Source organism: Pseudoalteromonas sp. (assembly GCF_041629635.1).
Lineage (GTDB): Bacteria > Pseudomonadota > Gammaproteobacteria > Enterobacterales > Alteromonadaceae > Pseudoalteromonas.
In genome coordinates, this window is the sequence record NZ_JBFKMX010000005.1 from 1 (window position 1) to 57,671 (window position 57,671).

The 57,671-nt window shown below is 40.1% G+C and carries 52 protein-coding genes (1 of these 52 running past the window's edge); 22 read left to right on the forward strand and 30 right to left on the reverse strand.

Annotation, left to right across the window (positions count from 1 at the left end; all coding sequences use genetic code 11):
- Positions 1 to 120: 120 nt before the first annotated feature.
- Positions 121 to 594, forward strand: coding sequence for a hypothetical protein (locus ABYD77_RS01300; protein ID WP_372766236.1), 474 nt, complete (start codon positions 121 to 123; stop codon positions 592 to 594).
- A 177-nt stretch (positions 595 to 771) separates the two neighbouring features.
- Here the strand turns inward: ABYD77_RS01300 and glmS are convergent, their stop codons facing one another.
- Positions 772 to 2,595 carry a glutamine--fructose-6-phosphate transaminase (isomerizing) gene (gene glmS / locus ABYD77_RS01305; RefSeq protein WP_372766238.1) on the reverse strand — a complete coding sequence of 608 codons (1,824 nt, stop codon included), beginning with the start codon at positions 2,593 to 2,595 and terminating at the stop codon, positions 772 to 774.
- Between the two features lie 74 nt (positions 2,596 to 2,669).
- Complete coding sequence (locus ABYD77_RS01310; protein WP_372766240.1) at positions 2,670 to 3,434, reverse strand: DeoR/GlpR family DNA-binding transcription regulator; 765 nt, start codon at positions 3,432 to 3,434, stop codon at positions 2,670 to 2,672.
- Between the two features lie 190 nt (positions 3,435 to 3,624).
- Here ABYD77_RS01310 and ABYD77_RS01315 point away from each other — a divergent pair, with 190 nt between their 5' ends.
- A complete protein-coding gene (locus ABYD77_RS01315) occupies positions 3,625 to 4,308 on the forward strand; it encodes a hypothetical protein (RefSeq protein ID WP_372766242.1) in 684 nt (227 codons plus the stop codon).
- A gap of 23 nt (positions 4,309 to 4,331) precedes the next feature.
- On the opposite strand, the gene glmU is transcribed toward ABYD77_RS01315, so the two are convergent.
- Both glmU and ABYD77_RS01325 read right to left on the reverse strand, forming a co-directional pair.
- Positions 4,332 to 5,693 carry a bifunctional UDP-N-acetylglucosamine diphosphorylase/glucosamine-1-phosphate N-acetyltransferase GlmU gene (gene glmU / locus ABYD77_RS01320; RefSeq protein WP_372766244.1) on the reverse strand — a complete coding sequence of 454 codons (1,362 nt, stop codon included), beginning with the start codon at positions 5,691 to 5,693 and terminating at the stop codon, positions 4,332 to 4,334.
- A gap of 268 nt (positions 5,694 to 5,961) precedes the next feature.
- The gene (locus ABYD77_RS01325; protein WP_372766246.1) at positions 5,962 to 6,774 is read right to left on the reverse strand and encodes a class I SAM-dependent methyltransferase; all 813 of its coding nucleotides are present in this window, start codon (positions 6,772 to 6,774) and stop codon (positions 5,962 to 5,964) included.
- Positions 6,775 to 6,994: 220 nt separating this feature from the next.
- On the opposite strand from ABYD77_RS01325, the gene ABYD77_RS01330 reads away from it, so the two are divergent.
- Both ABYD77_RS01330 and ABYD77_RS01335 read left to right on the forward strand, forming a co-directional pair.
- Positions 6,995 to 10,183 (forward strand): amidohydrolase family protein, encoded by a 3,189-nt coding sequence (locus ABYD77_RS01330; protein ID WP_372766248.1) that lies wholly within the window; start codon positions 6,995 to 6,997, stop codon positions 10,181 to 10,183.
- A 248-nt stretch (positions 10,184 to 10,431) separates the two neighbouring features.
- Positions 10,432 to 11,499 (forward strand): ABC transporter substrate-binding protein, encoded by a 1,068-nt coding sequence (locus ABYD77_RS01335; RefSeq protein ID WP_372766250.1) that lies wholly within the window; start codon positions 10,432 to 10,434, stop codon positions 11,497 to 11,499.
- A gap of 283 nt (positions 11,500 to 11,782) precedes the next feature.
- On the opposite strand, the gene ccoG is transcribed toward ABYD77_RS01335, so the two are convergent.
- Positions 11,783 to 13,165, reverse strand: coding sequence for a cytochrome c oxidase accessory protein CcoG (gene ccoG, locus ABYD77_RS01340; protein ID WP_372766252.1), 1,383 nt, complete (start codon positions 13,163 to 13,165; stop codon positions 11,783 to 11,785).
- 278 nt (positions 13,166 to 13,443) lie between these two features.
- A complete protein-coding gene (locus tag ABYD77_RS01345) occupies positions 13,444 to 14,865 on the reverse strand; it encodes a sigma-54 interaction domain-containing protein (protein ID WP_372766254.1) in 1,422 nt (473 codons plus the stop codon).
- A gap of 174 nt (positions 14,866 to 15,039) precedes the next feature.
- On the opposite strand from ABYD77_RS01345, the gene ABYD77_RS01350 reads away from it, so the two are divergent.
- The 4 genes from ABYD77_RS01350 (at position 15,040) to ABYD77_RS01365 (ending at position 18,502) form a co-directional block, all read left to right on the forward strand.
- Positions 15,040 to 15,996, forward strand: a complete 957-nt coding sequence (locus ABYD77_RS01350) for an ABC transporter ATP-binding protein (RefSeq protein WP_372766256.1) — start codon at positions 15,040 to 15,042, stop codon at positions 15,994 to 15,996.
- Positions 15,989 to 17,173 carry an ABC transporter permease gene (locus ABYD77_RS01355; protein WP_372766258.1) on the forward strand — a complete coding sequence of 395 codons (1,185 nt, stop codon included), beginning with the start codon at positions 15,989 to 15,991 and terminating at the stop codon, positions 17,171 to 17,173. Before ABYD77_RS01350 ends, ABYD77_RS01355 begins: the two co-directional genes overlap by 8 nt.
- 166 nt (positions 17,174 to 17,339) lie before the next feature.
- Positions 17,340 to 18,074: a substrate-binding periplasmic protein gene (locus ABYD77_RS01360; protein WP_372766260.1), complete on the forward strand. Its 735-nt coding sequence runs from the start codon at positions 17,340 to 17,342 to the stop codon at positions 18,072 to 18,074.
- A gap of 218 nt (positions 18,075 to 18,292) precedes the next feature.
- Positions 18,293 to 18,502 (forward strand): hypothetical protein, encoded by a 210-nt coding sequence (locus tag ABYD77_RS01365; protein ID WP_372766262.1) that lies wholly within the window; start codon positions 18,293 to 18,295, stop codon positions 18,500 to 18,502.
- Positions 18,503 to 18,599: 97 nt separating this feature from the next.
- On the opposite strand, the gene ABYD77_RS01370 is transcribed toward ABYD77_RS01365, so the two are convergent.
- The 3 genes from ABYD77_RS01370 to ABYD77_RS01380 form a co-directional block, all read right to left on the reverse strand.
- The gene (locus ABYD77_RS01370; RefSeq protein ID WP_372766264.1) at positions 18,600 to 19,073 is read right to left on the reverse strand and encodes a Dps family protein; all 474 of its coding nucleotides are present in this window, start codon (positions 19,071 to 19,073) and stop codon (positions 18,600 to 18,602) included.
- 84 nt (positions 19,074 to 19,157) lie between these two features.
- A complete protein-coding gene (locus tag ABYD77_RS01375; RefSeq protein WP_372766266.1) occupies positions 19,158 to 19,778 on the reverse strand; it encodes an alpha/beta hydrolase in 621 nt (206 codons plus the stop codon).
- 11 nt (positions 19,779 to 19,789) lie between these two features.
- Positions 19,790 to 20,326 (reverse strand): YaeQ family protein, encoded by a 537-nt coding sequence (locus ABYD77_RS01380; RefSeq protein WP_372766268.1) that lies wholly within the window; start codon positions 20,324 to 20,326, stop codon positions 19,790 to 19,792.
- 85 nt (positions 20,327 to 20,411) lie between these two features.
- On the opposite strand from ABYD77_RS01380, the gene ylqF reads away from it, so the two are divergent.
- A complete protein-coding gene (gene ylqF, locus ABYD77_RS01385) occupies positions 20,412 to 21,356 on the forward strand; it encodes a ribosome biogenesis GTPase YlqF (protein ID WP_372766270.1) in 945 nt (314 codons plus the stop codon).
- A 584-nt stretch (positions 21,357 to 21,940) separates the two neighbouring features.
- On the opposite strand, the gene ABYD77_RS01390 is transcribed toward ylqF, so the two are convergent.
- From ABYD77_RS01390 to speE, 3 genes are all read right to left on the reverse strand, one after another.
- Entirely contained in the window at positions 21,941 to 22,444 is a 504-nt protein-coding gene (locus tag ABYD77_RS01390; RefSeq protein ID WP_372766272.1) for a hypothetical protein, read from the reverse strand.
- A 186-nt stretch (positions 22,445 to 22,630) separates the two neighbouring features.
- Positions 22,631 to 24,646, reverse strand: a complete 2,016-nt coding sequence (locus ABYD77_RS01395) for a glycoside hydrolase family 97 protein (RefSeq protein ID WP_372766274.1) — start codon at positions 24,644 to 24,646, stop codon at positions 22,631 to 22,633.
- A gap of 139 nt (positions 24,647 to 24,785) precedes the next feature.
- The gene (gene speE / locus ABYD77_RS01400) at positions 24,786 to 25,646 is read right to left on the reverse strand and encodes a polyamine aminopropyltransferase (RefSeq protein WP_372766276.1); all 861 of its coding nucleotides are present in this window, start codon (positions 25,644 to 25,646) and stop codon (positions 24,786 to 24,788) included.
- Positions 25,647 to 25,818: 172 nt separating this feature from the next.
- Here speE and speA point away from each other — a divergent pair, with 172 nt between their 5' ends.
- The 4 genes from speA to ABYD77_RS01420 all read left to right on the forward strand — a co-directional run bounded on the left by speA (position 25,819) and on the right by ABYD77_RS01420 (position 30,801).
- On the forward strand, positions 25,819 to 27,693 hold the full coding sequence (speA, locus tag ABYD77_RS01405; RefSeq protein ID WP_372766278.1) for a biosynthetic arginine decarboxylase: 1,875 nt from the start codon (positions 25,819 to 25,821) through the stop codon (positions 27,691 to 27,693).
- Positions 27,694 to 27,795: 102 nt separating this feature from the next.
- Positions 27,796 to 28,692 (forward strand): acyltransferase, encoded by an 897-nt coding sequence (locus ABYD77_RS01410; RefSeq protein WP_372766280.1) that lies wholly within the window; start codon positions 27,796 to 27,798, stop codon positions 28,690 to 28,692.
- Positions 28,686 to 29,600 carry an acyltransferase gene (locus ABYD77_RS01415; RefSeq protein WP_372766283.1) on the forward strand — a complete coding sequence of 305 codons (915 nt, stop codon included), beginning with the start codon at positions 28,686 to 28,688 and terminating at the stop codon, positions 29,598 to 29,600. Before ABYD77_RS01410 ends, ABYD77_RS01415 begins: the two co-directional genes overlap by 7 nt.
- A gap of 10 nt (positions 29,601 to 29,610) precedes the next feature.
- Entirely contained in the window at positions 29,611 to 30,801 is a 1,191-nt protein-coding gene (locus ABYD77_RS01420) for a mechanosensitive ion channel family protein (protein ID WP_372766285.1), read from the forward strand.
- Here ABYD77_RS01420 and ABYD77_RS01425 read toward each other — a convergent pair.
- Complete coding sequence (locus ABYD77_RS01425) at positions 30,791 to 31,732, reverse strand: histidine kinase (RefSeq protein ID WP_372766287.1); 942 nt, start codon at positions 31,730 to 31,732, stop codon at positions 30,791 to 30,793. The two genes, ABYD77_RS01420 and ABYD77_RS01425, sit on opposite strands and share 11 nt — an antisense overlap.
- A complete protein-coding gene (locus tag ABYD77_RS01430; protein ID WP_372766289.1) occupies positions 31,725 to 32,864 on the reverse strand; it encodes a sensor histidine kinase in 1,140 nt (379 codons plus the stop codon). The genes ABYD77_RS01425 and ABYD77_RS01430 overlap by 8 nt, the downstream gene beginning before the upstream one ends.
- A 356-nt stretch (positions 32,865 to 33,220) precedes the next feature.
- Here ABYD77_RS01430 and ABYD77_RS01435 point away from each other — a divergent pair, with 356 nt between their 5' ends.
- Positions 33,221 to 33,994, forward strand: coding sequence for a substrate-binding periplasmic protein (locus ABYD77_RS01435; RefSeq protein ID WP_372766291.1), 774 nt, complete (start codon positions 33,221 to 33,223; stop codon positions 33,992 to 33,994).
- A gap of 72 nt (positions 33,995 to 34,066) precedes the next feature.
- Positions 34,067 to 34,708 carry an OmpA family protein gene (locus ABYD77_RS01440; protein WP_372766292.1) on the forward strand — a complete coding sequence of 214 codons (642 nt, stop codon included), beginning with the start codon at positions 34,067 to 34,069 and terminating at the stop codon, positions 34,706 to 34,708.
- 95 nt (positions 34,709 to 34,803) lie between these two features.
- Here ABYD77_RS01440 and ABYD77_RS01445 read toward each other — a convergent pair whose 3' ends face one another.
- Positions 34,804 to 35,151: a rhodanese-like domain-containing protein gene (locus tag ABYD77_RS01445; RefSeq protein WP_372766294.1), complete on the reverse strand. Its 348-nt coding sequence runs from the start codon at positions 35,149 to 35,151 to the stop codon at positions 34,804 to 34,806.
- A gap of 2 nt (positions 35,152 to 35,153) precedes the next feature.
- Positions 35,154 to 35,342 (reverse strand): DUF2892 domain-containing protein, encoded by a 189-nt coding sequence (locus ABYD77_RS01450; protein WP_372766296.1) that lies wholly within the window; start codon positions 35,340 to 35,342, stop codon positions 35,154 to 35,156.
- Between the two features lie 134 nt (positions 35,343 to 35,476).
- Here ABYD77_RS01450 and ABYD77_RS01455 point away from each other — a divergent pair, with 134 nt between their 5' ends.
- The 3 genes from ABYD77_RS01455 to ABYD77_RS01465 are packed head-to-tail and all read left to right on the forward strand — an operon-like array spanning position 35,477 to position 40,150.
- Positions 35,477 to 35,782: an ArsR/SmtB family transcription factor gene (locus tag ABYD77_RS01455; RefSeq protein ID WP_372766298.1), complete on the forward strand. Its 306-nt coding sequence runs from the start codon at positions 35,477 to 35,479 to the stop codon at positions 35,780 to 35,782.
- Positions 35,783 to 35,794: 12 nt separating this feature from the next.
- Positions 35,795 to 39,094 (forward strand): efflux RND transporter permease subunit, encoded by a 3,300-nt coding sequence (locus ABYD77_RS01460; protein ID WP_372766300.1) that lies wholly within the window; start codon positions 35,795 to 35,797, stop codon positions 39,092 to 39,094.
- 3 nt (positions 39,095 to 39,097) lie between these two features.
- A complete protein-coding gene (locus ABYD77_RS01465) occupies positions 39,098 to 40,150 on the forward strand; it encodes an efflux RND transporter periplasmic adaptor subunit (protein ID WP_372766303.1) in 1,053 nt (350 codons plus the stop codon).
- Positions 40,151 to 40,199: 49 nt separating this feature from the next.
- Here the strand turns inward: ABYD77_RS01465 and ABYD77_RS01470 are convergent, their stop codons facing one another.
- Entirely contained in the window at positions 40,200 to 41,075 is an 876-nt protein-coding gene (locus ABYD77_RS01470; protein ID WP_372766305.1) for an EamA family transporter, read from the reverse strand.
- Positions 41,076 to 41,437: 362 nt separating this feature from the next.
- Here ABYD77_RS01470 and ABYD77_RS01475 point away from each other — a divergent pair, with 362 nt between their 5' ends.
- Positions 41,438 to 41,608: a hypothetical protein gene (locus ABYD77_RS01475; protein WP_372766307.1), complete on the forward strand. Its 171-nt coding sequence runs from the start codon at positions 41,438 to 41,440 to the stop codon at positions 41,606 to 41,608.
- Here ABYD77_RS01475 and ABYD77_RS01480 read toward each other — a convergent pair.
- The 3 genes from ABYD77_RS01480 to ABYD77_RS01490 all read right to left on the reverse strand — a co-directional run bounded on the left by ABYD77_RS01480 (position 41,598) and on the right by ABYD77_RS01490 (position 43,726).
- Positions 41,598 to 42,284 carry a pseudouridine synthase gene (locus ABYD77_RS01480; protein WP_372766309.1) on the reverse strand — a complete coding sequence of 229 codons (687 nt, stop codon included), beginning with the start codon at positions 42,282 to 42,284 and terminating at the stop codon, positions 41,598 to 41,600. The genes ABYD77_RS01475 and ABYD77_RS01480 overlap by 11 nt on opposite strands.
- A gap of 5 nt (positions 42,285 to 42,289) precedes the next feature.
- The gene (locus tag ABYD77_RS01485) at positions 42,290 to 42,745 is read right to left on the reverse strand and encodes an NfeD family protein (protein ID WP_274762732.1); all 456 of its coding nucleotides are present in this window, start codon (positions 42,743 to 42,745) and stop codon (positions 42,290 to 42,292) included.
- Positions 42,746 to 42,808: 63 nt separating this feature from the next.
- Positions 42,809 to 43,726, reverse strand: coding sequence for an SPFH domain-containing protein (locus ABYD77_RS01490; protein WP_372766311.1), 918 nt, complete (start codon positions 43,724 to 43,726; stop codon positions 42,809 to 42,811).
- Positions 43,727 to 43,879: 153 nt separating this feature from the next.
- On the opposite strand from ABYD77_RS01490, the gene ABYD77_RS01495 reads away from it, so the two are divergent.
- On the forward strand, positions 43,880 to 44,245 hold the full coding sequence (locus ABYD77_RS01495; protein WP_372766313.1) for a PQQ-binding-like beta-propeller repeat protein: 366 nt from the start codon (positions 43,880 to 43,882) through the stop codon (positions 44,243 to 44,245).
- Here ABYD77_RS01495 and ABYD77_RS01500 read toward each other — a convergent pair.
- From ABYD77_RS01500 to ABYD77_RS01515, 4 genes are all read right to left on the reverse strand, one after another.
- Positions 44,242 to 46,374 carry a TonB-dependent receptor plug domain-containing protein gene (locus ABYD77_RS01500; RefSeq protein ID WP_372766315.1) on the reverse strand — a complete coding sequence of 711 codons (2,133 nt, stop codon included), beginning with the start codon at positions 46,372 to 46,374 and terminating at the stop codon, positions 44,242 to 44,244. The two genes, ABYD77_RS01495 and ABYD77_RS01500, sit on opposite strands and share 4 nt — an antisense overlap.
- Before the next feature lie 103 nt (positions 46,375 to 46,477).
- Positions 46,478 to 47,506 (reverse strand): metallophosphoesterase, encoded by a 1,029-nt coding sequence (locus ABYD77_RS01505; RefSeq protein WP_372766318.1) that lies wholly within the window; start codon positions 47,504 to 47,506, stop codon positions 46,478 to 46,480.
- A 126-nt stretch (positions 47,507 to 47,632) separates the two neighbouring features.
- Positions 47,633 to 49,783: a response regulator gene (locus ABYD77_RS01510; protein ID WP_372766320.1), complete on the reverse strand. Its 2,151-nt coding sequence runs from the start codon at positions 49,781 to 49,783 to the stop codon at positions 47,633 to 47,635.
- Between the two features lie 169 nt (positions 49,784 to 49,952).
- Positions 49,953 to 50,276: a DUF3718 domain-containing protein gene (locus ABYD77_RS01515; protein WP_372766322.1), complete on the reverse strand. Its 324-nt coding sequence runs from the start codon at positions 50,274 to 50,276 to the stop codon at positions 49,953 to 49,955.
- A gap of 551 nt (positions 50,277 to 50,827) precedes the next feature.
- On the opposite strand from ABYD77_RS01515, the gene ABYD77_RS01520 reads away from it, so the two are divergent.
- Positions 50,828 to 51,193 (forward strand): DUF4870 family protein, encoded by a 366-nt coding sequence (locus ABYD77_RS01520; protein ID WP_372766324.1) that lies wholly within the window; start codon positions 50,828 to 50,830, stop codon positions 51,191 to 51,193.
- 63 nt (positions 51,194 to 51,256) lie between these two features.
- Here the strand turns inward: ABYD77_RS01520 and ABYD77_RS01525 are convergent, their stop codons facing one another.
- From ABYD77_RS01525 to ABYD77_RS01535, 3 genes are all read right to left on the reverse strand, one after another.
- A complete protein-coding gene (locus ABYD77_RS01525; RefSeq protein ID WP_372766326.1) occupies positions 51,257 to 52,696 on the reverse strand; it encodes an LruC domain-containing protein in 1,440 nt (479 codons plus the stop codon).
- A gap of 26 nt (positions 52,697 to 52,722) precedes the next feature.
- The gene (locus tag ABYD77_RS01530) at positions 52,723 to 53,097 is read right to left on the reverse strand and encodes a hypothetical protein (RefSeq protein WP_372766328.1); all 375 of its coding nucleotides are present in this window, start codon (positions 53,095 to 53,097) and stop codon (positions 52,723 to 52,725) included.
- Positions 53,098 to 53,218: 121 nt separating this feature from the next.
- Positions 53,219 to 54,115, reverse strand: coding sequence for a response regulator (locus ABYD77_RS01535; RefSeq protein WP_372766331.1), 897 nt, complete (start codon positions 54,113 to 54,115; stop codon positions 53,219 to 53,221).
- 91 nt (positions 54,116 to 54,206) lie between these two features.
- Between ABYD77_RS01535 and ABYD77_RS01540 the strand changes: the two genes are divergently transcribed.
- Positions 54,207 to 55,004 carry a chromosome partitioning protein ParA gene (locus tag ABYD77_RS01540; protein ID WP_372766333.1) on the forward strand — a complete coding sequence of 266 codons (798 nt, stop codon included), beginning with the start codon at positions 54,207 to 54,209 and terminating at the stop codon, positions 55,002 to 55,004.
- A 1-nt stretch (position 55,005) separates the two neighbouring features.
- Here the strand turns inward: ABYD77_RS01540 and cysC are convergent, their stop codons facing one another.
- The 3 genes in view from cysC to cysN are tightly spaced (at most 22 nt apart) and all read right to left on the reverse strand, a layout consistent with a single transcriptional unit that may run on beyond the window.
- Positions 55,006 to 55,602, reverse strand: a complete 597-nt coding sequence (cysC, locus tag ABYD77_RS01545) for an adenylyl-sulfate kinase (protein ID WP_372766335.1) — start codon at positions 55,600 to 55,602, stop codon at positions 55,006 to 55,008.
- 22 nt (positions 55,603 to 55,624) lie between these two features.
- A complete protein-coding gene (locus ABYD77_RS01550) occupies positions 55,625 to 57,349 on the reverse strand; it encodes an SLC13 family permease (RefSeq protein WP_372766337.1) in 1,725 nt (574 codons plus the stop codon).
- 2 nt (positions 57,350 to 57,351) lie between these two features.
- Positions 57,352 to 57,671 carry the 3' portion of a sulfate adenylyltransferase subunit CysN gene (cysN, locus tag ABYD77_RS01555; protein WP_372766339.1) on the reverse strand. The gene runs 1,099 nt beyond the window's last position, so only the last 320 of its 1,419 coding nucleotides appear in the window; its start codon lies off the right edge, out of view — the gene reads right to left on this strand; it ends in the stop codon at positions 57,352 to 57,354.

Below are 57,671 nucleotides of genomic sequence, written 5' to 3' on the forward strand. Positions count from 1 at the left end.
CTTGGTCTACTACAAGCTGAGGTGTTTCTAATTTGATTGCAGCAGAATAGGTTGCGCGTTTTAACTTCGTCATTTTTTCACCCAAATTTGTATACTCAATAGCATAACATTTCTTTCTTAATGGGTGGCCAAATTAACTATGCCACTACATGTCAAAATTGGCGACATGATAAAGAACGTGTAATCGAATCCTACTTGTTTGCTAGAATTCCTTGGAAGAGTGAAGCTACAGCATGGCATACATTTTCATCGGAAAATAAAGAGTTTTTTTATGAACTAAGCACTGCGATAGGAGGAGAATCTTCTTTTATCTACAGTATCAGCAAACTACTTTGTGGTATTGGAGGTGAATTTTTAGATGATGGTATTTACTGGATAAGTAATGCCATTAAAGCCTTTGATATAGACTTAACACAAGACAAATCTGGAAATACATTATTTTATTTAGAAAGGTATATGAGAAAGTATTTATTCAAAAATCATGACAAAGTGAGACAAACCCCAAGCTTAAAAGCACAAGCAATGATAGTTCTAGACTTTTTAGTAGAACAATATTCCATTACTGGTTATCTCCTCAGGGAAGATATAGCTTAGAAAAAGCTACCCATACTTAAATATAAGGTGATTTTAGTAATAGACACGGCCACATTATGTGACCGTGTGAGCATCGCTGTTAAGTTAAGATTCCAACTTTGTCCTGTTGTTTCCATCTTTATTTAGACGTTTCCAACTTTATTCAGAATCTACAACAGAGTTAAAGATTAGGTCTCATCATTCTACAGTAACAGACTTAGCTAAGTTACGCGGTTGGTCAACATCGGTACCTTTAATTACTGCTACATAGTAAGACAGTAATTGCAGTGGAATGGTGTACACAATTGGTGCCAGTACATCGTCAACTTGATTGACGTTAATAACACGCATTGTCTCATCTGAGACAAACTCTGATGCTTTATCAGCGAATACGTAAATAATACCACCGCGTGCACGTACTTCTTCAACGTTTGATTTAAGCTTTTCCAGTAGTTCGTTATTTGGTGCAACAACAATGATTGGCATATCGGCATCAATAAGCGCTAATGGACCGTGTTTTAACTCACCTGCTGCATAGGCTTCAGCGTGAATATACGAGATCTCTTTTAGCTTGAGTGCACCTTCCATTGCGATTGGGTATTGATCACCACGACCTAAGAAAAGCGCATGGTGCTTATCTGCAAACTCTTCTGCTAGGTCTTCAATGCCTTCTGCAAGAGACAGTGACTCTTCAAGCTTGTTTGGCAGTGATTTAATAGCATTGACAATTTCTGCTTGTGGGTGACCTTTTTCTTGTGCAATAGATGCAACTAGCATAAGTAAGCCAACAAGCTGAGTAGTAAAGGCTTTGGTTGACGCAACACCAATTTCAGCACCGGCCTTAGTCATAAACGCAATATCTGATTCGCGCACTAGTGAGCTGCCAGGTACGTTACAAATTGTCATTGAACTCATGTAGCCCTGTTCTTTAGCTAGGCGTAGTGCAGCTAAGGTGTCGGCTGTTTCACCTGATTGTGAAATGGTTACGAGTAGGCTGTTTTCATGAATAAACGATTTGCGATAGCGAAACTCAGAGGCAATTTCAACATTACAGCTAACACCTGCGTATTGTTCTAACCAATAGCGCGCAACCATACCTGAGTGGTATGACGTACCGCAGGCAATAATTTGCACATGCTTTACTTGCTTGAAAATATCCGATGCCGTATCGCCAAATGCATCAACCGCGACTTTATCGCCATCAATACGAGCTTCTAGGGTGTTTCGTACAGCGACAGGCTGCTCGTAGATTTCTTTCAGCATGTAGTGACGGTACTCACCTTTGCCTGACGCATCTTGGGTGATGTTAGATTCAACCACGTCGCGTTCAACAGCGTTACCTTCGATATCGTAGATTTCAACTGAATCACGGGTGATACGGGCAACGTCGCCTTCTTCTAAAAAGATAAAGCTGCGCGTTACTGGCAGTAATGCGAGTTGGTCTGATGCAATAAAGTTTTCACCTAAACCTAAACCAATCACAAGTGGGCTACCAGAGCGAGCCACAATAATTTCATTTGGATTTTCTTTATCAAAAACCACTGTGCCGTAAGCACCTTCAAACTCTTTAACTGCCGCTTGCACTGATGCTAAAAGTGAATCATGGCTTTGACGTAGCTGGTGGATTTTATGCACCATCACTTCTGTATCGGTATCAGATAAAAACTCGTAACCGTCGCCTCGCAGCTGAGTACGCAGTTTTTCGTGGTTTTCAATAATACCGTTGTGCACAAGCGCAAGCTGCTGACTCGAAATATGCGGGTGTGCATTGGCTTCAGTCACGCTGCCATGAGTTGCCCAGCGGGTATGCGCGATACCTGTTGTGCCTTTTACATTCGCAGCCGTAAGTGCTGCATCGAGGTTTGCAACTTTACCTACTGCTTTAACAGTATTAAGTGCTTTATCGTTGTTGCCTAATGCAACACCAGCTGAATCGTAGCCACGGTATTCAAGGCGCTTTAGGCCTTCAATTAAAATTCGGTTAACTGGGCGTTCTGCCACAGCGCCAACAATGCCACACATAATAATCTCCTTAAATTGCACGGTATGTGAGCGTTAAATGGATTACAGGTTTGTTGTCGGAACCTGTAAATGCGTTACTTGGCGCAAATAACAGTAACTTGATGTTGTTCAATTGCCTGCTTAGTGTTGTCGTCTAAGCCATCATCCGTTACTAAATAATTCACTTGCTGCCACGGTATTTCTAAATTCGGTATTTTCTTACCAATCTTGTTTGATTCAACAAGCACAATTACTTCTCTTGCAGAATCAGCCATTACACGACTCAAACCGATCAATTCATTGAATGTAGTAGTACCCCTATCAATATCAATGCCATCGGCACCAATAAACAGTTGATCGAAGTCGTAAGAGCGCACAACATGCTCGGCAACTTGCCCCTGAAAGGATTCCGAGTGTGGATCCCAAGTGCCGCCAGGCATTAATAACGTTGGCTCATTTTCTAATGAAAGCAACCGGTTAGCGACGTTAATAGCGTTGGTCATGACGACTAAGCCGCGTTTGAGAGAAAGCTCAGGGATCATCGCTGCTGTAGTGCGGCCGCTATCAATAATAATACGGTTATGATCTTTAATGAGGTTGGCAGCGGCTTTTGCTATTTGCATTTTGCGAATTGGATCGAGCTTCTCATCGCTATTTGCAACGATCTCTTGCGGTAATGCCATTGCACCACCATAACGGCGCAGTAGTAGGCCGCTTTGCTCAAGCGCGGTTAGATCTTTACGAATCGTAACTTCTGACGTTGCAAATTGTTCAGCGAGCTGTTCAACGCTGACTTCACCAAGTTCATTTACTTGCTGCAAAATAGTATGGCGTCTTTGTTGGGTGTTACGTTTCGTCATTTTGTTAATAAGTTTCGTTTCGAAAGTTATGCTATTTTAATTGAAACTTGTTTTTAAGCAAGCGATTATTATTTCCGCAGGATCAAAAAGCCAGATAGCTATGCTGTAACAATTGGCAATATGTCCTTGTTGTAGTTGCTTTGTGATTTATTTATAGTGCATAAAGCGTACATAAAAACAACAAGATACAATGAGCGAAAAAGCAAAATCTAAAATCCATTTTTCTCAAGATAAGGTCAATTTATTCCTAGCGTTGTGCGCTATTATTATTTCAGCAGCGTCTTTTTATGCGACGTTTTTACAAGCGAATGCTGCTGAAAAGCAGGTAAAGGCAGCTACTTGGCCTTGGATGCAGTTTGTGTCTGGCAATGCCAATTTGGAAAAACGCAGTCAAGAGATTACCTTTACCTTAAAAAACTCAGGAGCAGGGCCAGCCCTTGTTAAGTACTTAAAATATAAATACAAAGATAAAGAATATTACGATGTTTATGACTTTATTACTGCATGTTGTTTTGACATTAAGGCCTATGAAACGGCGCTGCAAGAACTGCAAAAGAAGTCACCAAAGGTAAATTTCTTTAAAGAATTTGGCTGGATCACCACCTCATTTGCGCAAAACGCATTGGTGCCACCGGGGGACTCGCTTAATCTATTAGCATTTGAAAAAACCAAATATAACGAGAAATTTTGGCAAGTACTCGATAAAAAACGCTTTAAAGTAAAAATTGAGGTGTGTTACTGCTCATTACTTGAAAATTGTTATATCAGTAATGGCAAAGGTGATACGCAAGAAGTTGCAATGTGTCCTGCAATTGTCGAATCAAAATCCATCGTAAAAACCACACCCGTAGAAACAAAAAAAGCCGCAAATTAGCGGCTTTGTTAATGTTGTTGCTCTTAGCCTTTCTTTCGAGGGCGCTGCCAACCATCAATGTTGCGTTGTTTTGCGCGTGATACAGCTAGCTGCTGATCCGCAACATTGGCTGTAACTACTGAGCCTGCGCCAATGGTGGCTGTTTGACCTATTTCAACAGGTGCCACAAGCGAGCTGTTTGAACCAATAAACGCGTTATCGCCGATAATGGTTTTAGATTTGTTTACACCGTCGTAGTTGCAGGTGATGGTGCCTGCACCAATATTTACTTTTTCGCCAACTTCTGTATCGCCCAGGTAAGTTAGATGGTTAGCTTTAGAACCTTTACCTAAACGGGTTTTTTTCATTTCGACAAAGTTACCAATGTGCGAATCTTCTTCCATAATCGCACCTGGGCGAAGGCGTGCAAATGGGCCTAGCGTACATTTAGCTGCCACTTTTGCTTCTTCAACAATTGAGTTAGCTTTGATCACAACACCATCGCCAATTTCGCAGTCTTTTAGCACGCAGTTCGGGCCAATAACAACATCGTCGCCAAGTACTACTTTGCCTTCGAAAATGACGTTCACATCGATTTGTACGTCTTGACCTGTAGTTACTTCACCGCGTATATCAATACGTGCAGGGTCAGCTAAACTTGCACCATTTAGCATTAAATCTTCAGCTTGCCATGCTTGATAGGCGCGTTCTAATGTCGCTAGTTGTACGCGATTATTGGCACCTTCAACTTCCATTAAATCGCTTGGTTGGGCTGATGTAATTTCAACGCCATCAGTGTGCGCCATCGCTACGATATCAGTTAGGTAGTATTCGCCTTGTGCATTATTATTTGATAAGCGGCCTAACCAATCGCGTAACAAACCGCCGTTAACTGCCATAATACCTGAGTTAATTTCGGTGATTTTGAGTTGCTCTGGGTTGGCATCTTTTTGTTCAACAATACCTACAATACTGCCGTTTTTGCGTTCAATACGGCCATAACCTGTTGGGTCTTCTAAATCGACGGTTAAAATTGCAAGGCCTTTACTTGGTGTTACTTCAAGAAGTGCTTCAAGTGTTGATTTTTTGGTAAGCGGTACGTCGCCATAAAGAATTAATACGGTATCGTCATTGGCGATATACTCTTTTGCCTGCGCCACCGCGTGCCCCGTACCAAGTTGCTCAGCTTGTAATACCCAGTTCACATCGTTGTGCGCTAGGTGCTCTTGCAGTAATTCACCACCGTGGCCGTATACTAAATTAGTGGTTTTAGCGCCAAGCGATAATGCGTTATCAATAACGTGTTGCACCATAGGTTTATTGGCTACAGGGTGTAGGACTTTTGGAAGTTTTGAGCGCATGCGAGTGCCTTTGCCCGCAGCGAGAATTACAGTGGTTAGTGCCATTTATTTAATTTCCTTTTTTCACATCGATAACAACGCCACATGATATACGTTAAATAAACCCACTCCCTGTGCTGATTAAACTCAACTAAAAAAGCTGAGTACTTTTTCATGTTTGGTTGTCAAAACGGCGGATATTTTAACCTGTATTTATAGTTAGATAAAATGACAAAACACAATTAATTGCGAAAAGAAAAGCAAACAAGCACTTAGTATTAAGTGCTTGTTATATGAGGTGTGTAATTATTTCGTTAGATATACGAGAGGTAAATTACAAGGTTGGCTTAACAAATTTAAGCGTAAAACGGTTACTTTCACCAATGGCTAAGTATTTCGCCTTATCTTTATCGCCGAGTGCCAGAGTCGGTGGTAATGTCCAAACGCCTTTTTCGTATTGAGCTTGGTCAAGTGGGTTGGCATTAACATCTGAGCTTGCAACTAACTTAAAGCCTGCTTTTTTAGCGGCAGCTTCAACAACACTTTGTTTGATATAACCTGACTGACGAAACGCTTCAGCATCGAGGTTTTCAGGTAGTTTATGATCTACCACACCTAGCACACCACCAGGTTTAAGCGCTTTAAATGCAGAATCTAATGTAATTTGCATCATTTCATCACTTGTCATGTAAAAATTATGCAAGTTACGGAATGTTAGCACCATATCGGCACTGCCAGCTGGTGCCATTTCAGGGCTAAATTTAGGATGAAATTCGGTGATTTCAGTTTTGCTCAGCACAGGCGTATTTTTAATTTTTGCTTGATACTTAGGTAAGTGTTTATTGAAGTAACCTACATCTGTACCTGATGGGAAGTGCGCTGCAACAAACTTACCTTTTTCAGCCACGATAGGGGAGATAACTTCTGTATACCAGCCGCCTCCAGGCCAGATCTCAACCACTGTCATATCTTCAGTTAAACCGAAAAAGTTAAGTGTTTGTTGTGGGTTACGGAATTCGTCACGAGATTTGTTTTTATCGCTACGCACTTCGCTTTTTACAGCTTCTTGTAATGTGGTTGCGTGCACGGCGGTGATTGAACTTGCTGCAATTGCCGCTGTAATGGCTAGGTTTAGTATCGTTTTCATTTTTAGTCCCTAAATATAATTTATCAGTACAAGATAATCATAAAACTGTTGAATGTTTAAGCATTTTGCGAGCGAACTTGTTGCAAAATATTTCCAATTTGGTTGTTGATAGTTTTTTAATCGAATTTTTAAGTGGTTTTAACTCACGCAAACTAGCTAATTAAACGCTATTTTGTTTCAATTCATTACAGAATAAACGTGACAACAAGAAGACTCCCAGATGAAACAAATTTTAAAAACCTCACTTGCGATGGCAGTGGGCTTGGCGCTGTGTTCGCATGTAAGCGCTGAAGAAGCAAAAAAAGAAGAGAAAAAAGAGTGGCAAGTTGAAGCGCCACAAGGTGAATTTTTAGATGCAAACATCAAAGTACAGCAAGGTACTTGGATGAATGTAGATATCAGCCCTGATGGCAAAACTTTAGCATTCGACCTACTTGGTGATATTTACACAATGCCAATTTCAGGCGGTAAGGCAACCAAGTTAACGTCAGATATTCCATGGCAAATGCAACCACGCTTTAGCCCTGATGGTAAAAAAATCGCGTTTACCTCAGACCAAGGTGGTGGCGACAATATTTGGGTTATGAATATTGATGGTTCAGAGCAAGTTGCGGTAACCAACGAAACATTCCGTTTATTAAACAGCCCAGTGTGGAGCCCAGACGGTGACTTTATCGCTGCGCGTAAACATTTTACGGGCACACGTTCTCTTGGTGCTGGCGAAGTTTGGCTTTATCACAAAGCCGGTGGTAAGGGCGTTCAGCTAACTAAGCGCGCTAACGACCAAAAAGATCTTGGTGAGCCAGCATTTTCACCAGATGGCCGTTATGTTTATTTTTCGCAAGATGCGACACCAGGTAAAACATTCCACTATTCAAAAGATTCTGTTGCCGGCATTTATAAAATTAAACGCTACGATCGTGAAACAGGTGAAATAGAAAGCATTATTGAAGGCATGGGTGGTGCAATTCGTCCAACACCATCACCAGATGGTAAAAAGCTAGCGTATGTTAAGCGTGATGATTTCCAATCAAGCCTTTATGTATATGACTTTGCAACGGGCGAACATACCAAACTGTATGGTGCGCTTGAGCGTGATATGCAAGAAACATGGGCAATTCATGGTGTTTACACCTCGATTGCATGGACGCCAGATAACGAACAGCTGATCTTCTGGGCGGGTGGTAAAATTCATAAGCTGGATGTTGAAAGCAAAAAAGTAAGCGACATTCCATTTGAAGTAGAAACTAGCAAAAAACTACAAACAGCACTTCGTGTTGCTCAAAATCTTGATACCAAAGAATTTGACGTAAAAATGCTTCGCAATGTACAGGTTTCTCCTGATGGTGAGACTGCGATTTTTGAAGCGATGGGCCATATTTATAAGCGTGATTTAGAGTCTGGCCAAGTAAGACGTTTAACCAAACAAAACGATCATTTTGAATTCTTCCCATCATTCTCTCGTGATGGTAAGCGAATCGTGTATGCAACGTGGGACGATAGCGAACAAGGTACTATTCGCGTTGTTTCAACGCGTTCTGGTCGTGGTAAAGAAGTAGTTGAAACCAAAGGTAAATATGTTGAGCCAACGTTTAGCCCAAATGGCGAGACAGTGGTATATCGTAAAATTACAGGCGGTTCTATTTTAGATCCGAGTTATTCTGTAGAGCCTGGTATTTATGCGGTTAGCAGTAAAGGTGGTAAGGAAGAATTCATTACTAAAAATGGTATTCAACCACAATTTGGGGCTAAGAATGACCGTATTTATGTGATGCAAGCATGGCCTACACCTTCACTGTCAGTGGTAGAGCTAGAAACTAAAAAAGAGCGTAAACTTTACGAGTCTAAACATGCGACTGAATTCCGTGTATCACCAGATGGTAAATACTTGGCCTTTGCAGAGCGCTTTAAAGTATTTGTAACGCCTTTTGTTGAGCGCGGTAAAACCATCAATATTGGTCCAAAAGACAGCCAATTCCCAATTGAGCAGTTATCAGTACGTGCTGGTGAAAATATTAGCTGGAACACAGCAGCAGATAAGCTTTATTGGTCGCTTGGTCCTGAGCTTTATCATGCAGACCTAAACGGTGTGTTTGATATTGCTAAAGACGAGACAAAGTCGTTTAAAGTTGAAAACGGCCAAAATATCGGCTTTAAGCAAAAAATGGATGCGCCAAAAGGGGTAATTGCACTGACTGGCGCACGCATCATTACCATGAAAGGTGATGAAGTCATTGAAAATGGTGCTATCGTTACCGACGGTAAACACATTAAAGCAGTTGGCACTTTGGCGGATGTAACGGTGCCAAATGATGCATTAATTATTGAGATGAATGGCAAAACCATTATGCCTGGTTTAGTTGATGCCCATGCGCACGGCTCACAAGGTTCAAATGAAATTATCCCACAGCAAAACTGGGAAAACTTAGCGGGCCTTGCTTTTGGTGTTACGACAATTCATGACCCATCAAACGACACAACCGAAGTGTTTGCCGCGAGTGAAATGCAAAAAGCGGGTAAAATTGTGGCACCGCGTATCTTCTCAACGGGTACCATTTTATATGGTGCCAACATGCCGGGTTACACCAGCCATGTTGATAGCCTTGACGATGCTAAATTCCACATTGAGCGCCTGCAAAAAGTCGGTGCTATTAGTGTTAAATCATATAACCAACCGCGCCGAAATCAGCGCCAACAGGTCGTGCAGGCAGCGCGTGAATTAGGCATGATGGTGGTGCCAGAAGGTGGTTCATTACTTCAGCACAACCTAACCATGGTGGTTGATGGTCACACAGGGGTAGAGCACTCAATCCCTGTAGCAAATATTTATGATGATATAAAGCAGTTATGGAGCCAAACTAAGGTAGGCTACACGCCAACGCTAGGTGTAGCTTACGGGGGTATTTGGGGTGAAAACTACTGGTATGACAAAACAGATGTATGGGCGCATCCTATTCTGTCTAAGTATGTACCAAAGAATAAGTTGTTACCACGCTCAATGCGTCGTGTGAAAGCGCCGGATCATCACTATAACCACGTAAACAACGCGCGTGTTTCGAAAGAACTACAAGACTTAGGTGTGTTAGTGAATATTGGTGCACACGGTCAACGTGAAGGTTTAGCTGCTCATTGGGAAATGTGGATGTTCGCGCAAGGTGGTATGGCACCATTGGAAGTGATCCGCACTGCAACAATTGACCCTGCAACGCACTTTGGTTTAGATAAACACATTGGTTCACTTGAAGTGGGTAAACTTGCTGACTTAATGGTGATCGATGGCAACCCGTTAGAAAATATTCGCGATACTGATAAAGTAACGCATACCATGATCAACGGCCGTTTATTCGATACTGCAACGATGAACGAAGTGGGTAAGAAAAAACGCGAAAAGCTGTATTTTGAAAAATAAGCTTTAAGCAAATTGAATATTAAAAGGCTGAACTTAGGTTCAGCCTTTTTTATTGCGATATGGAAGAAGAAAGTAACTTTTTGATATAAATGCATCGTTGTTCTCTTTGGTAATGGCAAATTAAATGACTATAGTTGAGAAATAAGTTACATCGGCTAGCGGCTCTGAGTTGTTGAGAACTTAAAGCTTTATTTTTGTTTACGTTATCTAATGATGACCATCTAGCATTAGAAAAGTGTTGTGTGAAAATGAAAAATTTAGTGCGCATATTGTTTATTTTTATTTTCTTTAGCTGTGTATTTAGCTTTGCTAGCCACGCAAAAATGAAAGTGGTTTTTATTAATCCAGGCTCAGAATCTACCAATGATTCTGGGGATTTTTGGCCCAATGTAAACCGTTTTATGATGGCAGCAGCTGAAGACTTAAATGTACAACTGACATCATTTCATGCTGACCGAAACCATATTCTTATGAAGCAGCTAGTAAATCAGGCCATTTCATTAAAGCCTGATTACCTGATCTTAGTGAATGAAAAAGAAATGTTGCCGCATATGTTAAGTCAATTGGTGAATACCGATATAAAAGTGTTTTTACTGTTGAATAAACTCAGTCGCGATCAGCAAAAGGCTTTACCCAAACCACTTACTAATAAAATTATCGGTTGCTTGTCGCCAAATAATCAAGAGGTAGGAGAAAAGCTGGCTGAAACCTTGATTGCCAAAGCAAGTAAATTCAACAAGCCTCAGTTAAAAATGTATGCGTTACTCGGTGACTATAACACGCCTGCTGCTCAGGAACGCAAAAAAGGATTAAAACGGGCTTTGCTAAAACACCCAAGTGTCACCTTAATTGACTCCACAGTCGCAAATTGGTCTGAGCCCAGTGCCTTTGAAAAGACTTATGGTGTTCTATCAAGGTATCCAGCAGATATTATTTGGGCAGCTAATGATGCAATGGCTTTTGGTGCGATGGCGGCAATTAATAAACTAAAGCTTGTAGATAAAGTGGTGGTAGGGGGGATTAATTGGGATGTTCACCCAAAAGGTTATCAATTAAATATCTCTTATGGTGGTCACGTTACACTGGGTGCCAAAGCATTACTGATGCTGCATGATTATCATCAATTTCCAAAATTAGTTGGACCAATGAAACAGCGTTTAGCAATTTTTGAGTCTTCGGAGTCGAGTGTAAGAGAAGCGTTTGTTACTTTGTTAAGAAACCAACAGTTTCAAAAGTTCGACTTTACTCGCTTTAGTGCCGGTGCAGAAAAGCCTCTTGAATTTAATTTAGTCAATCTAGTGAGTACCATTCACTAGTTAAAATCAGTTATTAAGTAAAGAGGTCATAAGAGAGTGCCTTTGCCACAGCGCATCTATAAGTACAATTGCGCGTATATAATAGCGCTCAGCTTCATCTCAATTATGCTAATCAAAATTTTTGTTTCCTTTATTCATGGTTGATTGCTTGTTCATTCTAAAACCCCAGCTTACCCATCTTGATTGGAAAGATTATTGAGCGCACTTCAGCATTATTAATAAAAAAGGCCCAAATTGATTGAGCCTTGTGTGCTAGGGAACTTAGCTGTATGTGAACAACAGCTTAGGGTTTGTAGAATTTAGATTGCTTAGTAATTTGAATCTCTGGTGATTCAGTTGCCTGAACTTTAAAATCAATCTCAGAGACTTTTTGCTTTAAGTCATATGCATCAGCTGTCACGGTTACTGGAAACTGACTCATTTCTCCGGCTGCAATGATGATTTGCTGAGGTGCATTTAAAGTAAAGCGAGAATCTTCCAATAATGTCAGTGAATAGGTCAGAGTATTCTGGGTTTTATTGGTGATCTTAAGGGTGTAAGTATTTTCTGTTAGCCCTTCATAATTCACTCGGTAAAGTGCATTGCGATCACGTAAAATGCTTGCCTCAATTGGCACCCGTAAATTCATCCATATCAACATGGTAATAATTACAAGGCCTGTGAAGAGGCCATAACCGACAAGCTTTAAGCGGAATTTATCCGTTTTTTGACCTGCTAATTGGTGTTCGCTGGTATAGCTAATAAGGCCTTTTTCATAATTAAACTTCTCCATGGTTTCGTCGCATGCATCAATACATGCACCACAGTTAATGCATTCGTACTGTAGTCCGTTGCGAATATCGATACCTGCGGGGCATACTTCAACGCATAAATTACAGTCAACACAATCGCCTAAACCAAGCTGCTTAGGGTCATCTTTACGTTTACGACGACCACGAGATTCACCACGTTTATCATCATAGGCAACAACATAGGTGTCCTTATCAAACATTACTGCTTGGAAGCGTGAATATGGGCACATATAAATACACATTTTTTCTCTTAAAAAACCTGCATTGCCATAGGTACATACTGTAAATAAGCCAACCCAAAACATAACTAAGCCTGACCATTCAAGCGAAATTAGGTTGCCGTAAAGCTCTGTAACTGGAACAAAATAGCTTAAAAATGTGGTTGCAGTAAAAAATGAAATTGCACCCCAAATTAGGTGTTTAACAGTCTTTTTGCGAAATTTTTCGAATGACATTTTTGATTGATCAAGTTTGATACGCTTATTGCGATTGCCTTCCACTTTCTCTTCAACCCAAATAAACATCATCATCCATACCGTTTGCGGGCAGGTATAACCACACCAAACCCGGCCGAGCCAAGTGGTTACAAAAAACAGTGCGAATGCGCCTGCCATAAAAACCCACGCCAGCAAGGTAAAGTCTTGTGGAAACAAAGTAGTATTAAAAAAGCGGAATTGCTGCGAACCTATATCAAGCAGTATCGCTTGTTGGCCATGATAAGGAATAAACGGGATTAGAATAAACGCTAACATTAGTGCCCAACCAATATAGCGGCGCAATTGCTGGTATTTTCCTTTTTGTGATCTTACATAAATGGGCCCTTCTGTTTTATAGGGCTTAATAATCAGATCTTCTTCTTTGATATCAAACTTCATAGTGTTTCTCGACGGTAGATATTCGTAATGCTTACTACGCTAATAACAATAAGTATGCCAAGAGCTGTTGCTGCTTAAAGTGTTGATAATTAAGGTTTTATTTTTCTTTTGGTAAATGTGGTTTGCACGATATATCGCGTGTTCGCGATATATCGTGGTTTTTGCGATGTTTTTGTGGTGAATTACGATGAACGGATGAGTTGAGATTTAGATAAGCTGGACGCTAAACTGATTAACCAGCGTCCATTTTTTGTGCGTAATAGGGCTAATTCAGCCAGTTAGTTTCTTGAAATGCCAAGTTTTTTCATTTTTGAACGTAAAGTACTTTCGGGAAGATCTAGTAACTTAGCTGCACCATTTGCTCCACCAATTTTCCCTGCACATTGTTCTAGCACTTGTTCAATATACGACTTTTCCATTTCGGCAAGTGTCAGCTGAGCAAAATTACTCGCGTCTAAACTCGCTTGGAAGTCGTGTTTAATTTGAATCAGTGAGGTTTGGCTTAAAATGACTTCGCGCTCTAATACATTTTGCAGTTCACGAATATTGCCAGGCCAATGATAGGTAGCAAGGCGTTTTAAACTTGCTTTGCTAATACCCTTGATAGGTTTACCAAGTTTGCGCGCAAGCTCCGCAATGATGTTTTGGCATAGCAGAGGTAAATCATCAAAGCGTTCACGAAGTGCGGGCATGGTAAGTGGAAATACATTAAGGCGATAATATAAATCCATACGGAACTCGCCTTGTTGTACCATTTTTAATAAGTCTTTATTGGTTGCAGCAATGACACGAATATCAACTTTTAGGGTTTGATTGCCACCAACGCGCTCAAATTCTTGTTCTTGTAGCACACGTAATAGTTTGCTTTGTGCTTCTAAGCTTAGCTCGCCAACTTCATCTAAAAACAATGTGCCTTTATCTGCTAGTTCAAAGCGTCCTTTACGGCGTTCAGTCGCGCCGGTAAAGGCGCCTTTTTCATGGCCAAATAATTCGCTTTCAAGCAGGCTAGGAGTAAACGCTGCACAATTTACTTTTACTAAGGTATTGTGAGCACGCTTGCTAAGGCGGTGAATATTACGTGCAATCAGTTCTTTACCTGTGCCGTTCTCACCTAAAATCAATACGGTACTGTCGGTTTTACTGACCAAGCTCACTTGATCAAGTAATTGCTTAAAACGTGGGCTTTGCCCAACTAAGCCAGAGTCGCTCCAATTTTCATCTATTTCACTTTGTAGGTAAGTATTTTCGGCTTGTAATTGCTCTGATAAGGCTTGCACTTGTGCCAACGCTTCTCGCAGCGCACGATCACTTTCTTGTTGCTTGGTTACATCGCGGAAAATTGCCACTGCACCAATGATTTTTCCGGCTTTATATACCGGCGTTGAGGTGTATTCTACAGGGAAGCTAGAACCATCTTTACGCCAAAATACCTCATGGCTAATATTGCGTTCTTGGCCATCTTGCATGGTCGCGTAAATATTACATTCGTGGGCTGGGTAAGGGCTGCCATCGGCATGGCTATGATGATGATATTGGTGGATTTTCTCACCAAGTAATTCACCTGCTTGCCAGCCAGTCATGCGTTCAGCTGCTGGGTTGATAAACACCGCTTTACCTTCTAAATCAAAACCATAAATGCCTTCACCCACGGCGTTTAACAACAGCTCTGAATCGGCGAGCAAGTGCTTTAGATTATCCATAAATTACAACCCTCGATATTTCGAGGGTTAATTGTGCCAAGCTTAATGCCAAATTGCCAGTAAGCAATAACCGTCATTTAAATGATAAGTGGCAATATAAAATGACGAGTGATCTGTTTCTTCCTATTCAAGACCGTAAAATACTGACAATTATAAGAAAAAGCAGGACGTAATATGACACAGCCGATGATATGTGTTGAACAGGTAAGTAAAGAATACAGCTCAACAAAAGCTGTTAATCAATTAAGCTTTTCAGTCAATAAAGGCGAAATTTTTGCCTTGTTAGGACCAAATGGTGCAGGTAAATCGTCACTTGTGCGTATGTTAGTAGGCTTTACTAAACCCGATAGCGGAAAAATATCTATTCAATTAGGCAACCGCTATTTAAGTGAAATTCCAGCAAATAAGCTTGGCTATTTACCAGAAGACCGTGGACTTTATGGTGAAAAAACACTGCTGCAGAATCTTCATTACTTTGCTGCATTGCATGGGGTTAGTAAGCAAGATGCAAAACAAACAATAGATTACTGGCTGCAACGATTTGATTTATTAGGCCGTGAAAAAGAGCCGCTTAAGTCACTCTCGAAAGGTAATCAGCAGAAAATACAGCTCATCACTGCAATATTACACAACCCAGAAATTGTTATTTTAGATGAACCTTTCTCAGGGCTAGATCCAATAAACCAAGAAAAAGTAGTGCAGTTTTTAGCTGAGCTGAGACAGCAAGGCATGACAGTTATTTTAAGTGCGCACCAAATGGCCATGGTAGAAAAAATGGCAGATAGAATGCTGCTAATGAATAAAGGTGAAGCCGTTCTATATGGCACTTTGGATGCGATTAGAACTCATATTGGTGGTGCTTTAGAGTTGGAAGTTGGCTTTGCGGGCGAACTCAATGCTGAGGCATTGCAGGTACACTTTGGCCAGTTTAATTATCGCTTAAACAAGCAGTGCACCTTGGTTGTTAGCCTTGAACATAAGTCGCAAGTAAATGAGGTACTAGCAAGGCTGCCTAAACTTGGTCAAGTGATACACATTTCTAGCCGCAATATGGATTTACACCAAATGTATTTAAAGGCGATTGAATCGCATCAAAGTAGTGCATTATCAAAGGAGAATAATCATGAATAACCAAGTAATGCACGTTGCCAAATGGGAGTTTATGCACTTTTTTAAGTGGAAGCAGGAAATCATCAGCAAGTTAATTATGGTCGCAATTGCGCTAGTGGTGTTTTTTTGGCAATCGGCTGCTAATTTTACAACCAGTGATTATCGCATTGCTGTGGCTGCTGGTAGCGAATTTGAAATGGTACTTGAGGGGTATGTTTTTACAAATACCAACGAAAACCAAGAGACTTTGCATGATGCCTTAAAAGCAGGGGACTTGGATGCAATTTTATTAATTGATGAATCGCAAAGCCCTGTGAGTATTGGTGTTATCAGCAAAGGAAAAATGGCATGGCAACAAACATTGCAAAATGCGTTAAAACAGCACTATGCAAGCAAAGTTAGTGAACAATTATCGCTTTCATCACAACAAATGGCGTTGCTGAATAACCCTATAACGCTTACAACGGTATACCTTGACCAAAATATTAAAAGCGAAGAAAACCATTCTACATCAACAGCTGTTGGCGTATTAGTGTTGCTTTCGGTGGGAATATTTATGTCGTTTGCACAGGTTTTTGTATCAATCACAGGTGAAAAGCAACAGCGTGTAACTGAGCAGCTTTACGCTACTATGAGCGCACAAACTTGGGTTGATGGCAAAGTTTTAGGGCAAGTATTATTGGCACTTAAAGCAATGTTAAGCACCGTTATTTCGGTATTGCTAGGGATTGCATTTATGCAAGTGATTATTCAAGGGCAAACACTCGATTTATCTTTTATTGATTGGGCTTTATTGCCTTGGGTATTAGCTTTCGCATTATTAGGCCTTTACTTTTGTACTGCATTTATGGCAGCAATAGCAGCAGCAATTGATGACCCTAATCACAGTGGTAAATCATCGTTTATGATGATCCCATTAATTCCAATGATTTTGGCGTTTGTATTAATGGATAGCCCAAGCGGCTGGGTAATGACGTTCTTAAGTTATTTTCCGCTAACTGCGTTTGCTGTTATGCCAGTGAAAATGGCATTGGTTGATGTGGCTATTTGGCAGCCGATTTTATCGCTGATCCTCACTCTTGTACTGTGTGTTTATATGCGACGTGTTGCAGGGCGCTTGTTTAAAATGGGCATGGTGATGTATGGCAAAGAGCCAAGCTTTAGACAAATGTTGGGATGGGGAATAACTGAGCGCTAGTGACATGGCTAATGCTAAGTTGAGATTATCTTTTCATTTACTAATAAACCTGTGGGCTCATTTCGATTTATGATTGCTTTAGCTTTCAATTGAGTTCGCAGTCAAGGCAAAGTTATTCAAGTGAACTACAATTTAGCATAAGTGCCATTGTTATGAAAAAACAAGTATGCGAATAATTATCATTTCAATCTTTGTTTTTTTGGGGAGCTTGCCGCAAAATTTGTTTGCGAAACATGATTCATTATCACTTGGCTTAATCGAAAAGTATCCTCCATTTAGCTATGAGGAGCTTGATGTTCCTTGTGGAATATACGTTAGACAGTTAAGAGCTATTAGTGAAAAATTAGGAATCACCCTTTCGTATGAATTTTTGCCCTTACAACAAGCATTAAGAAAAACTAAGAATGGGCATTTAGACGGGATAGTGGGAGTTGTCTATAGAAGCGAGAGAGCCGTTTTTCTCGATTATTTATTAAACGCCCCACTAGGTGAAGTCACCGTTTCTTTATACACACTTCATAGGAAATACAATTTAGATGAACTGATAAAAGAAAAGGCTATAATGGCTGCAAAATCTGGCTTTTTCCTTAGTGATGATTTACATCAACTTTTAAGAACAAAAAAAATAGATTTATATCGGTTTTCTGATATTGCTTCGGTAATTGAATTGATGAAAAAGGGGCGTATTCAAGGGATTATTCATACTGATTCTGAGGTTGACTTAAAAAGCTCAAATAGCATTGAGTTGTATAAAAGTAATGAAATTTTATCTTCAGAGGCTACTTATTTATCATTTTCAAAGCACATTAGATTAGAAAAGGAAATGTTGGTATCAAAAATTAAAAACTTACTCACAAATAATCCCTCTCTTATTAAAGGACTGAAAGATGAGTGCTCTTAATTTTTCAGTAATTTCATTTGGCTCATTAAGCAATCTGCTCATAAATAACAGGGTTTTTTAAAAAAGTTTGGATGAATTTTTGAGCTAAATCAAATTTTAACTCAGCTGTGGTTTGGTTAATAAGTAAACTTGATTTATGTCAATTCTCAACTGAAAAACAAGCGCATACTCTCTTTCAAGCAACCGATTTATCTCGCATTTATAGAAGGAGTTTCGTTATGAGAAATGTGCAAAAATCAGAAATTATTGTAACCGTCATTGCAGTCTTAGCATTAGTTGTTACAGTGGTCGGTCACCTAGCGGGTGCTAGCATTGCTAACTCAAGTTCATTTGGCATTATTGCAGCACCGGTACCATTAGTACTCTTTATTATTGCATTTGCAGCGTACAAATATGCTGCATCTCATGACGAAGATTCGAGTCATTAATTGATAAATACAGATTGCCCCCGATTAGTTTTACTTTACTTGCGACAAAGGCAGCGTTAGCTGCCTTTTTTCATTTAACTCTGTGTGCTAATTGGGTTTAATACAAATAAGCGTTTAGCATCCAAACAAGCTTTTCTTGCTCTTTTATGTAATCACTCATTAGTGAAGCAGTTCCTTCGTCGTCGGCATCGCCAGCGAGTGAAAGTAAGCTTCGTTGTGCTGTGATAAGCTCACTGAAACCTGACAATAAATTGCTAATTGCGTCACGGCCTGCGCTGATATTTTTTGCTTCAGAAATCTTGCTGTTATTAAGGTAATCAGAAAAGCCGTGTAACGGCTCACCACCCAAGGTTAAAATACGCTCTGCGATTTCATCTACTTTAAGTAGTAAGTCATTATAGATTTCTTCAAATTTTGCATGTAATTCAAAGAAGTTTTCACCTTTAATATTCCAGTGAAAGCCACGGGCATTCATATATTGAATTTGGTAGCTACTTAATAAGGCATTTAGTTCTGCAACTAATTTATGTGTGATGTCTCTGTCTAATCCAATAATTGAAACGTTTTTCATAACCCACCTCGTGTTCAAAATAATAGTAACTTGTTTCGATGAGATGATTATCGAGTAACTTGATGATTGTTTAAATCACTTAAATTAGATTGGAGTGTTCTGTTTTTGTGATGATAAAATGGATTCGATGTAATCCATTACTTTATGTGAATAAATTAAACTGGTGTGGCTTAAATGAAAGACTTTATGTTCAGCCATGCCGTGCAGAGTTGTTTCATCAAGTAACACGGTACCGTCAGATTGGCTGTTCTTTTTGATTAACGGCATTAAGCCAAGAGGTAGGTCGCCTGCAATACTATAAAGCTTGGCATTAAAGGGCCAATCATGATTTTCGGAAAGCAAAAATTCGACACTGTTCTTTAAGAATAATTCGAAGCCTTTCTCTTTCATGTGTTTTGCAATTGCCGCGCCTTTATGAGGGGTACCAAGGGTAATCACTTTTTTCACATTTACGGCTTGTTGACTATTCGCTTCAAGGTAAGCGCGTGCAATTAACCCTCCCATCGAGTGGCAAACAAATGCAGTGCTTTCACCGTCAATAAATTCGTCTATTTGTTGAAATATACTTTCTTTATTGGGCGATAAGCTCTGGTAGCTTAAATTTAGCGTTTTAAAGCCAAGCTTTGTAATGCGCTTACTGAGCGGCAACATCACAAAGCCCGACATATATAACCCATGCAGAATAACAACTTTTTTAATCGTCATTGGTGGCCAGTTTATAAAATGGTGATCGGCTCAATTAGCACTGAATCGGTTTCGTTACTGACCCAGACTTGACCGTCTTGTACAGTAACTGAAAGTTGCATATGCCTTGCTGCCAAAGGAATAAGTTGTTGTGATTGCTCAAACGGAATACTAAATACGCGCAAATTAGGGTGTTGAAAAAACTTACCTTGGTGTTTCTCCAGCCATACTTTTTGATCGCCATCGCCATAGGTATATAAAATGGCTTGTTTCGATTGGTTGCAGGCTTTCTTTAAACGCTTTTCATCCGGTAGGCCAAGATCTATCCATAATTCAATGTCATCGGTGAGTGACTTTTCCCATATTTCGGGTTCATCGTCAGCACACAGACCCTTGGTGAAACTCAGTGTATCAGAGGCATTTAATGCAAATGCCAAAATGCGTAACATCAAACGATGCTCATTTTCAGAAGGGTGCTGTGCAATCGTTAAATTGTAATCACCGTAGTGGTGTCTATCCATGTCGCTCAGGTTTAACGAGAGCTTATGTACTAAAGCCTTTAACGCCATAATTATTATTTATATAAGAAAGATTACTGCTATTGTAACTGAATATAGTTAAAATACGCGTACTTTCATGCTTTGGAGAAAATAAATGGCAATTCAGTGGTTTCCTGGTCATATGAATAAGGCGCGTAATGAGATTAAAGAAATCATGCCGCAAATGGACGTGATTATCGAAGTGCTGGATGCGCGTATTCCTTACAGTAGTGAAAACCCTATGGTTGGCGACCTACGTGGTGATAAACCCGTTATTAAAATCTTAAACAAAGCTGACCTCGCCGATCCTGAAATGACCAAAGCGTGGATGACTTACCTAGAGCGTGAAGATGGAGTTAAAACCTTACCTCTTGATAACAACAAATCGAGCGAAGTGTATTTAATCAACGAATTATGTAAAAAGTTAGTGCCTCATAAAGTGGGAGCTGATAAGCAAATTAAAGCGATGATTATGGGCATTCCTAATGTTGGAAAATCAACATTAATTAATACACTTGCTGGCCGTGTAGTAGCCAAAACGGGTAATGAACCAGCAGTGACTAAAGCACAGCAAAAAATCCGTTTAGAAGACGGTATTATGTTGTACGACACTCCAGGTATGTTGTGGCCAAAGGTTGAAAATGAACATTCAGGCTACCGTTTAGCTGCAACGGGTGCTATTCGTGATACAGCGATTAACTATGAAGAAGTGGCGAGTTATACTGCAGAGTATTTATTGAGTGCGTATCCTGAATTATTAAAATCGCGCTATAAAATGAATGAGTTGCCAGAACAAGATTGGGAATTTATTGAACAAGCTGGTCGTAAACGTGGTTGTATTCGTTCGGGAAATCAGGTTGATACCCATAAAATGTCTGAAATCTTAATCAATGAACTACGCGATGCTGTAATTGGCCGTATTTCAATGGAAACACCTGAAATGCGTGAAGAAGAAGAAATTATAGTTGCAGAACTTCGTGCCCAGGCAGAAGCCAAAAAACAAGCTCGTGAAGATGAGAAAAAAGCCCGCCGCGCTCGCGCGCGTAAAAACCGTCGTTAATATTTTTGATGATAATAAAAAAGGCCTCTGTCAGAGGCCTTTTGGTTTCATATCTACCGTCACCGATATGAGCAATGTAGCAAGTAATTCGTATAAATTGGCTACTAGCAACGTAACTTCAGGGGCGCGAAGCGCTGTTGCTAGTAGCCGTAGCCTGTTAATTCACTATTAAAAAGCTACTAGGGTCGAGAAACACAAAGAAGAGTGAGTGCGTGTACTGCTTCCTTGTTGAGATTGATTATCAATTAGATCTAAAAAACTGTCAACACCTTTTTGAGAATAATTCTCATTATTTTTAGTGCGCTCTTTCTATTGTCGCTTATCTTATTGATATTATACGTTTTAATGAGGATGTTTATTTTTCTAATGCGTGCTTTCATCGGTTGTTTCTGAGATGGGTAAAAGATTTTTGTGAGAAAAACTGCTTTATATAAATTTTTGCTGGTTACCCTCTTTGTAATAAAAGTGAAACCAAATGCATTTAAACTTACCGTTAATAATTCGCTGCTAAACGAACTATTTCCCTTAGGTTATTTAGCCGACACTGCTTTTAAGCATGGTCGGCTTTTTTATGCGTGATGCTTCTATTTAAATTTCACGGTTTTAGTGCTTCGGGTGTAACTGCGAGATTTTGGCGCTGTCCATTCACCTTGTTTAAAGTAACTAGTGCTGACGATAATTTTATCGTTTGTTAATTTACTTGATGATTTTACTTTAGTGATACCTTCTTTATTACCTGTTACATCCTCAAAGGCAACAAACTCATTTTCAGCAGTGATTTCAAGTTCGCCTTGAGTATAAAACCCCGCGGTTGTGAAGTAGTAAAACACCAGTTTTTGTTTTTTATTGTCCCAAAAAATCAGTGATTCACCACCGTATGCGCCGTCATTAATTGAGTGCAGGGTGCGCAATGTTGTGCCATTTAGCGCACTTTCCCAGTGGCATACATCAACCGCGCCATTACTAAAGGTAGATTCCCATGTGCCTAAGTAAGGTTCGAAAATTTTTAGCTTTTCGTCTAATGCATTAACATGGCTGGCGAAGGTTTGTAGTAACAAACAGATGCCGATAACAAGTCGTCTTTTCATTGGGGTTCTCTTTCATTTTATTGTTAGTGAGTAATTCTGTGTTTATGGCTTTTTTGATAACACAGCTAAAATTTTGTTGTTTGTTAAGCTTAGTGAAAACGTGGCAAAAGAAAAGCCCTAACATTGGTTAGGGCTTTGGTATGCCTTATGGCATAAGCAAGTAATTATTGCAGAAAATAAAGCTCTTTAAAGAGCCTTAAAACGAATAGCAACACCGCCGCCTGCAGCCATTTTCAAGCTGAGTTCGTCTTTGCTAGACACCGTTTTGCTATAAATCGCCATTTCGTAAGGTTTGTCGACCCAATTTGCGTTTTCGCCATCGCTGTACACTTGGGCAATGTATTTGCGATTAGGGTCAAGAAAATTAAGGTTAATTTTCTCAGTACGTACATTTTCATCGGTTACGGCACCTAAGTACCAGTCATCTGAATGCTTATCTTGTCGCGCAAATACGATAAATTCGCCTACTTCGCCAGCAATCGCTTTACTCTCTTGCCAGTCTGTCGGTACATCTTTAATAAATTGAAATGCTTCAGGCTTGGCAAGGTAATTACGTGGTAAATCGGCCGCCATTTGAATTGGGCTATAAAGCACAACATACAGTGCTAACTGTTTTGCCAATGTGGTTTGAGGACGATTAGTGTCGCTACCTAAACCATTAAACGATAAATCAAAGATGCCTGGGGTGAAATCCATTGGGCCTGACAGCATGCGGGTAAAAGCTAATGTTGGCACATGACTTGGTGGGTTTGGTGGTGTGCCCCACGCATTGTACTCTTGACCACGGGCACCTTCACGAGAAATCCAATTTGGGTAAGTGCGGCGCAAACCGGTGTCTTTAATAGGCTCGTGGGTATTAATGCTAATTTTATGTTTTGCAGCAAGTGTTACGTTGGCTAAGTAGTCGTTCACCATAAATTGACCATCGTGCCACTCGCGATGAACTTGGCCGTTTGTATCAACACGTTTAATATTGCTGCCATCAGCTACATAGCCGGTTTTAACTTGGCTAACACCGTACTTTTGATAAAGCGCAAAGGCATCTTCCATTTGATTTCTGTAGTTACTCACATTGCCGGATGTTTCGTGGTGTCCAACAATCGCCACACCTTTATCTTTGGCATAGTGTGCCAGTTCAGCAAAGTTAAAATCAGGGTAGGCTTTGGTAAAATTAAATACATCACCGTTGTGAAACCAATCACCATCCCAGCCAATATTCCAACCCTCGACTAACACACCTTTAAAGCCATTTTGTGCAGCAAAGTCGATATATTCTTTAGTGAGCTTTGTGGTAGCACCATGTTTTTCCCCGCTGCCCCAGGTGTTTTCGCCAATATGCATACCCCACCAAATACCTACGTATTTGCTTGGTTCAACCCAATCAACATTACCTAATTTATTTGGCTCATTGAGATTTAGAATTAAGTCTGAGTTAGCTAAGCCAACCGCAGAGTCACTAATTTGAATAGTGCGCCAAGGTGTTGTAAAACCGTCAGTGGTTTTAACTAACGTGCCATCACTCCAAGGCGTTAAATCAGCGTTAAACTGACCATCACGACCTTGTTTCAGTGTCATTGCAGCAAAGTCGACTAAGGCCGCTTCATGAATGCTAATATGGATATTATCATTGCGTTTAAAGGTTACTGGCGTATGCACATGACGTGCTAAATTAAGCGGTGTTTTGTTGTAAACATACTCATAGCGGTTCCATTCGCGCGCTGGGATCCACCAAGATGTTGTCGTGTTTGCATCTGAAAGGTTGAATTGGGTTAGTTCTTTACTGATTTCTGCGTATTTATAACCCTGATCTTCAGCTAATTGGTAACGAAAGCCAATGCCATCATCAAATACTTTAAAGGTGACATTAAAAGTAGCGTTTTGTTGTTTAAACGTTATTGCCAATTGGTTGTGATTATCGCGCACATTGTGGCGTTCTCCCCAAGGCTGCTGCCAAGTCTCATCATGTGATGATATGTTTGAATTTACAATCTCAGCATTATGGCCCAGCGCTGTATGCTCTCGAAATGTAAAGCCCAAGGTTGATGGCATGATGATGGTGTTTTTATTAAGTGTAACTTGGTATGTTGGCAGTTCAGCATCATCACTGACGACAACTTTTAACTGTTGATTTGGCGAATTTACCGAAACGGTTTTCGCCTGCAGACACGGCGTAAGCAGAAGCAGGAAAAGTGCTTTTTTCATTTTTGTATCACTTGTTGTCAATGTGGGGATAACAAGAGTAAAAGGTTGGCAAAAATGACACCAGCGCTTGCAAACGTATTCAATAATGCAAAAAGCCCTCGAAGAGGGCTTTAAATTTTATAGCTTAACGTGTTTTCACTTATTTAGCTAAAGCACGCTTTAAGAAGTTAGGTGTAGCTAATGCACCTTGGTGAATGCCTACGTTGTAGTATTCTGTATCAAATGTTGCATTTTCAACATCTTCTGCTCTAAATGCTGTGAAGTTTTCACCTTTACGTGCCATCGTTGCTGACCATAAACCTGAAGGGTAAATTGGTTGTGGGAATGGCAGAGTTTGTAAATCGGCAAAACCAACTTCTAACATTGCTGCACGTGTTTCACGCAGTAATTGTTGGTGCATTAATGGCGATTCACTTTGCTGAATTAAGATGCCGCCAGAGCGCAGTGCTTTTAAGCAGCTAGTATAAAACGCGTGGTTAAATAAACCTTCACCAGGACCTACCGGGTCAGTACCATCAACAATAATAACATCGATTGATTCTGGTGCTGCTTCAGCCATAAACTTAATGCCATCATCAAACATCACTGTTGCGCGTGGGTCGTTGTTTGACTCACATAGTTCAGGGAAGTATTTCAACGACATTTCAGTTACAACTTCGTCAATGTCAATTTGATGAACGGTTTCAACACCTGGGTGTTTAAGTACTTCACGTAATGTACCGCAATCACCACCACCAATGATCACAACATTTTTCGGTGCTGGGTGTGAAAACAATGCTGGATGGCTCATCATTTCATGATAGAAAAAGTTTTCGCGCGTACTAACCATAGTACAGCCATCAATAATCATTAAATTACCAAAGTCTGTTGTATCGTACATTTCAACAAGTTGAAATGGAGACTGTTTTGACTCTAGTTTTTTATTGATGCGCAGTGAAAAAGCACTGCCATCACGATCACTTATTTCAGTGAACCAAGTATTAGCATCTAAATTAGACATAGTAGTTTTCACTTACCATTTATATGTTTAAAAATTGCCGCAATTTTGCCAGTGAAATGCGTGTGACTCAATTAGAAAATAAAATTATAGCCGAACAATTTAATTTTTATGGCTAGTGATTAAAAAGCAAATTAAAATATTCCTAATTATATGACTTTATGAAGAGATAACATTGGCTATAACTAACGCACGCGAAACTTATAATATCGCTCACTGGAGTGAAGGCTACTTTGATATTAACGCACAAGGCGAGCTGGTTGCATTTCCAGATAAAGATCACACAAAACAAGGTGTTTCTTTAGCCCAGTTAACTGAACAATTTAAAGAACAGGGATTAACGTTACCTGTTTTGGTTCGTTTTACCGATATTTTACAGTCGCGTGTTGATACGCTAGTAGGTGCATTCGCGGATGCAAAACAAAGCCGAAATTATCAAGGTGAATACACCTGCGTTTACCCAATTAAAGTTAACCAGCAGTCATCAGTAGTTAAAAAGCTGCTTGCTCATCAAAGTAATAAAGTAGGCCTTGAAGCTGGCTCTAAGCCTGAGTTAATGGCGATTTTAGGGGTAGCCGATAAACCAATTAAAATCGTTTGTAATGGCTACAAAGACAGTGAATTTTTACGTTTAGCATGTATCGGTCAGGCAATGGGGCATGATGTAAATATCGTGGTTGAAAAGCTCTCTGAACTTGATGTGCTATTGCAAGAAATTGAAACGCTGGGCATTGAGCCAGGCATTGGTATTCGTATACGCCTTAACTCTGTAGGTAAAGGTAAATGGCAAAATACCGGTGGTGAAAAAGGCAAATTTGGTTTAACTGCAAGCCAGGTATTAAGTGCTATTGAGCGCTTGAAAAAAGTTGGGAAAGAGCACTTACTTACACTTGTGCATTTCCACATTGGCTCGCAAATCGCCAATATTCGCGATATTCACCGTGCATTGAAAGAATGTTCGCGCCATTATGCTGAGCTTTGCCAAATGGGTGTTGCGCTTAAAACGATTGATGTAGGTGGTGGTTTAGGTGTCGATTACGAGGGTTCAGGATCACGTAATTCATGCTCGATGAATTACACAGTAGCTGAATACGCGCGCAATGTTGTAAATACCTTTGCCGACACTTGTGAAGCTAATAACCTGCCGCAGCCAGACATTATTACAGAATCAGGACGTGCACTTACGGCACATCACGCAGTGCTTATCACTGATGTAATTGATGTTGAAGAAGCGCCAAAATTACACAGCGATATTGTACTTTCAGACAATTCGCCGCAAGTATTACAAGAAATGTGGCAAGCAAAACAGCGTTTAACACCGCGTCTAGCGCTTGAAATTTACCATGATGCTATGCATTTGTTCAGCGAAGCACACGAGCAGTACGTGCACGGGTTGTTATCGATGACCGATTGGTCGCAAATCGAAACCTTATATTTCGACATTTTACGTGCAGTACGCGCTCAATTAAGTGCAAGTGCTCGTTCTCACCGTGAAGTGATTGATGATTTAAATGAGAAGCTAGCCGACAAACTGTTTGTGAATTTTTCGTTATTCCAATCATTACCGGATGTTTGGGGTATTCAGCAGTTATTTCCAGTAATGCCAATTGAACGCTTAGACGAAGCATGTACTCAGCGTGCAATTCTTCAGGACATCACGTGTGATTCTGATGGCCAAATTCGAGAATACGTCGATGGTGCAGGTATTGAAGCAAGTTTACCTATTCCTCCATACCGCCCAGGCGAGCAGTATCACCTTGCTATGTTTATGGTGGGTGCCTACCAAGAAATTTTAGGTGATTTACACAACCTCTTTGGTGATACAGATTCTGTGCATATTGAGCTAAATGACAAAGGCTTTGTACTTACCAATGCATTAAAAGGTGACAGCGTAAAAGACGTACTTAAGTATGTGCATTACAACGAGAGTGCGCTAAAAACCAATTACCAGAATCGTCTCGTGGCCAGTAATCTATCGAATGAGTTACAGCAAGCGTATTTAGAAGAGTTAGAAGCTGGACTTAGTGGTTACACCTACTTTGAAGACTGACCAGCTGTAAGACAAGAGTCTGGCTATTTATTGCTGCGCTAAAAAAGGCTAAAATATGGCCTTTTTTAGCTTGTTCATCCAATAAATTCGATAAGTTGTGTGATGTTGTATTATTTAAGAGCCCTAATTTCATTACTGTTTTACACTGTAAACACCCTGTTTTGGTTTGTACCTATTTTTATTGCAGGTTTGCTAAAGTTATTACCAATTAAACCATGGAAGGAAATGTGGAGCGTTATTGCTAAATGGTGTGCGAGTCGTTGGGTTGGCACCAACAGCATAATTCAATACATCTTTACACCAACTAAACTGGTTGTTACTGGAAGTAAAGATTTTACCTATAAAGATTGGTACTTAGTGGTTGCCAACCATCAATCTTGGGTAGATATTTTGGTTATGCAGCGTGTGCTGCATAAGAAAATTCCTTTTCTAAACTTCTTCCTGAAAAAAGAACTAATTTACGTGCCATTTTTAGGTTTAGCTTGGTGGGCTTTGGATTTTCCATTTATGAAGCGTGCCAGCAAAAGCCAGCTAAAGAAAAATCCATCGCTGCGCACCAAAGATATGGAAACCACAAAAAAAGCCTGTGCCAAGTTTAAGAATATGCCAGTGAGCATTGTGAACTTTGTTGAAGGAACACGCTTTACGAAAGACAAACATACTCGTCAAAAAAGTCAGTTTGATAATCTATTAAAACCTAAAGCAGGCGGTGTTGCGTTTGTTATGGAAGCAATGGGTGAACAATTGCATAAGCTTGTTGATGTCACTATTTGTTATCCCAAAGGCACACCAACTTTCTTTGACTACTTGGCGGGTAAAGTACCTGAAATTCGTGTACACATTGAAGTAAAACCTGTGTCATCGACTTGGGTGGGCAACTATTCGAATGATTCTGAGTTCCGTGTGCAATTTCAAACTGAACTCAATACCTTATGGCAAGGTAAAGATCAGCAATTGACTGAATTAAAGCAGTTACAAGCTGAGGAAGTGTCATGCTAGCTAAATTTTTACCGGGCGTATTACTTGCGCCAATTGTATTTACGGTGCTTGTTGGTAATGTTGTGCTGTGTGGTGGCATCGTATTTTTATTGGGACTGTTAAAAATAGTATTGCCAATACAAATCGTGCGCGATGCATTGCATTTGGCCTATAAAGGCTGGTGTAAGGGGAATTTCTTTGGCGTTTGGCTTGCGTGTGATAATTGGCAAGTTGATATTGAAGGTGAGTTAGACGAAAACGCTTGGTACTTACTGATTTCGAATCACCAAAGCTGGCTCGACATTATGGTATTGAGTGGCCTTGGTCGTTTGCCGGCGCCTAAATTCTTTTTAAAAGATGAGCTTAAGTGGGTGCCATTTGTAGGCACTGGCGCATGGGCGATGGATATGCCATTTATGAAGCGCGTGAGTAAAGCTAAAGTGTTGAAAAACCCGAAGTTAAAAGGGATGGATGTGGAGCGCACCAAACGTGCATGTCGCCATTTTCGCTTAAATCCAACGACGATTATTAATTTTGTCGAAGGCTCACGTTTTACTTCTGAAAAACATCAAAAACAGCGTAGTCCGTTTAAACACTTGCTTAAGCCAAAAGCAGGGGGGATTGCATTTGCACTTGAAGTACTTGGCGAGAAAATGGATGGTTTATTAAATACCAGCATTGTTTATCACGGTACATCTGAAACGATTTGCAAGGACATGTTATTCGGCAAGCTGACTAAAATTCATGTCGATATCAAAGTACAGACAATTTCAGCTAATTTGATTGGAGATTATCAGCATGACCGCGAGTTTAGAGTTGAGTTTCAACAAAAACTCAATGATATTTGGCAAACGAAAGACCTGCAAATTGCATTGATGCAAGAGAACCCGCAGTTACCGAAAGTGACGCCAGCGCATTCAAGTCAGTAAAAGGATTTTTATGAGCAAAATTGAGACGTTATTAGCCCCATGGTTATCAGAAGCCTTCCCTCAACTTGCTTGGTTACCAAAAGCCCTTGCTATTTGCTCCGGTATTTTAATGCTGATAGTGATTTACTTTGCTGCGAGACACTTAGTTTTACCTAGCTTTGAAAAGCTTGCTGTGTATATTTCTCCACAGCGTTTAGGCCAACTTAAACCTTTGTTAACCAAGTTAAATAGGCGCTTAGCTGGCTTTATTTGCAGTGTGACGTTTCTTTCAAGCTTTCACTATTTCTATCTTCCTGGCGAAGAAGCTGAGCTGTTTTATCGTACGGTGGGCCAAATCCTAGCGGTGATTTACAGTGGTTTTATTTTTAGCTCGCTGATTGGCATTTCTGGGGCGGCTTATAATCAGCTTAGCTTTGCCAAAGATGTGCCGATTCTGGGCATAATTCAGGTAATAAAACTAATTACCTTTATTGTTACCTCTATTTTGGTTGTCAGCATACTATTGGGTAAGTCACCAGCGTATATATTGTCTGGTTTCGGTGCACTTGCCGCGGTGTTACTTTTAATATTCAAAGATACGATTTTGGGGTTTGTAGCGAGCATTCAAATTGCGGCTAACCGTTTAGTTGCGGATGGTGATTGGATTCAAATCGACCAATATGGTGCTGATGGTGAGATTGAAGAGCTTGGCCTTAACACGGTAAAGGTGCGTAATTGGGATAAAACCATTTCCACAGTGCCAACCTACGCTCTAATTTCGCAGTCATTTAAAAATTGGCGTGGCATGCAGGAATCAGGTGGGCGCCGTATTAAACGTGCTATTAACCTTGATTTAAACAGTATTCGCATTATTGATAATGAATTTATCGAAGGCTTGAAACAGCACAGTGTTATTTGCGATGTATTAGAGCAAGAGTTGCTGCAAGAAGCACTTAGCAAAAGCAATGTCAGGTTGTTTCGTGTTTATGCAGAAGAATATCTACGCCAACACAAAGCGCTTAATCATAGCCTTACCTTAATGGTGAGAGAGCTAGCACCTAGTGCTGAAGGTTTACCTATCGAGATTTATTGCTTTAGCGCAGATAAGCGCTGGATCCCATATGAGCATTTACAAGCAGATATCATAGATCATTTACTGGCAACCTTACCGCTTTTTGCATTGCGTCCTTACCAGTATATGAGCGGTCAATTTACCCGTTAATTGTTAGGCTGAGTACCTTGTTTTGGTAGCTAATGCTTGCTTGTTGGCTGGCAAAAAACTCTGCGTAATTATGCTTGATGCGAGACATAATTAAACGCGGCTGAAAACTAAACCCCGAAACCAACAAAATACAGCTTTCTTTTGTCATCACAACTTCAAGGTGAAGTGGTTGTGAGACCTTTAAATTTAACATATAAAGCAAGTTGTAAACTAATAACGGCGGCACTGTAATTGAGCGCTCAGCAAGGTTTGGTGTCACAGAGACGGTTAAATCTCCAGCGTTTGCTAAGCGCTGCATATAACCCAACGCATTGAGCTCTTGTTGCAATTCCACTAAGTCTTGTTTACCTGCTTGCAGCTTGTAGCGCAGTAGCTCTGCTAAATCTGTAATTGACTCACTTGCGCTATCAATATTTTTATCCATCAGCGCTTCGATATTGTCTAAGCATTGGTAAAGAAACGCGGGTTGTACTTGTTGTGACAGCATCTTCAAAGTGTGATGACGAATGCTCTTTTCGATACTGGCTTTTTCGCGAACTGCTTGCGCACTTACATAGCCAATCGTCCAGACAAAGCTAAGAAATATATTAAATTTTGTTAATAATCTTACCAGCTGTTCGCGATCGGCAGGTTCAACATACCAAATATAACTAAGCAGCATGTTAGGTAAATAGAGAATCGCCACAGAGATAATCACCGCGCTAAGCACAACTAAAGCGCGATAGAAGCGCTGCTTTTGCAGCATTCGTTTGATAAAGCGACGGGTTACAAAATGCCAGACAGAAACTAACATAAGTGTGTATAGCAGCCATTCATGGGCATACTGCATTAATTTCTCTGGAGCAAAAAACGTGACCGCCACTAATGGGAAAAAGAGGATTAACGCGGCAATAATTCCCTGCGCAATATAGTAATCATTGGATTTATTCACCGCTTTTATCCTTTTTAATCGGTATTTTCAGCTCGACTCTAAACTGGTCGTTGGTGCGTTCAGAGTTAATAGTGAAATTATCGCGATATAATAGCGCTAAGCGTGCTTCTAGGTTGGTCAACCCGGTGCGCGTACCATCAGCTTGGCGGGCGGTTAAGTTAATAGGGTTACTGACACTTATACAAAGCTTTTTAGTTTGCAGATACACTGATATGGCAATGGTGCCACCTTGAGGTATTTGCGCGATACCATGCTTAATGGCATTTTCAATTAAAGTGAAAATACTCATACTAGGAACTAATAGAGTCTCACATGCCTCAGACACTGAAATATCAACGTTAAGGCGTTCCTCAAAACGCACTTTTTCAAGTTTAAGGTAATGCCGGCAGAGTAAGAGCTCTTGCTTTAATGCGATGCAATGACGCTTATTGTCAAAGTGGTGCTTAAAGAGTTGACGAAATTCAAACAATAATCGTTTTGCTTCACCGATATCTTCATACAACATGCCACGAATACTGTTTAATGAATTAAACAAGAAATGAGGATTTAACTGATATTGCAGTACATCCAGTTGTTGTTGTTTAAGTTGCGCTTTTAATTTATGTTTGTGCAAAATACCAAATGCTTGCAAGTAACACAGCATGTAAAAACAGTAAAATATGCCGTGTAAAAAGGATTCCACATAAAAGTAGGCTGGCCCTAAAGGCTTATTATAGCCTTTTACACTGGTTGAAATCGTTAGTGACATATATGAATTGGTGTCGCTGGCATTTATATAATCAGGATCATCTACTTGCTTTGTTCCACCTTCAATTTTAAATAAAAAACTACCTGGCACTGAAATCGTATGGGTGTAAGTTGCGCTGACAATACCTGTGAAAACACTAAACACTAAACCTGCTAGGTAAGCTTTTTTACCACTATTGTATTTGTGACGGATGTATTTGAGAGGCAAATAAATGCAGATAATTGGAATGATAATGATATGCACGCTGTAGTGTAGTAAACGCGCAGAATCAATATCCTCAATACGTAAAGGAGCCGACTGCCAGGCAAAACTGATAAGAAGTATAAGTGAAAATAGTAATAGATTAACGCCTATTGCCACTTTATATTTTGCCAACCAATGCAAGTGTCACCTGATGTTTAGAAAAAGCCAATTGCAAAATATAGTTTTTTAGAAAAAATGGCAATAATAGTTTGAATAATCGAAGGTTTGTTAGAGGTACGTAAACCATTATAATATTTGCTAAGAGTTTAAAAATTATGGTTTATTAAGATTTAATCTCGCAATATTAATTAAAGCAAATATACTAATTAAAGGGTGTAGATTATTTCGTGTAACTATATGTAATTTAATAATTTCTTACATAAAAATAAAGTGAATGTCGTATTTTAGGGTTTTTTTGAATGGGCTTTTTGGCTAGAATCAAACCGTATGCAACCGCAGAACAAGGATTTTTTGCCACTCTGTAGTAAGGCAGAATTGTGAATTTAAAACACATTATATATATCGTAACGCTCGCTACGTTCTTGCTCGCATCGCCCTTAATGGCACATGAGCGATTGGTAGTGGCAGTTGATCATGCTCCACCGTATAGTTACACACTTGGTGAGACACGTCCGCGTGGTTTACTTATCGATATTATGATGCGTATTTCAAAGCAGTTGAACGTATCTCTTCAGCTTATACCATGTCCTGTTTCTCGTTGCGTACAACTCATTAGGTCTGGCCAAGCCGATATTGGCGGTGCCTTTATAAAAACACCTGAGCGAGAGCGAGATATGGTGTTTCTTGATCCTGCTTATATGGTTTTAAACTCTCCCTTTGTGTTTTATGCCCAAACTGAAACTGATATCTCAGTCAATACCTATCAAGATTTGTACGGTAAGCGCATAGGTATTGTTCGCGGGGCTGCTCACTTTACCCGTTTCGATAATGATAAGAAGCTTAATAAAATAGCTGTACAAAGTGAAAGAGTTGCAATGGATTTACTTTTGAAAGGGCGTCTGGATGTGGTGATCGGTGTTGAACAAACAGCAGATCATTCATTGAGTGTGTTAAACCAACCTTCCCATCGCTTGAAAAAGTTGAATTACCGCCACGATGAACCGATCCTGGGTTTTGCCGTGGCATCAAAACGTTCTGAAAACCAAAAACTTATTACACGCGTACAGCAGGCTTTACTGGATTTAGCAAACTCAGGTGAGTTAACTCAGCTTGTTGATATATATGACTTACCTCCAGTTATAATAAAATAATAAGTTGATTCAGTATTTGTTCAGTCACAACAAATTACATTTTATAAAACTCCTAAGAATAAAGAGTAAACAATGACTTATTTCTCTTCACGTAAATTATTTAACGTTTCTATTTTAGCTGTAGCATTGGCTGCGTCTGGTTGTGCTACAACGAATGCCGAAAAAGGTGCGATGATCGGTGCTGTTACAGGTGCAGTGATAGGCAAATCAACATCAAATCATAAAAACAAACGTGCTGTGATTGGTGCCGCCGTGGGTGCTATTGCTGGTGCTGCGATTGGTGATTATATGGATCGTCAAGAAGCAGAAATGCGCGAACAGTTATCAGGTTCAGGTGTTGAGGTAGTTAGGGAGGGTGACAACTTGCGTTTAGTAATGCCTTCTAATATTACATTTGCAACGAACCAAGCGACAATTACGCCACAATTTCACGATACTTTAAACACAATTGCGAATGTACTAAATCATTACGACAAAACCTATTTGAGCATAGAAGGTCACACCGACAGCAGTGGTAGCGAAAGCTATAATCAAACACTGTCTGAGCGTCGTGCACGCAGCGTACAGCAATATTTGGTAAACCAGTCGATTATGAGTGATCGTTTATCGGTAACAGGCTATGGTGAAATGCGTCCGGTAGCGAGTAATGAAACCGCCGCAGGTAAAGCCAAAAACCGTCGTGTAGAAGTGCAAATTGTGCCTAACCAAGCGTAAGGGTGTAATTACTTAAAAAAGGCTTCCACATGGAAGCCTTTTTAGTACCTGTTGATTACTGCAGAAAAAGACTGTTAAGGTTAACACGCTCTAGTCTAACAAAATGTCTCACATACACTGTCAGCTTTACAGCTAATCACCGTTACCTTGTTGTAGCCAATACGTTGTAACTGTTCGGCAGCAAGTGTGGCACGGCCACCGGTAGCGCAGTGAAGATAAATAGGGCGGTCAGCGTCTTTTTCAATTTCAACCAGCTTCATTTCGAGTACACCGCGTGGAATATTAATTGCACCAACGGCATTTTTAATGGCATGTTCAGCAGGCTCGCGTACATCGATTAATAATCCATTATTTTGTGCTATTTCAGCTTTTGCTTGTGCTGAATCGACTTTCTTTACATTTTCTGATGCGAGCTTAATAAGATCGGGAATTGTCTTTAGCATGCTTAATCCTCCAGGCCAAATTTACGCAAAATGGTCATCATAGGGCACCATTTAGTAAATGCTGATTGTAATAAATTTATAGCAATAAACAGCGTGAAGAACACCCAGTTTGGGTGCGCAAAGAGGGTGAGTAATAGCGATACAATTAGCATTACGCCAGCAATTAATCTCAGTGCATCATTAACTTTCATATGAAAACCTAACTTATATTAGAACTTGCTATTTAATATATTAGTAAAACCTAAATTAGTAAACTCTAATATTAGACTTTTCTAATATAACGGCATATACTTTACTCAATTTTAAGAATATTGAATTGATGCATATGATGTTAGATATGGAAAAAATGCTTGAAAATGCAGCAGATGCAGAGCAATTTTTAAAGTTGATGGCAAATAAAAATCGCTTAATGATTTTATGTACCTTGAATCAAGGTGAACTAAGTGTCACTGAACTCAACCAGATTATTCCGTTAGCACAATCAGCATTGTCTCAACATTTGGCAAGCTTGCGTAAATCGAAGTTGGTTGAAACGCGCCGTGAAGCACAAACTATTTATTACCGTATTGTCGACCAACGTGTCAGTGCCATGTTAAACGCCTTGTACGAAATGTTTTGTCAATCAGAGTAAAGGGAATTAAAAATGAAGTTAACGCATCCTGTTGATCGCTTGGTTGCCAGCTCATTGCAAGGGCGCATTCCGCTTATCATTTTTATTTTTGCGCTATTAAGTGGCTTATTGGCGTTGCAATTTACGGCGCGTGAAGAAGAGCCGCAAATTGTTGTACCTATGCTTGATATTCAAGTTGCGGTTCCGAATATCAGTGCCAATCAAGTTGAGCGACAAGTTACTATTCCACTTGAAAAGTTATTGGCACAAGTGCCGGGTGTAGAGCATGTTTATTCAGTCACGCAAACGGGTGGTGCAATTGTTACGCTGCGCTTTTATGTGGGTGAAGACCGCGAAAAAGCGATTTTAAATACCTACAACAAACTTTACGCAAATCAGCATACTATGCCAAGCATTGTCGCCAATTGGCAGATTAAGCCAATTGAAGTTGATGACGTGGCTATTATGATGTTGGGACTTTGGAGTGAACAGCCGCAACTTTATGATGACTATGCACTTCGTCGTATCGCCCAAGAAGTTTCTACGCATTTACAAGCAATTGATGATACCTCTGAAGTTAAGGTGATTGGCGGGCGTCAGCGCGCAGTACAAATTTACTTAAACACCACTAATCTTGCCGCATTTAATACCACCGTAATGGATGTCTACAACGCGCTGAGTGTGTCTAACCAACTTGCTACTGTTGGTGTGCAAGTAACTAATAATCAGTCTGTGGTTTTAGAGGTGGGCGATGTATTTCGTCAAAGTGAAGCGCTTAACCGTTTAGTCGTCAATGTTATTAATGGCAAACCAGTATATTTATCCGATGTTGCCACTATTCAAGATGGCCCTACAGAACCGACAAGCTATCAATGGTATAGCAAAGTGGCTGCCGACACAGCCGATCATCCAATGGTTACTATTAGCGTTGCTAAGCAAGCAGGCAGTAATGCAGTAAGCCTTGCTAATCGTGTTTTAGCTGAGGTTGAATCACTGCAAAGCCAGCTGATCCCAGAGCATGTTAATGTTTCGGTACTTAGAAACTACGGTGAAACCGCTAACGAAAAAGTAAATAACCTGGTTTCGTCACTGGCGTTTGCGGTGTTTACTGTGGTGGTTTTTATTGGCGTATTTTTAGGTTGGCGACCGGCTATTGTGGTTGGCTTGGCGGTGCCTATTTGTTATGGTTTAACGCTTATCTTGGATATGGCGTTTGGCTATACCATTAACCGCGTAACGTTATTTGCTTTGATTTTATCACTTGGTTTACTGGTCGATGATCCCATTACCGGTGTTGATAATATCAAACGCTTTATGAGTAAGGGCAAAAATAAACAAGGCCAAATTGTCGCGGCGATGAGTGAAATTCGCCCTGCCTTGATTATGTCGACAGTAACCATTGTACTTGCTTTTGTGCCTATGGCTTTTATTACAGGCATGATGGGGCCGTATATGGCACCAATGGCGTTTAATGTGCCTGTCAGTGTGATTGTTTCAACCTTAGTTGCTTTATTTGTTACGCCGTGGCTTGCGAGTAAGTTACTAACAGATTCTCCTGTAGAGCAAGAAACCAATAACAGTGGCGACCTTTACCATAAAATATTAACGCCGATTTTGGCGTCAAAATCACGTGCTAAGATGGCGCTTTGGCTGACCCTTGGGTTGTTTGTTGCTAGCGCCTTATTGCCGGTGTTCCGCACGGTACCACTTAAGCTTTTACCGTTTGATAATAAGAATGAAGTACTAATCTTAATCGACTTGCCTGAGTCAGCCAGCTTAGAGCAAAGTGCAGCACTTTCTTCGGAAATTGCACAGCAGGTAAAGCGTGTTGCTGAGGTGAATGCTGTTGCGGTATACGTAGGTGAGCCGAGTGCTATCGATTTCAATGGCATGGTGCGTCAATATTATCTGCGTACGCGAGAAAACCTAGCTGAAATCCGAGTATTGTTGGTCGATAAAAGCGAACGCGAACATCAATCCCATGGTGTGGTATTACGGCTACGTGAATTATTGGCGCCATTTAATAAAGATGGCATCAATATCAAAGTAGTTGAGGTTCCACCAGGTCCACCGGTGTTATCAACTTTAGTGGCAGAAGTATACCGAGAGCCATTTGTCGCATTGGAACAACAGCAATTAGCGGCCCGTCAAGTAGCTGCACGATTAGCCAGTGAGCCTCATGTGGTTGAAGTTGATACCACAATGCAAGCGGCGCAAAAGATTAATCGTTTTGTGGTAGATAAAGAAAAAGCTGCATTATCGGGAATTGCGACAGAAGATATCAAACGTACCCTAATGATTGCTGGCTTTGGCGTTGAGGCGGGGACAATTGCGAATGAATCTGAGGCCGAGCCATTAGCGATAAAATTACGTATTCCTTACGCTACACGTAATCAATCAAGTGAACTTGATGGCCTTTATATTCGCGGTCGAGAAGGCATCGCACAAACTGATTTAGGGCTAGGGTTAGAAGCTGCACCCCAACCACTCGTAGCGCTTAGTGAATTAGGTGAATACCAAACGTTAACGGTTGCACAGCCTATTTTCCGCAAAGATTTACAATCAGTGATTTATGTCACTGCTGAGTTAAATGGCAGAACACCGGCGGAAGTAGTCGCTGATATTAATGCTGACCAACGTGAACAATTAGGCGATGAGCAAGCAAGCCATGTTGCTTGGCAGGACCGTCACTACCTAAATAACGGTGGTGGTGAATTATGGTCAATTCCAAAAGGCACTTGGCTTACTTGGAGTGGTGAAGGCGAACTACGAATAACTGCGCGCGTGTTTAGGGATATGGGCATTGCATTTGCGTTTGCACTGACAGGTATCTTCTTTATTCTTCGCTTACAAACGGGGTCATATGCGTTGTCGGGCATTATTATGTCGGCAATCCCGTTAACTGTGATTGGTATTATGCCGGGGTTTTGGATAATCAATCAGTTTGGTGAGCGCGAGATTGCAAATAGCCCTGAGCCGATTCTATTTACTGCAACTGCGATGATAGGCATGATTGCCCTTGCGGGTATTGTGGTGAGAAATTCACTTATTTTGGTTGAATTTATCAGCGCAGCGCGCGCTCAGGGTGAATCAATAAAACAGGCCTTATTAATGGCCGGCAGCGTGCGTATGCGCCCAGTGTTGCTTACAGCTGGCACCACATTATTGGGTAACCTAGTGATTATTCTAGACCCTGTGTTTAGTGGTTTAGCGCTCGCCATTATCTTTGGCATTATTTCTTCCACCCTATTTAGTTTGATTATTGTGCCCGCCGTTTACTATTTGGTTTTCGATGAGTCACAAAACAGTGATCAAGAGCGTCAGGAGCAATAAATCATGACAAAACAAAAAGTATTAATTCCGATCAGTGCCATCGTTATCTTGATTGTAATGATCATTATGATGGCGGGCGGCTTTGACAATAAAGTTGCGCCAAGCACATCAAACGACGAATTGCAGAATGTGCAAACTGTCACTGTTGAACCTTATGTGCATATTGAACGGCTATGGTTGCCAGCAAACTTAATTGCCAGACAAAACACCCAAGTTGCGAGCCGTATTTTAGCAAATGTCACGTCAGTGAACGTAAGAGCTGGCGATATTGTTAAAGCCGGAGATGTGATTGCTGAACTTGATAATCAAGATTTAAAAGCACAAGTAGGGCAGATAGAGGCTCAGGTGGAGGCGGTTTCTGCGCAATTAACGCAAGCCACACTCCAGTTAAAACGCAATAAAGCGCTGCGTGAGCAAGGGCTTATTTCAGTAAATGATTTAGATACAGTGCAAGCTACTTATGATCAACTACGTGCCACTAAACTCAGCTATGAGCAACAATTGGACCAAGCAAAAGTAACCTTAACCTACAGTAAAATTGTTGCGCCTATTGCGGGTAAAGTGGTTGATCGCATGGTAGAGCCTGGTGATTTAGTTAACCCTGGGCAAGCTGTTGTTGCACTTTATAATCCAACCAGTATTCAAATAAGTAGCTTTATACCTGAAAGTCAGGCGGTTAATTTGTCGTTAGGACAAAAACTACAAGTTGAGTTATCAGCACTGAATCAAGTGCGTGCGGCAAGGGTAAGTGAAATTGTGCCGCTCGCTGACAGTGCTGCACGCAGCTTTGAAGTAAAGCTTGATTTAGCGGGCGATAATATCGACTTAACAGGACTGATGCCGGGCATGTATGCCAAAGTTGGTATTGATAAAGATGCGCGCGGCGTGATTGCAATCGATGCGCGTTATATTCAGCAATTTGGGCAGTTAGCTAAGGTGTCAGTGCTTGAAAACGGTAAAATCAGCGAGCGTTTTGTGCGTTTAGGACAACCCTTAGAAAACAACTTAATTATCATTACCTCAGGTTTATCTGGCGGTGAAAAGTTGGTGATTTAGTACTTTGATTAGTATTTTAAGGCTGCACTTTGCAGCCTTTTTTGTATCGCTATTGCCACATCACTAAAATCGCCGCTATGGCAATTAGTAGCAGGCCAAGTAATTCATTTTTACTCGGTGTTTGTTTAAGCCAGAAAATGGCAAGTAAAATAGTAAATAGCACTTCAATTTGCCCGAGCGTTTTAACATACGCTACATACTGTAAACTCATGGCGCTAAACCAACCAATAGAGCCAATACAGCTTGTAACACTAATGGCAAAGGTTGTGGGTAGGTGCTGTTTTAATTTGCTAAAGGTGTGCTTTTCTTTAAGCGTGATATGTATTAATAAAATCAATGTTTGCACACTGAGCACCCACAATAGTACCCAAGCTGCACTGTGTGGAAATGGTAAATTAAGCGCAATGCTCGCTTCGCGCACCGAAAGTGAAGTAAGTGCAAAAGCACTGCCACAGCTAAGGCCGATGAACACGGTCTTGAGTTTAAACCCTTGAGTAAATCTTAATCCGCTTAAAACAAAAACGGCCAATGCGCCAAGCAAAACGCCAAACCAGCCAAGCAAAGTCAACTTACTGCCGAAAAAGAGCGCGCCTAAAATCGCAGCGACGAGGGCTTCACTTTTTGCAAGGCCTGCACCTATGGCAAAGTTCTGCTGCTTGAAAAGCACCACCATCAGTGCCGTTGCTAAAATTTGCATGCCTGCCGCAACCCCGACATAGGTTAAAAATTTAGCATTAAATGCGGGTATCTCGATGGGGTCAAATTGATACAGCACAATGAGGTAAACCAGTGCAATTGGGGTAGCAAATAAAAACCGTGCTAGCGTTACTCCTAGCGTGCTGACATGCTTACTTAATTTGCTTTGCAAGCCATTGCGAAAGGTTTGCATAAAGGCGGCAAGCACCGTAAAAAAGACCCAAAGCATAGATATACCTTTTGATTGAAAAATGTATTTTATCAGTTGAAAAGAGAATAAAGGTCGCGGTTTTTTGAATAGGTGAAAAAAATTCATTAAAAGTGCGACATTTTGTCGCAGGCGAATTTTTTGTCTTTTTTTATAATAGGTTTTGTAGCTTGCCCTTTGCTACACATTTTCCACATGATGCTATTGTTGATTTGCCGCAAGTTTTGCGGCTTATTTTTTCATACCTCGGCTGTTTTTTATTCTAGATCAAAGTTTTTTTATCCAAAAATTCTAAGCTACACCCAGCTTATCAAAGCGCACTGTTTTTTATTAATGTTTGAATCAACCCCTGATTTGGTTTAGCACAACAGCAAGGAATTGTTATGAATACCAATAAATTATTAGAGTTCTCTTTGGAATACTTAGACGTTATCTTAACCACGCTATTTTTCATTGCGACAATGTCTTACCTAGCAATGAATGGTATGGAAAAAGCGTTGTTACCAGGCGGTGTTATTGCAAGTCTTTATATGTATGTTCGCTTTAGGAAGTAATTTGGCTGCGGCTAATCGCGCAGTACTTGCCGGGTTCCAGATTAAGCTCGGCAAGTGTTAACTTTGCAATTCTCACTCTTTTTAAATCTGTTACATAATTGCCACAAAACTTTGTCATTTTGCGTATTTGCCGATTAAGGCCTTGCGTTAATATAATGCGATATTGCGTTTCATTTAATTGCTCAACAATACATGGCCTGGTGATTTCACCTTTTACCGGCACGCCCGCCATCATTTGTTGGCAGAATTCACGAGAAATAGGCTTGCTGGTGGTAACTATGTATTCTTTTTCTTTATCAAAATTAGGGTGATTTAACTGATGGCATAATTCACCATCATTAGTGAGCAACAATAGGCCGTGTGAATCTTTATCTAAACGGCCGATAGGAAATAATCTGATGTGTTGTGGTAGCAGGTGAATCAAGCTGCTTGGGTCGCTTGGTATTAATTTGCAATCAATACCGATAGGCTTAAAAATTGCGAAGTAGTGTTTGTCATGTTGTGCAACAACCTTCTGACCATCGAGTTCGATAAGATCGTCACCGTCAACATGGTCAATATGATTAGCTAACGCACCATTAACACACACACGTTTGTCGTCAATCAAGCGAGAGGCTTGACGCCGAGAACAGATCCCAGCGTCAGCAATAAATTTAGCGAGGCGAACTTTGCTCACAAGATTTAGTTAATTGAGGTTATTTGCAGGCTCATACTGTCGGCATCCACTACTTTGATACGTGTGCCTTTATCTATTTGGCCTTCAAATTTTACTTTCCAAAAAGTATCGCCAATTTGAATACGACCTTGTCCACCAGTTAGGTCATGTTCTACAACTAGTTCACGACCAATTAAGCTTGCCGCTCGTTGGTTCAGTGGACCATGATCTGAACGGTTGTTAAATTCTTTAAAGTATTTCCAGTAAGCAATTGAAAAACCAAGTGCTGCGATGGCAAATAAAATTAACTGAGTTTGCCAAGAAATATCGCTAAATAGGGCATTGATAATCGCTAATAAAAACGCAGCAATCGCTGTTCCAAGCAGAAAGCCTGATGCGCCAAGTGCTTCAGCACCAAGCAGCAGTAATCCAAGTGATAACCAGTGCCAAGGCTCTAAATTATTTAATAGCTCTATAATCATAACTGCTCCAAAAACACTGCACAGTCTGTGCTGTGCAGTTGTTAGTATACATCTATGTAAGGTTTATTTCTTGCCAAATGCTTCTTTTGCAATTTCGGCAACACCAGCGATAGAACCTAACATATTGCTTGCTTCAAGTGGGATCATCATCACTTTGTTGTTATCAGACTCTGCTAATTTGCCCAGTGATTCCATGTATTTTTGTGCAATAAAATAGTTAATTGCACGTGAGTCACCGTTTTGAATTGATTCTGACACTAAGCGTGTTGCTTCAGCTTCCGCTGCTGCTAAACGTTCACGTGCCTCAGCCTCGCGTTTAGCTGCTTCGAGTGCGCCTTCTGCTTTCAAAATTTCGGCTTGCTTTTGACCTTCAGCTACTTTGATTGCTGCTTCACGTTCACCTTCAGCTTCTAAAATATTGGCACGCTTTTCACGTTCGGCTTTCATTTGGCGCGCCATGGCATCGACCAAGTCCATTGGTGGTGCGATATCTTTGATTTCGATACGGGTAACTTTAACACCCCAAGGATCAGTTGCTTCATCTACTTTTACAAGCAGTGAACCATTAATTTTATCTCGGTTAGATAACATTTCGTCTAGTTCCATTGAACCCAAAACCGCACGGATGTTGGTCATTACCAAGTTGCGCATAGCGCGTTCTAAGTCGTTAACTTCATATGAAGCCTTAACAGGGTCTAGCACTTGATAGAAACAAACTGCATCGGTAGTTACCTGAGCATTATCAGATGAAATAACCACTTGTGGTGGTACATCTAATACTTGTTCCATCATATTTTGCTTACGACCAATAGTATCTACAAGTGGAATAATAAGTTGCAAACCAGGTGTTAGTGTTCGCGTGTATTTACCAAAACGTTCCACTGTGTAGTTAAAACCCTGCGGTACCATTTTTATGCCAAGCATAACGAGGATAAAGACTACGGCAAGGCCAATTATTATTGTAATATCAAACTGTTCCATTATTAGCTCTCCTGTTTAATTGACTTCAATTTAACGTTTTTTGAGCTGAAATAACAGATTTAATGATAAGTGGATAATAATGGTGTTGGACGGTATTTGTTTTTTTAAAGCAATATTGCAAGCTAGAAAAAGAAAGATTAAAAGGAGAGTGTAATGGATTTATTATTTGTTGGAATTAATGGTTATGTCATCGCAATCAGCAAAGGAGATGGCAGAGAAGTATGGCGCACAAAACTGAAGTCAGGCAGCATTACCGTTGTGAGTAGTGATCACAGTCGAATTTATGCAGCTGCATCGGGGCATTTATTTTGTTTAGATAAAGCCACTGGTAAGCAGATATGGACTAATTCGTTAAAAGGTTTGGGTTACGGCACATGTATTATAGATGTCGGTAATCACGCTGCGTCTGTGAGCGGGGTTGTTGCGAGTAATGTCGCTGCCACTGCTGCGGCATCAACGGCCGCTACAGCAGCTGCAATAGCGGCATCAGGAACAGCCTCTGCGGGAGATGGCGGCTAAAAGAAATAGTTTAGTGTTGCGCGAACATTACGACCCGCCTGTGGATAAGGGTGTAATGTAGTGCCACCTTGTTGATAGCTTTTGTCTAGTAAGTTATGCGCTGTGAGCGACACACTAAAATCATCCAAAATCTGATAATTAATTGCCGCATCAAATAAAATCACATCATCTACTTGGTTATTAGGGTCGTTAAAATTAACCCCTTGATCTGGGTAAGGATCAGTGATTTCTTGCCCATTGGAAATGATATGAATTGGAGACTGTTGTTCACTTATGTATCGCACAGTGAAACTGGCATCTGCATTATCGTTTAACTGCCAACTCGTGATGAAGTTGGCTGTTAAGCTTGGTACATTATTAATTTTATCATCTGTGGTTGCAAAGCGCTCAGAATCAATCACGGCTTGATAGCCAAGTGTTGCATGCCAAGTAACGTCGCGTTTTGTTAAACGTGACTCCACTTCAACTCCCCACGTGGTTAACTCACCTGCATTTGAGTAATTAGGCTCGTTTGCACCAGCATTATTATCGCGAAAGATAAAGTCATCTAACTGGTTATAGAAGACATTTACTGCACCGTAAAACTGGTGTTCAGCAAGTTTAATGCTAGGCGTAAACTGTAGTGATGATAGTTTTTCAGGCTTAAGCGTTTGTGCACCTCGGAAAGAACCTAATGTACTGAAGCGATTCCAGTAAGTCGCATCAACAAATGACGTTGCATATGAGGCTTTGAAATTATAGCCATCTTCACTTTGGTAAATGATTGCGAGGCGCGGGCTCAAGTCGTTAATGTTATCGCTACCGGTACGTTTTTTTTGATCAAACCGTGCACCAACATTGGCAAGCCAATTTGCTGAAAAACGATATTTCACCTGTGCAAAGGCTGAGTAAATTGATTCACTGCTTTCTTTGATTAAAGGCGTTTGTTGGTCAGCCGGAAAGTAATCCTCCCAATTTAGCGAAACCGCAAAATGAGAGTTTGTGATTTTCATATGGTCTAATTGCAAACCAATTAAATAATCAACGTTATCAATGCGTTTGCTGACATGTGTTAGCAACCCTGAGGAAAGCTCTTGCCAGTTAACACTTGCAGCTTGATTAGATGCTGGAGCCGTGACGACAACCGAATCAATTTTATTATCATCAAGGTAGACTTCTTGGTGCCATTGCCAATTAAATATTGCATCTTGATGCGAGAGATTGATATGTGTTGAGGCGTAACCTAAGCCAGGCCCCGTGCCTGAGTGTTTGCGAATGTTGTCATAATTGTATGCTTCGCCACTTATGCCACCTGCACTAAATGGTTCAATATAGTGAGAGCTGCGGGAGTTAGCTAGCAATCGCCAGTCTTGATAAATGACTTTTGCCCCTAAATCATAGGTGTTTTTGTCTTGATATGACCCTAAATGGGCATATGCGTCTTCTCGTGGCGTTGGTGAATAGTTATTTTGTGGTGAAATGTTTAAACGTTCACCTTTAGCTGAAAAGTACTGTGCCCATGCCAGTAAGTCCCAGTTTTCACCCTGTGTTCCTAGCGTTAGGCTTGCTTGTTTATGGCCTTGATTACCGGCAGTAATTGCAATTTGAGACTGTGTTAATTCACTGCCCGTTTTTAAGATAATATTTACCGTAGCTGTGAGAGCAACATTGCCATAAATAGAACTAGAGGGCCCTCGCAGCACCTCAATTTGTTTTATTTTATCAAGACTAATGGCGTAGTCTGGAGAAGCCATTGAATAGCTTCGACTGTTAAGGCGATGGCCATCAATTAAAAATAGAATTTTCTGCTGTGATGAGGTGAAAACACCTCGGGCAGCAATGTTTTGTTCGTTCTGATCTTCAACATGTGTCATGTTTGGCACATATGCCAGTAACACGTCTTTGATATTGCGCGCACCAGCCTGCTTAATCATATTCGCGGTAATTACCGTAACGGGCACTGGCGCTTCACTTAAGGACTCTTTAGTAAGAGAAGCAGAAGAAACTTCTACATTAATCAGTTGTTCTAAAGAAAGGTCGAATAAATCATTATTGTAATTGGCATAAATGAGAGACGAATTTAACGTTAGCAGCATAGTGCTGGAAAATAATATCCATTTATGAATTGTAGTGTTACTAGCTAAACTCATCTCGTTACTCTTTCGCATTTGGGTCTACATCAATTTACGAAACCAAATAAAAAAGCCAATAGGGTGATGCAACATCTTGCCATAATTAGAATTTCACGCAAGCTTATTGCAATGGCTTTTGCTCGCCAGACATCATGCCTCGAGTGAATGTTGCGTTATGCCAAAGTAACAATTCGCCTTCTTCACCACGTTTGATAGAGCTATCAATCGCGATCACTTTGTTCTTGAAACGTGTTTCAATGGTTGGCATGGAAGTATGGCCAACAATCACTTTGGTTGCATTTAATTGTTTTAGTATTGATGAAACGTGAGCTTCTTCCAAGTTTTCATCTCTAAAATAGCCGCGATACCAAATAGGGCCATTTGAACTATGTAGCGATAGCCATATTGGATTGTCTTTTAGAGCGTTTTTACTCAGCCCAATGGTTTTACGGAATTCATTATTTGCTTGTTCTAAGCTTAAATTAAGATCAAGGAACTCTTGATGAATACCGCCATGTAGAAAAACAAAGCCATTGATTCTGATAATTGTAGATTTGCTACGAAGCCAACGACCCAAAACGCTTTGCTCGCTGTATTGTTGGCGTAAATCGTTATTGAAATGAGATACGGCATGAACGTATTTAGGGTGTAAATAACGCTGATCATCGCGTAATACCATATATTCATGGTTACCTAGTAAATAGTGTAATTTACCGCCAGCTGCAGCTGCTTGCTGCTCTAGTTTAAATACCAGCCATAAAGCTTCAGTAACGGTATCGCCACGGTCAAAAATATCACCTGTAATTACCAAATGGCCTTTGCCATAAGACCAATTTAAATGTTGGTCGATGATGCTATTATTTTGCAGTAATGTTTTGAAAATATCGAATTGGCCATGAAGATCACTAATCGCTGCAATGTTTTCTACATTGTGATAACTATCTATTTCGTTGGCTGAAAAAGTTTGGCTGATAGCCAAAGTACCTGAATATTCAGAGACTTTTTTGGTGTTTTCGAGAATATCAATTTGCTCTATTTTGTTATTTTTATAAAACAAATAAGGGCCATCGTTGTAAAGCGTTTGGGCTAATGCTCGATTGGCAAAAAGTGAACTGAATAGCATTAGAGTAGTAAGAACAAAGCGAATCATATGATAGTTTTATCAATTAGAATTATTGTCTGTTAAGAGTGGCTTTGAATTTATAAGCAAGCAACTCTTTCATGCTCTTTTTTATATCTATTCTATATTTTTATTCAATACGATAGTTGTTTTTCATTAGAGTTGTTGCCGAGCGTATTCAAGGTAACTAGCAAGGCTTTCTTGCCATATTTTTTTTAGCTTTTCGCTATCAAAAACCAATCTTTTATTTAGCAGATCGCGCTCGCACTGTTTGAGTGCAAGGCCAAAACGGTTAAACCCTAATTGTAATGCTGTGCTTGCTAAGCGATGAAGAGTTCGAATAGTTTCATCTGTGTGCTTTTCAAAATCATTTTCACAACGGGCAAGTTTATCGCGAAGCGACATAATAAATTCATCATAAATTGCATTAAACTCATCTTGGGCGAAGGAAGCACTTAAACTATTAGCAGCAGCACTATCAAATAGAACATCCTCAACCTGTTGATTGGTTTGTATATAGACTTGTTGCTGTGAGTTAAAAATGGCCTGGCGTAATTTTTCGAGGCGGATTGGCTTGCCGACAATATCTTTAATTCCTAGTGTTAAATACTCCTTTACTTCATCAGGGCTTAAGCTCGCAGTAAAAGCTAAAATAGGTGTTTGGCTATTTTTATGTTGTGAACTGGCTATTGTTTTAACCACTTCTTGACCTGAGAAATCAGGTAAATTCATATCGAGTAAAATAAGGTCAAAAACCTTACTCTTAACCATTTCAATCGCTTCTTTGCCGGTGCTTGCCAGGGTAACTGTATGTTGATCCATTGCCATAAATTCAAGCGCTAGTTTTTGATTAAGAGGTAAATCTTCAACTAATAATACATTTAAGCCAGTTAGCGTATCAGTGTTCACTTTACTTTGTTCCACTAAGCTAAGTTCACCTAAACTAAAGCGAATATCAAAGCTAAACTGACTACCTAGGCCAAGCGTGCTTGCTATTTTTAGTTCGCTATCCATTTTATTGAGTAAGCGTTCGCTGATGGCTAATCCAAGGCCTGTGCCGCCTTTTACTTTGCCTGCTTCACTCTGTACATAAGGCTCTTTGAGTTGGGCTATTTCTGATTCGGCAATACCTGGACCTGAGTCTGAAACTGTAAAACGTAATTTATGCTCAAGCGGCGCCTTTTCAAGCACCTCTACTGATAAGGTGACTTGCCCGCTATCGGTAAATTTTATGGCGTTACCGAGTAAATTGATAAGTACTTGTCTTACGCTTTGCTGATCAAAGTAATAGCATGCTTTATTTGGTAGTTGATTATTAAGCAGAAAATCAATGCGCTTTTGTTGAGCTAAAGGTCGATAAAGTAAACATAGGTTTTCCAGCCAAGGTGTGAGCTCAATATCTTCTTCTGTTCCCGACTCTGTATTTTGTTCAAGACGAGCATAATCAAGCACTTTACCAATGAGTAAGTTAAGTGATTCGGAGGAGTTAATGATTGCTTCACAATAGGGTTTCACTTTTGCATTGGGTGACTGGTTTAAAATCAATTGAGCGCTACCCATAATGCCATTTAAGGGGGTTCGTATTTCATGACTCATTGTCGATAAAAATAGCCCTCTCAGTTCTGCATCTTGTTGTGCTTTATCTTTTAATTCAGAAAAATGTAATGCTTTGCGCTCACTACATAAGTAAGCCATACCGAGTGCATAAAGTAACGGGCTAATAATGCCTGTAACCATAGCGCCAATTGCAAACCATGCATCACTGAAAATCTCAGATGCCTCAAGTGGCACTAAATAATAGGTACGTAGCGGATAAATAATAATAAATATTGCGGCATGGCAATAATAAATGTGTTTTGCAAAGCGGTGGTTAGAGGTATCGATGCTGGCAAAAACCCAAAGCATTACAGCACCTTCTAAAAAGCGTTGAAAATTGAAAATAACTAAGCGGTGGTGCACATTTGATTCAGCGTAGGTATACCAAGCAAACATAATGATGCAACAGACTGTAGTCAGATTAAAAAGCTTTATGACTGAGTTATTGATTGCAAAAAAACGTCTTAAAATGTGAATGCTTAAGATAGAGCAAGCTAACACAATCAAACTGGCTATACCCGCTTTAATATCGAAGATACGATAGAAGTAAAGTGAATAGGTGACTAGTGCAATCAGCATTAAGCTGGGTAAAAGCAGGTTTGTAAAAGCACCATCTACGTTTTTATTATCACGCCAGACCTGAAAGCTAATAAACCAAGATAGTAATAAAACAACGCCACCAACGACGTAAAGGGTATTTAAATCAAGCATAATAAGCGCTCTTTAACCTGCATGTTAATATGCTATCACTAATTAGGCTGGCTAAAAAAGCAAAAGGCAAACATTGCGTGTTCGCCTTTTAGGTTATTGGATTGGGATGTCTTAGCTAAGATTAGCTATGAAACTTTACAAAAGCAAGTACAATTATTTAACAAATAATTTACTTGGGATTGTGCGCGTAGCGTTCTTTATCCGTAGCTAAATCCAGCCGAGCAATAGCCTTAAAAGCATTATGCTTATATGCAAACTCTGAGGCTGACATGCCATTGCAGCGTAATACATCTTTTGCTTGATGTTTACGAAGGCCCGCTTGCTTTAAACGCTTTAGAATTAATAATGGATTGTCTTTTGCAATTGCAACGCAAAGACTTGAATCTGCTGAAGAGTCAGCGCTAACAACTGATTTTACTTTGCTGTGAGCTAAGCTCTGTGTACTTGTGAAAGAGAGTAATGCAATACCTGCTGTAAGTAGTAATGTTTTCATGTCGGCTTCCTTTTTAATGGCTTTGAGTACAGTGCAAGCAAAAGGTAACGTAAAAACTGCAATTTTGTGTTTGAAAATTATGATGCGATGTAAGTAATTATTTTTCAGTTGGTTGGTTAAAAATCATTCTATTTACACTGTGTAAAAGAAAATATGCTTTTCGTTATTGTTATTATTGAGAAAAGTGCAATTAAAATCCACTCAACACTTTAAGCAGGCCGACTACCGAAAACAAAATAGTAAATTGTGTAAAACGTAGTTAAAACGTTAATTTTTTGCGGTACCTGATTGCAAAATGATTTGTTACAGATTGCCTTATAAAGAGGGCTGTGAATTTAATCTCTACCTCTAAATTTGAACATAAGTAAGAGCGTAAAGGGCAATACGGCCTAGTGTAGCTTGCAAATTGGGTAGTCTATTCTTGCTCCTTGTCACTAAATAGTATTAAAACTCTAACACCTCCGCTCAGTTATTCTCTTATTGCATTAATTCCAGATGATTGTAAATTAAGCATTCTGGCAACAAATAAGTTCATCATAAGGAGATAAAAGGTGACTGACCAGGTAGTTGAAACAAACGAAAAACAAGATGCGTCGGCAAAGAATGGCGCGAAAATTAACTATGTACTTTACCTAGCTAGTATTATTTTAGGTATTACAGGTCTAATTGCTTTGATCATGGCATATGTTAATAAAAAAGATGCTCCTGAGTGGGTGCAAACACATTATCAATTCCAGATCCGTACATTCTGGATAGGATTACTTTATGCTGTAATCGGTGGTATTTTAACTTTTGTCGGAATTGGCCTGCTAATTCTTCTATTCTATGTAGTATGGTTAATTGTTCGTTGTGTGAAAGGGCTTAAAGCGCTTGATAAAAACGAGCCAATTGAAAACCCAACTTCTTGGATGTTCTGACCAAAACTCATTTTGGAGTAAAAAAAGGTGCATTTTGCGCCTTTTTTACTCTGTAGTTATAGGTTACCACTTCCAGTGAGAGGTCGTTATCGGCTTTGTTTTGTTTGATGATGGACTAAGATACCAAGCTTCATTCTCTGTATTGCTATTCAGCGTATAATCTAAAAAGGTGGCATATGCCTCACCAAGATCCGTATATTCTAGTGGCGGCAACCATTGCTCAGGAACAACTAACGCATACGGGTATCCAAGCTCATCTTTATACGCGCTATTTGATTCACCGCTGTTTGTTGAATGTGGCAGTAGTGAACTATTTCCAGAAAGGTGAATTTCATAACCTGAGCTCAACACATGCAGATAGGGATCATAAGGTGCATTTGGAATAGCACTTAAATCCAATGGCGTGTCTAAATTAAATGAAAAGCTAAATTTATGACCTTGAATGAGAGATTGTCCGCTCAATGTGTTTGCAAACTCACTACCGGTTACTTTCATCAAGGCTTTGGTATTGGCAAATAGCTTTAAATTAAGTTTGCCATTTACCGCTTCTAAACTTGGGTAACCAGCGACTTGATTAGAAGAGCTAGGTTTAAATAAATTAATGGTTGCATTACCAGAGACATGATTGCTAAAAGGTATATGCAGGTACCAGTCATGATCCACAGATGCCCCTCTGGCAATCATATACCCTACGCCAATGACTGCAGAAACTTGTGAGTTTCTAATACCAAAACCTACACGGTAGCCTACCACGAGATCATTAAAATCATAGTCACCGCGCAGTGGGTAGCGATCTTCGTAAGCCACAACAAAATAAGTAGTACTGCTTGGGTAATAAACCCATGAGTCTATCGGTTCTTCAATTTGTGAGTAAGCAACAACCAAGGGAGCTTCAGCTACACCCGGAGCAAGTTTTGCAAGTACTTGCGCATCATAAGGATTGACGATAGCGATATCTTCAAAGCCGCCGGTATAATCGTAAAATGCTTCTGGGTCGCCAAGTGATTTATTGGTTTGTTTTAAACGAACTACTAAAAATGCAGAGTCAACATTGGCTAACGAGTCAGTAATAACAACGGAGAGTAGACTATCAAACACTAAGGTTATGTCATTTAATGTTGAACTGCTTATACGTGATGAGCCTGTTTCGCCAATCATGGTAAAGTGAGAGCTGCGCGTGGTTTCATTGATTGGTGCGATTAAGCTGGTGGTAGCTGTATAAAACTCGCTATAGCGAGATTCAACACCATCGCGGACCACGATAAGTTCCACCGTATCTAATGCTACTCCTTGTGTTGAGGCTTTTTCTGTGCCACTGGCTGATTCATTAATGTCGACTGCAAAAACCAGTTTGTCGCCATGATCATTACGAAGCGATTCTAAATCAGCTGCATTGAGGTTGTTTTCGCTTTGAAGTGCGGTGAATAAATTAATATTACCATAGCCTTGTTTTATAGTGTCTTCGAACTGAACAGAATCAACAGCGAACGTGCTGAAACTCAAAAGTATAGCTATAAAAAGATAATTCTTCATAATGAAATCTCCCCAGTTACTTGTTGATCATCACTAAAATCTGAAAAGATGTCGTATTTTATTGTTTTTATATTATTTGGTACATGAATAGAAAAGACTCTCTGTGCAGGCACTTTCCCGAGGAAAAGGGTTTGCTCTGTATTGACATAAACTTTAATGTAAATGTTATTTCCGTTTAATGTAATTGATTGTAGGTCAATCTCCACATGATGTTGTTTGAACTGCGCAAAGTTTGCATTATCACTGACTGGGTTATCGATAAGTTTGTTCGACTTCACGCTAACGGGGGCAGGCATTGCTGTTTGCTCGTTGCTTGTACCACCACACGCTACAAGCAAAATACAGCATAGAGAATAGAGTTGATTTTTCATAAAAACCATCCTTCTTACCGAGTGTAATGAAGGAATTCAAGAACTGAGCCATTTTTATCTTATTGAATTATTGGAAATTGGATTATTTTAGTTTTTTTTTTGCATTGCATTTTGCAACGTTTTAAAAACCAATAATGGTGATTCGCCCTTGTGCTAGAGGAGGTGTTTGCAAAGAAATATCAAGTCTTCGATTGGCAGGGGTTTTATAAAGGTTTTCTAATTTAGGAAAAGTGTGGTCAATAAAGTTCGTATTTTTCAAGCGTAAACTTTTTCGGCTTTGATGATCGAGAAAAACAATCGCAGCTTTTTGCAAAATCTGTTGAGTGGTTTCCATTACATACTTGCTTGGGCGTTTAGATTTTATGACTCGTTGAATATGACCATTAGTGACGTTGGCATTACTCTTCGCTAATATACACGCTGCATAAAGATCTAATAATGCTACAGAGCGAATTTTTTGTGTTTCACTGTCTTCAAATACCGCCATAATGCAGGGCAGTTTAGATTCATCAAATACTTGTGGCTTAATAATGTTAACAGTGAGCTCGTTTGAAGTAAGTTTGACTAAACTCTTTTCTAGTTGCGCAAGATTAGGAAGTGCCAAGCCCTCTGAAAGCTCTTCTATTTCATCCAGAATAATTTCGCTTTGTTCGACTCCTTGAACCAATGGTAATAGCTTCTCATAAAGTTGTTCATCATCAAATGGCTTGCACAGTACAAAATCAGCCCCTGCCTGCTGAGCTTGCTTAAGTTGATTATCATCATCAATTGTAGTGATCATGCCAATTTTAGTGGCCAGCTGTTTTTTTCGAATGGCTTTAATGAGTGCGATACCACTGAGCTCAGGCATATTCCAATCGGTAAGCAAAATATGAGGTTGCCATTGCCCTATAATTGAGAGGGCATCAATTGGATTGTTGGTTTTTCTTATAGATAAATGACGATAACCAAACCCTTCGAGTGAACGTCTGACAATTTCAAGGGTAGCTTTGCTATCGTCTACAACTAGTATTCTCAATGTAGCTATCTGCGATTGTAGATAATCCGTTCAGTATAGTCGCAAAAAATAATCAAGACTATACTTCAATTGTGATTTGAGTGGAGATGTTATGAATATCCCAAGCTTAACTTCTTATAAAGTATTAGAAATATTAGCGCTTGATTTAGGTTTACTGATATTAGCTGGTTGGTTTGTCATTCTTTGGTTGATAATACGTGAGTTCAGAAAGTTTGCTCATAAAGCTGCTGGGTCAGCTCAGTTGGTTGATGATAAACTTATCTCAGAGTACCAAGACTCTATCGAAATGGCACTAAATTATAGCGCTGAAAATCGTGATACACTCGATGCATTGATTCGGGTTCAGCAGGGGCTTGAGAATCAACTCGCCAATATTAAAGCATCTACTTCAGATCATATCAGCAAAGAAGAAAAGGCATCGATGGATGACCTCAATGCCCGTTTAAAAAAAGCGCACAAGCTAATTCATAAACTCAAGGGTGATTTAGATACCAGTTTGAAAAAACTCAGAACCACCCGGGAAAAGCTGTATGCTCAGTATGATACAGTCGAGCGTTTGACCAAAGAGAATAAAAAAATTAGTGAGCAGTTTGAACAACTTGAACGGGAATATCTGCAGCTAACTTCAAATTCATTGAGTGCTTCAAATAGTGAAGAAAACAATAATCTAAAAAGAGCGTTGCAGCAGTATAAAAAGCAAATGGCAGAACAAGACCAAGTTATCCAACAATTAATGGCACAAGGCGCAGATAACACAGATGCAGGTGAGGCAAAAAAATTACAGCAAAAATTGTTAGAAGCCGAAGAGCGTTTAACGCATCTAGTGAAAGAAAAAGATTTTGTAGAGAAGAAATTTCTCGACTTGCTACAACAAGTCGAGAAAAAGTAATTTAGATGATATTGCGTTGCCTCAGCGCTTCAATAATGTGATTTACTGAATCGGCAACTGAATTAGCACCTGTATCAAGCGTAATTTCAGGTGTTTTAGGAGCTTCATAGGTGGAATCAATACCAGTAAAGTTTTTAATTTCACCTGCACGCGCCTTTTTATAAAGTCCTTTTGGATCACGCGTTTCACACACAGCTAACGGCGTATCTAGGAAAACTTCAATAAACTCACCGTGTTCCACTAGCTCACGTACCATTTTACGTTCAGCCTGAAACGGTGAAATAAATGCGCTTAGGACAACAAGCCCTGCATCAACCATTAACTTAGCTACTTCACCTACGCGACGGATATTTTCTTGACGATCTTCATCACTAAAACCAAGATCGCCACAGAGCCCGTGACGCACATTGTCACCATCGAGTAAGTAGGTATGAATGTCCATTTCATGAAGGGCGGTTTCGAGAGCATTGGCAACGGTACTTTTACCTGAGCCTGATAAACCTGTGAACCATAAAATGCATGGCTTATGCCCTTTTTGTTTTACCCGCGCAGATTTTTCAACATGATAGTTGTGCCAAACAATATTTTCGTCACTCATAATGGGTTCTACAATCCGTTAATTAAAATGGAAAAACAATCGGTATAAAGATCAACGCAGTAATTGAATATACTAACGACATGGGAACCCCCACTTTTATGTAATCTTTAATGTGATAGTTGCCTGCGCTATACACCATAAGGTTGGTTTGATAACCAAATGGCGAAATAAAACTAGCTGATGCGCCAAAGGCAACCGCCATAATAAATGGCAGCGGGCTGACACCAAAGCCAATCGCTAATGAATAAGCGATAGGAAACGAAAGCGCAGCCGCGGCGTTATTGGTGATGAGCTCAGTACAAAGTAAGGTCAAAAAGAAAATAACCACAAGGGCAGTATAGGGGCCAAATTGACCTACTAAACTTAACACAAACTCTGATATTTGAGCTGCCACGCCGGTATCGATCATTAATTTAGCAAGGCCGATGGCGCTGCCAACAATCACTAAAAGCTCAAGTGGAAAACGGCGTTTTACTTCACCAACCGAAACCACGCCCCACAGCATAAATGCAACAAGTAATACGATTAAGCCTTTTACAAGCGGCACAATGTCGAAAATACTAAGTGCAATAACTGCGATAAAGCCAGCAAAGACAGAGTGAGATTGTTTTTCATCAAGGTGACTTTGCAAGTCGAGCCCAGAGATATAAACAAATTCACGCTTTAGATTTTTATTTGACTGAAAATCACTGCTCGGCGCTAAAATAAGGCTGTCGCCAGCTTGTAACTGAATATTGGCAAAGCTGCCCTCTAAACGACTGTGGCCGCGGCGAATCGCCACTACAGCGGCTTTAAACTCTTTACGGAAATTTGCATCCTTGAGGGTTTGTCCAACCAGCGAGCTGCTGTGGCTAATTACCACTTCAACAAAATGCTCAACGGCCATTTCATGTTTATCGTGGATAACTTCTAATCCGTCAAACTGCTTCAATAATGGCACTGATTTTAAGTCGCCTGAAAACAGTAAAATATCACCGGCTTTAATTACTTGCTTTGGTGTAACAGCTGCAATGCGCTTTTCTCCGCGAATAATTTCCGCTAAGAAGATATCTTTTAATTCACGTAAACCGTTTTCTTCAACCGTTTTACCAATCAGCCTGGAGCTCGATTTTACTTTGCCTTCGAGGTAAAACGGTGTGACTTCTTCATCCGCTTCTTGATAATTAGGCAAAAACTTTAATAGCAGCAAAATAGCAATCAAACCGGCACTCAAAACCGCAAGTCCTACTAAAGTAAAATCAAAAAAGCCCAGTGGTGCCATACCAGCGTCAACAGCAAAGCCATTGACAATTAGATTGGTTGAGGTGCCAATTAGAGTGAGTGTACCACCGAGAATCGCGGAATATGACAAAGGTAAAAGTAACTTTGACGGTGCATGTGTTTTATTTTCTTTTACCGCAGAAATAAGACTAGCCACAACAGCTGTATTATTTGTAAAAGAGGATAAGAAGGCAGTTGACAAACCTAGTTTTGTTACTGATTTTGATAAGCTTCCTTTTGCTAAGGAAGTCGACAATTTGCGTACAAAAGCCGTTTTTTCGATGCCAATACTTATCAAAATCAACAATATTAGTGTGATTAAGGAAGGATTAGTGAAGTTAATTAGCACGCCTTCTAAATCAATCAGGCCCGCTAAATAACTTACACTAATTGCGCCAGCAAAAACCCATGCAGGTTTAAGTCGCGTGCCAAAAAGGCAGGCGACTAAAACAAACATGATAAGGCTAAGGCTGACTTGCTGATACATATTTATAGCTTTGAAATATCAATTGCTTGCCAGTGTGGGAAGTGTTTACGCACAAGTGCATTAAACTCAACTTCAAAGGCGCTAAAATTAGATGGTGCTTGTTGTGCATCGACAGTGTCAAGTACTTGTTCAATCATACCAGCCGCAACGGTTAGGTTTGACAAGCGATCAATCAAGATAAATGAGCCGGTTTCACGGTTTGCTACGTAAGCATCAGCGAGCACTTGCTCATCGATTTCGACAGTAACAATCGCGATTTCATTAAGCTGTAAACTATCTGCTTGGCCATGCGCTAGTGTATTCACATCGATAGTGTGATCAA

Coding starts and splice junctions, on each gene's coding strand:
- ABYD77_RS01450 (WP_372766296.1), bottom strand. CDS start 35,342: ATGAAAGTTAATGATGCACTGAGATTAATTGCTGGCGTAATGCTAATT.
- ABYD77_RS01475 (WP_372766307.1), top strand. CDS start 41,438: ATGAATACCAATAAATTATTAGAGTTCTCTTTGGAATACTTAGACGTT.
- ABYD77_RS01360 (WP_372766260.1), top strand. CDS start 17,340: ATGCGAATAATTATCATTTCAATCTTTGTTTTTTTGGGGAGCTTGCCG.
- ABYD77_RS01510 (WP_372766320.1), bottom strand. CDS start 49,783: ATGCTTGATTTAAATACCCTTTACGTCGTTGGTGGCGTTGTTTTATTA.
- ABYD77_RS01505 (WP_372766318.1), bottom strand. CDS start 47,506: ATGATTCGCTTTGTTCTTACTACTCTAATGCTATTCAGTTCACTTTTT.
- ABYD77_RS01465 (WP_372766303.1), top strand. CDS start 39,098: ATGACAAAACAAAAAGTATTAATTCCGATCAGTGCCATCGTTATCTTG.
- ccoG (WP_372766252.1), bottom strand. CDS start 13,165: ATGAAGTTTGATATCAAAGAAGAAGATCTGATTATTAAGCCCTATAAA.
- cysC (WP_372766335.1), bottom strand. CDS start 55,602: ATGAGTGACGAAAATATTGTTTGGCACAACTATCATGTTGAAAAATCT.
- ABYD77_RS01445 (WP_372766294.1), bottom strand. CDS start 35,151: ATGCTAAAGACAATTCCCGATCTTATTAAGCTCGCATCAGAAAATGTA.
- ABYD77_RS01310 (WP_372766240.1), bottom strand. CDS start 3,434: ATGACGAAACGTAACACCCAACAAAGACGCCATACTATTTTGCAGCAA.
- ABYD77_RS01325 (WP_372766246.1), bottom strand. CDS start 6,774: ATGAAAACGATACTAAACCTAGCCATTACAGCGGCAATTGCAGCAAGT.
- ABYD77_RS01420 (WP_372766285.1), top strand. CDS start 29,611: ATGAGCAAAATTGAGACGTTATTAGCCCCATGGTTATCAGAAGCCTTC.
- ABYD77_RS01300 (WP_372766236.1), top strand. CDS start 121: ATGGGTGGCCAAATTAACTATGCCACTACATGTCAAAATTGGCGACAT.
- ABYD77_RS01380 (WP_372766268.1), bottom strand. CDS start 20,326: ATGGCGTTAAAGGCTTTAGTACATAAGCTCTCGTTAAACCTGAGCGAC.
- ABYD77_RS01485 (WP_274762732.1), bottom strand. CDS start 42,745: ATGATTATAGAGCTATTAAATAATTTAGAGCCTTGGCACTGGTTATCA.
- ABYD77_RS01345 (WP_372766254.1), bottom strand. CDS start 14,865: ATGGATAATCTAAAGCACTTGCTCGCCGATTCAGAGCTGTTGTTAAAC.
- speE (WP_372766276.1), bottom strand. CDS start 25,646: ATGTCTAATTTAGATGCTAATACTTGGTTCACTGAAATAAGTGATCGT.
- ABYD77_RS01530 (WP_372766328.1), bottom strand. CDS start 53,097: ATGAAAAATCAACTCTATTCTCTATGCTGTATTTTGCTTGTAGCGTGT.
- ABYD77_RS01365 (WP_372766262.1), top strand. CDS start 18,293: ATGAGAAATGTGCAAAAATCAGAAATTATTGTAACCGTCATTGCAGTC.
- ABYD77_RS01410 (WP_372766280.1), top strand. CDS start 27,796: ATGTTGTATTATTTAAGAGCCCTAATTTCATTACTGTTTTACACTGTA.
- ABYD77_RS01500 (WP_372766315.1), bottom strand. CDS start 46,374: ATGAGTTTAGCTAGTAACACTACAATTCATAAATGGATATTATTTTCC.
- ABYD77_RS01440 (WP_372766292.1), top strand. CDS start 34,067: ATGACTTATTTCTCTTCACGTAAATTATTTAACGTTTCTATTTTAGCT.
- ABYD77_RS01315 (WP_372766242.1), top strand. CDS start 3,625: ATGAGCGAAAAAGCAAAATCTAAAATCCATTTTTCTCAAGATAAGGTC.
- ylqF (WP_372766270.1), top strand. CDS start 20,412: ATGGCAATTCAGTGGTTTCCTGGTCATATGAATAAGGCGCGTAATGAG.
- ABYD77_RS01415 (WP_372766283.1), top strand. CDS start 28,686: ATGCTAGCTAAATTTTTACCGGGCGTATTACTTGCGCCAATTGTATTT.
- ABYD77_RS01350 (WP_372766256.1), top strand. CDS start 15,040: ATGACACAGCCGATGATATGTGTTGAACAGGTAAGTAAAGAATACAGC.
- ABYD77_RS01460 (WP_372766300.1), top strand. CDS start 35,795: ATGAAGTTAACGCATCCTGTTGATCGCTTGGTTGCCAGCTCATTGCAA.
- ABYD77_RS01355 (WP_372766258.1), top strand. CDS start 15,989: ATGAATAACCAAGTAATGCACGTTGCCAAATGGGAGTTTATGCACTTT.
- ABYD77_RS01490 (WP_372766311.1), bottom strand. CDS start 43,726: ATGGAACAGTTTGATATTACAATAATAATTGGCCTTGCCGTAGTCTTT.
- ABYD77_RS01515 (WP_372766322.1), bottom strand. CDS start 50,276: ATGAAAACATTACTACTTACAGCAGGTATTGCATTACTCTCTTTCACA.
- glmS (WP_372766238.1), bottom strand. CDS start 2,595: ATGTGTGGCATTGTTGGCGCTGTGGCAGAACGCCCAGTTAACCGAATT.
- ABYD77_RS01395 (WP_372766274.1), bottom strand. CDS start 24,646: ATGAAAAAAGCACTTTTCCTGCTTCTGCTTACGCCGTGTCTGCAGGCG.
- ABYD77_RS01335 (WP_372766250.1), top strand. CDS start 10,432: ATGAAAAATTTAGTGCGCATATTGTTTATTTTTATTTTCTTTAGCTGT.
- ABYD77_RS01495 (WP_372766313.1), top strand. CDS start 43,880: ATGGATTTATTATTTGTTGGAATTAATGGTTATGTCATCGCAATCAGC.
- ABYD77_RS01540 (WP_372766333.1), top strand. CDS start 54,207: ATGAATATCCCAAGCTTAACTTCTTATAAAGTATTAGAAATATTAGCG.
- ABYD77_RS01550 (WP_372766337.1), bottom strand. CDS start 57,349: ATGTATCAGCAAGTCAGCCTTAGCCTTATCATGTTTGTTTTAGTCGCC.
- ABYD77_RS01390 (WP_372766272.1), bottom strand. CDS start 22,444: ATGAAAAGACGACTTGTTATCGGCATCTGTTTGTTACTACAAACCTTC.
- glmU (WP_372766244.1), bottom strand. CDS start 5,693: ATGGCACTAACCACTGTAATTCTCGCTGCGGGCAAAGGCACTCGCATG.
- ABYD77_RS01470 (WP_372766305.1), bottom strand. CDS start 41,075: ATGCTTTGGGTCTTTTTTACGGTGCTTGCCGCCTTTATGCAAACCTTT.
- ABYD77_RS01330 (WP_372766248.1), top strand. CDS start 6,995: ATGAAACAAATTTTAAAAACCTCACTTGCGATGGCAGTGGGCTTGGCG.
- ABYD77_RS01375 (WP_372766266.1), bottom strand. CDS start 19,778: ATGACGATTAAAAAAGTTGTTATTCTGCATGGGTTATATATGTCGGGC.
- ABYD77_RS01455 (WP_372766298.1), top strand. CDS start 35,477: ATGATGTTAGATATGGAAAAAATGCTTGAAAATGCAGCAGATGCAGAG.
- ABYD77_RS01370 (WP_372766264.1), bottom strand. CDS start 19,073: ATGAAAAACGTTTCAATTATTGGATTAGACAGAGACATCACACATAAA.